Raw genomic sequence first — 57,671 nt, 5'->3', positions numbered from 1 at the left:
TGACCTTGCTCCATTACAGTATATTGCACCTTATTCAGGTTGTGCAATTGGTGAGGAGTGGATGGAAAATGGAGAGGATGTGTTAGTAGTATATGATGACTTGAGCAAACATGCTACAGCATATCGTACACTCTCGTTATTACTTCGTAGACCACCAGGCCGTGAGGCATATCCTGGTGATGTATTCTACTTACATTCAAGACTACTTGAACGTGCAGCCAGACTTTCAGATGAATTAGGAGGAGGCTCGTTAACAGCACTTCCTATTATCGAGACTCAGGCAGGTGACGTATCGGCATATATTCCTACAAATGTTATTTCGATAACAGATGGACAGATTTACCTTGAAACAGAGATGTTTAATGCAGGTTTCAGACCGGCCGTAAATGCAGGTCTTTCGGTATCACGAGTTGGTGGTGCTGCACAGATTAAAGCTATTAAGAAATTAGCTGCGCCTATTCGTGTGGAGTTAGCACAGTATAGAGAGTTAGCAGCATTTTCACAGTTTGGTTCAGAACTTGATGCTGATACTAAAGAGAAGTTAGCACAGGGTGAAAGAATTAAAGAGATGTTAAAGCAGGATCAGTATAATACAATGCCTGTTGAATATCAGGTAATTATTATATATGCTGCAACTAAGAAATATTTATTGGATATTCCTGTAAATGAAATTCTTGATTTCGAAAAGGAATTATTCGAATATATCAGCACAAAATATCCTGAGATACCTGAGAGTATTAAGGAGACAAAAGAATTATCGGCAGAGATTGAAGAGAAACTTGTTAAGGCAATTACAGAGTGTAAGGCAGCAAAATAGATGCCATACCTTAGGAAAGGTGGTGTAAATCATGGCGTCAATGAGAGATATTCAAAGACGTAAAACAAGTATTCAGAGTACTGAACAGATTACTAAAGCCATGAAGCTGGTTGCCACTGTAAAATTGCAGAAAGCAAGAGTTCGCGCAGAAAAAGCAAAACCATACTTTAATCATATGTATGAAAGTGTAACTTCTATGCTTGCACGTTCAGGAAATATTAACCATAAATATTTACGTGCAGGTGTGAGCAAGAAGAAAGCAGTTATAGTTATAACGGCTAACAGAGGCCTTGCCGGAGGATATAACAGTAATGTTACAAAGCTACTTACTAAGAATGAAGATTTTTCAGCAGACAAGGTAGTAACTTATGTAATAGGTAAAAAAGGCAGAGAGAATCTTGTAAGAAGCGGTTATGAAATTAAAGATGACTTCTCAGAAGTGGTAAATGAGCCAATGTACAGAGATGCTATGGAAATTGGCGAAAAGGTATTAGAAGCATTTGAGAATGGTGAATTCGGAGAGGTATACATTGCGTATACTACATTTAAGAATACAGTAAGCCATATACCTACAATGCTTAAGGTTCTGCCTGTTTCAGCAGAGGAAGCAGATGTTCCTAAAGAGGACAAGCTTACTTTGATGAATTATGAGCCAAATGATGAAGAAGCTCTTGATATGATTATACCAAAGTATGTAAGTAGTTTGATTTATGGTGCGCTAATCGAGGCTGTAGCCAGTGAAAATGGTGCAAGAATGGCTGCAATGGATTCTGCAACAAGTAACGCAGATGATATTATTGCAGATTTATCGTTAATGTATAACAGAGCAAGACAGAGTTCGATTACACAGGAATTAACAGAAATTATAGCTGGTGCAGAAGCCATCAGTTAATATAATAAAAATAACAGGTCATTGTAAAATTTACGATAAGCAATATAAAAATATTGTTTATGGTTGTTTACAGGAACCTGAATAAAAATGAAGTAAGGAGTGAGAGAATGGCAGAGAATAATGCAGGTAAAGAATGCATAGGTAAAATCACTCAAATTATCGGTGCTGTACTTGATATCAAATTTAGTGCCGGTAATCTTCCGGAAATATATGATGCTATTAACATAGAGACTAATAATGGAAGACTTGTTGTGGAAGTAGCACAGCATCTTGGTGATGATACAGTAAGATGTATCGCTATGGGTTCAACTGATGGACTTGTCAGAGGAATGGAAGCCGTTGCTACAGGCGCACCAATATCAGTTCCTGTAGGTGAGAATACATTGGGAAGAATGTTCAATGTACTTGGTAATCCTATAGATAATATTGATGCACCTGAGGGTGTGGAATATCTTCCAATCCATAGAAAAGCACCGGCATTTGCAGAGCAGTCAACAGAAACAGAGATACTTGAGACAGGTATCAAGGTTGTCGATTTACTTTGCCCATATCAGAAGGGTGGTAAAATCGGTCTGTTCGGTGGTGCAGGTGTTGGTAAAACTGTATTAATTCAGGAATTAATCAGAAATATTGCAACAGAACATGGTGGATACTCAGTATTTACCGGTGTTGGTGAAAGAACAAGAGAGGGTAATGACCTATATTATGAAATGAAGGAATCAGGCGTTATCAACAAGACGACGATGGTATTCGGTCAGATGAACGAGCCACCTGGAGCAAGAATGAGAGTAGGTCTTACAGGTCTTACTATGGCAGAATACTTTAGAGACCAGGGTGGTAAAGATGTGTTATTATTCATTGATAACATTTTCCGTTTCACTCAGGCGGGTTCAGAGGTTTCGGCTTTACTTGGACGTATGCCTTCAGCCGTTGGTTATCAGCCAACACTTCAGACAGAAATGGGTGCTTTACAAGAGAGAATCACATCTACAAAGAATGGTTCTATCACTTCTGTTCAGGCAGTTTATGTACCGGCAGATGACTTAACTGATCCAGCACCTGCTACAACATTTGCACATTTGGATGCTACAACAGTATTATCTCGTTCCATCGTAGAATTAGGTATTTATCCTGCTGTAGACCCTCTTGAGTCAACATCGAGAATACTTGATCCAAAGGTTGTAGGTGAAGAACATTATAAAGTAGCCAGAGGTGTACAGGAAATTCTTCAGAAATACAAAGAGTTACAGGATATTATTGCAATTCTTGGTATGGATGAATTATCAGAAGAAGATAAGCTTGTAGTTGCCAGAGCAAGAAAGGTTCAAAAATTCCTTTCACAGCCATTTAACGTCGCAGTACAGTTTACAGGTGTAGAGGGTAAATATGTACCACTTAGCGAAACTATCAGAAGTTTCAAAGAAATTCTTGAGGGCAAACATGATGATATTCCGGAAAGTTACTTCTTAAATGCAGGAAGCATCGATGATGTAGTTGCAAGAGCGCAGAAGTAATCCTTCAGTAAGAGAAAGGAATAGAATCTATGGAAGAAAAATTTTTTGAACTAGAGATTATTACGCCAGACAGACAGTTTTACGAGGGTAAAGCCTGGTTTGTGGAAATGAATACAAGTGAAGGTAATATTGGTGTATACAAAAACCATATACCACTTACATGTATACTTGCACCGGGTATTGTCAAAATATATGAAAATGATAATGATGAACCTAAGAAAGCTGTAGTACACGCAGGATTTGTGGAAATATTGCAAGATAAAATAACTGTAATGGCAGAAGTAGCAGAGTGGCCGGATGAAATTGATGCCAACCGAGCTGAAGAAGCTAGAATCAGAGCAGAAAGACGTATAAAAGAAGGCGGCGAAGGCGTTAATATAGATCGTGCTGAAGCAGCTCTCAGACGTTCGCTTGCGAGAATTGAAGCTTTAAAATAAATTAAAGACTTGTAGAGTGAAAATACAGATAATACAAAGTATACCTTGTTTGTGGTATTTCGTTTATACAATTTAATTAATTGATTAAAAACTCCCTTTATTGACGATACTTTTATAAAGTATTTAAGTAAGGGAGTTTTTTGATGAAAAAAATTATATATTTATTAGGAATAGGAATTACTGTATTATTAGTACAGTTTGCTTATGGTAAGTTAGCACCGGAGAAGTTGGTAAGTGCCAATGTTATTGCTGAAAATTCATTAGAAAAAGTTTTTAAGAACAGTAATATCCACAAAGCCGATTGCGAAATAGAGGGTTATTATTATCTGGGAGAAAAATATTATGGAGAGTCGGGAAGTCTTGAATTAATAGATAAGATAGCAGAAAGATTAGGTGTAAATTCAGAATATTATTATGATAAATATAGAACTGATGCAGGAAGTGTAGCGGTAATGAAGAAAGAGGGTAAAAGTTCAGAACTTGAACTTGAGCTTATTACAACAGAATATCAGGAAAGCCAGAATGTTATAGCACAAAGAAATTATTTATCGGTATCATTAAATATAAAAGGTTCGTTAGAAAGTGGATATTATTATAAAAATCTTATAGAAAAGACTATGAAAGAAATATGCAGAGAAGAAAATAACAGTAAAGTCAGCGGAGAAAATTTGGTAGATAATAGTAAGAAAAACAACAACAATTCCAATGTAGAAAATGTATCAGATAATAACGATAAAAATGGCAGTGAAACGAGGAGAGAAAATATAGAATCCAATATTGACGAGAATATAAATAAAGATGAAGAAATGACTGCAAATATTAGTTCGCGAAACCTTTATATGGTTATAAAAGGGAAAATATATGGTAAAATTGACAAAGAGCAGGAGAATAAAATTGCAAAAGGAATACTCAGGAGCTTTCGGGCAAAAGAAATATTTAATGGACAAAATGATGAACATATGAATGTATATGGATATACGAAAATACTACAGGATTATGTTGCGATAGGCAGTGAGAAGATAAATATAAATGTAGCATTTTCGTATAATGAACAGGAGAATATAACATATGTGTATATCGGAAGTCCGATTGTAAATTATGATTATTAATATTTGTATTAAAGGATGATATATCATATTTAATATAGTGAAATTTGTGCCAGAACCATATTCGACTGTGTCATATAATGTTCGTTATAAACGATGTATAAGGAATCATCTGATTTGAGAACATCAAATAGCAATGTACTTGAAAATTCCTTATATACTTTAGGGGAAGATGCATTTTCAAGGTTTTTATCAAAAGATTTTACAAAAATTGAAGCACCTTCATAGGAAGTTCCTTTATTAAGGTAGTCACTGCTGTAATAAAGAATAAATTTGTTCTTATAGAAGATAAGATTGCCTAATTCGTTGTCGGATTCAGCCTTACAAAGAAGTTTTGGAGAACTCCATTTAATACCATTATTATTGGAGAAAATAACCTCTAATGAGGAATTGCCTTTATCGACAACTTCACGCTCAAAGAATATATAATAAGTACCATTGACACTCATAGCTACAAGGTCTTCTATGTTGTGGTTATCTTTAATAATTGTATCCATATATGTCCAGTTGAGTAAATCTTTTGATTTGTATAAGTCGACGGAATAGATGCCATTATCTTTATCTGGGTTTGAATTATTTATCGTGCCAGTGATGGTTGTAATGGTAATAAAGTATGTATCATTAATTTTTAGAATTGTAGGATCTATAGCCATTTTATCATTTCTCATTATAATTTCATGGAAGATGATATTTAGTGAATCATCAAGCTTAAGTATTCCGACTTCCTTATTAGAATTTGCATATATAATAACGTTATCAGTGTTTTCAACACTCAGCCAGTTTAATTTAATGTCATCATATTTACAAATTCTTTGTCCGTTAAAATCAAAGATACCAAGAGTTCCGTTATCATTGCCGACAATATATTTGTTATCATAGAATTTAACATCGCCATTATGGAGACCATTTATTTTAAATAAAGTTTTACATTCCGGAGATGTAGATACCTGTTTAGGGCTATCAGGACTATCAGAGTTATCAGAACCATCTGATATAGTGGAATTAGAAATATCAGTGCCCGCAGCATCTGTTTTGACACTCCGGTCTGATTTTACACATAAATGACTATACAACGTTATCGATAATGCTGAAAAAATTGTTATTGTCAGAAGAATTAATATTAACCTTATAGAAGTTTTTGACCTACGCATATTCATACCCGCCTTAATATTTTGATTGTTAAGTAAAGAAACATATAGTAAATAGAATAATATAAATGCAATATATGTTAATAGATGTTGATATATGTAGAATATATGCTGATATTATTGTTTATTTACTAGCTAAATATATTAAAAAATATTATAATAAAATATGCAAGCAATATAATAGATTAATACAAAAATTTTACATTATTGTAATATATCGAAGGATATTGTAACAAAAAGTAATGGAATGCTAATAATTAATTGGTCAGTTAAAAGCAATTTTGATATTTTTACTTACCAGGAAATTTCGTTGAAATTGTCCTGGTAAGTAAAAAACGCTCCGCGAGGAGCGCACTGTGGTGGAGCAGAAAATATTGCTATAGCAACCCGCCGCAGGCGGAGAATGTCACAGGCGACATTCTTTATTCGGGTAATATAGAAAAGAATAAAAAGATAACAGATAGAGTTAATGAGTAAGTAGCTAACATAAATACATATCCGGAAAATGGATATTTATAATAGATAAAGTTAACGAGTAAGTGAGGATTAATAATGACGACAGAAGAACGATATATGAAGGCGGCAATTAAACAGGCGAAAAAGGCAGAAAATATAGATGAAGTGCCTATAGGCTGTGTGATTGTATATCATGGCAAAATAATTGCAAGGGGATACAACAGGCGTAACATTGATAAAAATACATTGTCACATGCGGAATTGAATGCTATAAAGAAGGCGAGTAAGAGGCTCGGAGACTGGAGGTTAGATGACTGTGAAATGTATGTCACGCTTGAACCTTGCCAGATGTGTGCAGGCGCTATTGTACAATCGAGAATAAAAAAGGTATATATCGGAAGTATGAATCCTAAGGCAGGAAGTGCAGGTTCGGTTATTAATTTGTTACAGGTCAAAGAATTTAATCACCAGGTGGAAATTGAGTCGGGGATTTTACAGGAGGAATGTAGTGAAATGTTATCAGATTTTTTTAAAAATCTGCGAAAACGTAAAAAAGATGAAAAGGACCTGGAAAAAATGCAATAAAGAAATACAATAAAGAAAAAGTATAAATAAAATAGAATATGATATTGAAAAATATGTGAAAGTTCGTTAAAATGATATATACACTTAAATTAACAGATATTGAAGATATAAATAGAATTGGAATTGCGAAATTTGAAAGTGATAAAAAGAAAGTAATTATTAAGCCAGATTGAAAAATCATCTATCTATGATTTTTTAATCTGTTATTTGTGCGTAGTAACATTAATTATGTGAATTAGGTGTATTTGCAAATGATAGGAATATGTGCAGTAAGTTTTTAATCGTTTGGAAATTTATTATATAATATACCGGAATAGAATTAGTGAACCGGTGTTTAATAACAATAATTTATAACAATACAATGTGGAGGAAAAAGATGAGATTTTTTAAAACATACACAAATGCGTGGAAGAGAAAGAATAAGAAACTCATAAAGATTCATATGAGTGATATAGAAGTTGTGGAGGAAATTCACAAGAATCTTGATAAAAGTATTCTGGATTCACTTGATAAACGGATTAAAGACATAGGCGATGATAAGGATAGAGAAATGAAATTTATGAACTATCATAGAAATACGATTGTGGTACGACCTTTGGGATATGGAAAATATGCGGTTGTATCTGGTATTGTTGGATATAATGCTCTTGTAATGCTTGGCGTTGAAAGTGCTTATGTAAGAATGGCTAATGTTAAAAGCAGGGATCAGTGGGTTTACGAAATTATCAGAGATTACACAATTCAGCCTGTAATAGATATAGATGAAATCAAACTAAATATTGCAAAGCCTGATCAGGACAGAATAAGAGAGAAGATAGCGTACTTAGTGAAGAATAAAGATTTTGATGAACCTGTGGTTATAGACAAAAAGACACTTGATGATGAAAAAGTATCTATATACAGTGGAGAATATAATGTATTAGCGGCCATTGCACTTGGAATTAAAAGTATACGTGTTATGGTCAGGGCTGATTAGAATAGTGTTATACAAGTAAGAGTGTATTGATTATTATAGGTATTTTGATATATATTAATAATATATTAATATAATGCCAGGAGCAGAATACTTATTGATTCTGACATCTTAGTACAGGTATATGGTTATCTGAAGGGAAGCGTGACAGATAATTGATAGTATTAAGAATTTAATGATTATATATAATATATAAGATAAAAAGGGTGAATTGATATTTTTAACAATTTAGGAAATTTATAGAAAAAAATATACCCCTGATATTCTGGAAAATCTAAAAATAAAAACTAAAAGCAGCGCTTCAGAATGGAGATTAAAATGAGAATTTTAGTAACAGGTGTAAAAGGTCAGTTAGGATTTGACGTTGTTAACGAATTAAAGAAGAATAATATTGAAGCAGTTGGTGTAGACATTGAAGAAATGGATATCACAGATGCAGCAGCAGTAAAGAAAGTTATTACAGAATCAAAGGTTGATGGTGTAATTCATTGTGCCGCATACACAGCAGTTGATGCCGCAGAAGATAATGAAGAAATCTGCCGTAAAATTAATGCAGGTGGAACTAAGAACATCGCAGATGTATGTAAAGAACTTGATATAAAGATGATGTATATCAGCACCGATTATGTATTTAATGGTCAGGGCGAAACACCATGGCAGCCTGATTGTAAGGATTATAAGCCTCTTAATGTATATGGACAGACAAAATTAGAGGGTGAATTAGCTGTAAGTGAAACACTTGACAAATATTTTATCGTAAGAATTGCATGGGTATTTGGCGTAAATGGCAAGAACTTCATCAAGACTATGTTAAATGTTGGAAAGACTCACGATACAGTAACAGTAGTAAATGACCAGGTAGGTACACCAACATACACATATGACCTTGCAAGACTTTTAGTAGATATGATTCAGACAGACAAATATGGATACTATCATGCAACAAACGAGGGCGGATATATTTCATGGTATGATTTTACTTGCGAAATCTATAAACAGGCAGGTTACACAACTAAGGTCGTTCCTGTAACTACAGCAGAATATGGTGTATCAAAGGCAGCAAGACCATTTAACAGTCGCTTAGATAAGAGTAAACTTGTAGAAAATGGATTCGAGCCCTTACCAACATGGCAGGATGCGTTAGCAAGATATTTGAAAGAGATTGAGTTTTAGGGAAATGGAGGTGTGGAGTTGGAACCTGGTTGTATGATTGGAAAAAATTGTATTATTTCATCTGATGCCCGAATAGGAAAAAATGTCAGAATAGGACATAATTGTATAATAGAAGATAATGTATATATAGGGGATAATTCCTATATAGATTCTAATGTAATAATTCGTGATGGAACAAGAATAGGACAAAATTCAAAAGTTGAGGCAGGTTGTATACTTGGTGAGCATTTGATGGATTTTTATAATGATTTCAGCAATCTAAATCATACACTGAACATAGGTGACAACGCACTAATAAGGAGTTATACAGTTATCTATAATGATAATAATATAGGTAATAATTTTCAGACAGGGCATCATGCTACAATCAGGGAAAAGAGTACCATAGGTGATAATGTAAGTATAGGAACATTGTCAGACATTCAGGATCATTGTGAAATTGGTAGTTATGTAAGAGTGCATAGTAAAGTATTTATGGGTCAATATACGAAAATAAGTAGCTATGTGTGGGTATTTCCTAATGTTACCTTTACTAATGATCCAACTCCGCCATCACAGGATTTTCTTGGAGTTACGGTAGGGACTTTTGCTATAATTGCAGCAGGTGCTTTATTGTTACCGGGAATTAAAGTAGAAAGGGACTCAATGATTGCAGCAGGTGCTATTGTTATAAAAAATGTAGAAGAATATACAGTTGTAGCAGGAAATCCGGCAAAAGTAATTGGAGATATTAGAAATATTAAGAATAAAGTAACTGGTGAAAATGCCTATCCATGGAGATATCATTTTGACAGAGCTATGCCATGGGAAAATGTAGGATTTGATAATTGGTATAATGGGCTGGAGATTTAAAGCGGTAGAAGTTAAGATATTTTATAAAGCATATGTAGAAAGTAGTTATTCTGTATAAAGGAGCTATAATATTATGAATGTACTTATGATGGTTTCGTGGTATACCGGATTAAATAAAGAAATTAGTGCAGGTATATTTCATTATGAGCAGATTATGAATATGAAAGAAAAATGTAATGTAGCGCTTTTCTGGCCATTTGATATAGAGCAGAAAGAGAGATGTTCGTGTGAAATTGATAGCGGAGTAAGAATATACCGTACAAGGTTTAAAGAAGGATTGAAATACAAAATTCAGCGTCTTACAGACATTTTCCTTGCCTTCAAGAGAATAAATAAGGAATTTAAACCTGATATAATACATGCGCATGTAGCGGGCAGTGCCGGAAAATATGCAATTGCATTAGGAAGGTTATTTAATATACCGGTTGTAATTACAGAACATTGTCCACTTGAATTAACCGATATTAATAATAGCAGGAGTAAGAGAATAATACATAATGTTTATAGAAAATCAAAGGCAAATTTCTGTGTGTCAGATTATTTAACAAACAAATTGAGGGAAGTATTTCCTGATTGCAAATTTCAGGTAATGTATAATGGGATAAATATAAGAAAAGATGTTATACCACTAGATGTAAGAAAAGATAGTTCTGTTAATGCGGTCATAGTAGCAGCTTTTTATAATGAATATGTAAAGGGGTATCATATATTATTGCCGGCATTAAAGAAAGTATTAGAGAATGGCAAAAATATATATTTACATATAGTTGGAGATGGAATTTATAAGAAAAAATACGAGCAAATGGCATATGAACTGGGAATACAAGACAATTGTAAATTTTATGGACAGTTATCTAAAGAGGAAACATACAAAATAATAAAAAGTATGGATTTCGCCATTTCAGCCAGCCTGACCGAATCGGCAGGAGTTTTTGTTGAGGAAAGTATGATGTTAGGCAAGCCTTTGGTTGTTACTAAATCTGGAGGGGCTGATTCTCTTGTGGATAAAGATGCCGCTATTATAGTTGAAAAGAATGATGTGACTGCACTTTCAGATGGAATAAAATATATGATAGATAATTTCTATAGATTTGATTCTAAAAAAATAACAGAATATGCAGTAGAAAAATTTGATATGGAAAATATAAATAATAAATATATAAATGTTTATAAGAGGATAATCCAGAATAAAAAAGACAAAAATGAAATGGAGAGAAACTTTGGATAATATTATTTTATCAGTCGTTGTTCCTGTGTATAATGTATCTGAATATATTGAGAAATGTGTTAAGTCTATTATAGAACAGTCATATGATAATAATATAGAAATAATACTTATAGATGATGGCTCAACAGATGGAAGTGGCTTGAAATGTGATTATTATAAAGAGCATTATAAGAATGTAATTGTACTACATAAAGAAAACGAAGGCGTAAGTATTGCAAGAAATTGTGGAGTCGCAATGGCTAGAGGAAAATATATAAGCTTTGTAGACGGGGATGATTATATAGATAGTAATACATATGCTATAGTAATGAAAATTATTATTGAGGAAGATTTAGATATAGTAGCTTATGGATTTTACGGAAATGATATAGGGGATGATGAATATTCAGATAAGTGTGAATATATTAAACAAAAAGAAGCTATTAAAATGTGTATAACAGATGATACCAATAATATGATGTGTGCATCTGTATGTAACAAAGTGTTTAATTTAGAAAGACTGAAGAAGAAATTGCGTTTTAATTGTGAATTGATGGTAGCTGAGGATATGTGTGTTACGATAGACTGTATTATGGCTACGGAAAGACTTGGTCAGATAAGAAAAAAAATGTATCATTATAGAAAGAGGGAAAGTAGTGTTAGCCATACATATAAGATAGGAAAAGCAAGTTCAGTAGATGCACATAATAAAATGATTGAAATGATTTGTGAAAAATATCCGGAATATGAGAAAATAATAAGAAAACGCTCAGCATGGCAAAGCTATCAATTGCTCAAACAGGCTATAAGGACAAATGGTACTGATAAAGATATAAAAATACTTTTGAGTGACATATATAAAAATAAAAAATTATTAGAAATATCCATAATGGAGAAAATAGTAATAGATTTTATAAGAATACCATTATGCAGGCCAGTTATACGTTATGCATTGAATAAGAGAGAGGTAAGACGTAATGAGAAGTTATATAAGAAAATGCATAAATGATATGCATATTAAAAAGAAAAATAAGGAAAATGAAAAATATAGTGGTTTCACTAATATAGAAGAACCTGAATTATATAATGCTAATGGTGAGCAAATGAATGTATGGTATTTAAGAGATAATCAGTCTTGGACATATCCGTATAGTTTCACTTATGGAAGAATGCCTTTACATTTATTCTGGGACCGATATTCATTCAGATTACCAATACATGTTTATAGTCATAATTATATAACTGAGACTAAAGGAAATCCGCAAAAAAAATATGCATATTTAATAGAATCTGAGGCTATTTTTCCGGGAGACTACGAAATTTTTGACAGAAATCCGGGATTAAGTAATGAATTTGATAAAATATTTACTCATTCAGCTAAGATATTAAATAATTATAGCAATGCAATATATGTACCGGCAGCAGGAGTTTATTATGGAACCAAACATGGTGGTGGACAATTAGATGAAAAATTATATTTAAAAAAAGACAGGAATATTTCAATTGTGTCATCGGATAAGAATATGTGTCATTTGCATAAAGTAAGAATGGAAATTGCAAGATATTTGAAAAATACGGGAAAAGGTGATGTTTTTGGAACTTTTGATGGTGGTAAAAATATAAAAATAGCAGAATCGTTAACAAATTACAGATATAGTTTTGCTATTGAAAATAATATAAATGAATTTTATTTTACAGAGAAATTATTAAATTGTTTTGCATCAATGACGATTCCAATATACTTAGGAGCAGAAAAAATAGATAAATTTTTTAATAAAGATGGTATTATTATTATTAAAGAAAAAGATTTAGAGAATATAGATAATATAATTGATAAATGCAATAAAGCAGATTACGAAGACAGAAAGGAAGCAATACTTGATAATTTTGAGAGAGTAAAGAAATATCTTTGTGTGGAAGATTTTTTATATGAAACATATCCTGAATTATTTAGTAGATAGAAAACATAAATGAATTTTAATAATCAACCAAGAATGAAGAATGTAAAGCTGATTTCATTAAGTTTTTTAATCAATCAGATTATTAAAGCTATAATGGCATTTGCATACAGAATAATTTTTGTAATGGTTCTTTCAAAAGAATATTTAGGTATTACAGGACTTTTTTCTAATATAACAGTAGTTTTTTCGTTAGCTGATTTGGGAATAGGAAGTGTAATCATATATTATTTATATGAACCAATAAAAAATAATGATGAAAACAGAGTTGCAGAGTTGATGAATTTCTATAAAAAATTTTATAATGTTGTTGCGATATCATTATTTTTTATTGGAATACTTATTATGCCATTTTTGAATTTTCTGATTAAAGATATGTCAGAAGTTCCTAAAGATGTAAATATATATATTGTTTATGTACTATTTGTATTCCAGAATGTGTTAAGCTATATTTTTGTATATAAACAGTCATTGTTAGAAGCAGACCAAAGAGGGTATGTAAAGGCTATTGCAGATTCAATTGCAAATATAGTACAGTATGGATTGATGATAATAGTCTTATTAATTACAAAAGAATATATAGCTACATTAATTATAAATATAATAATCACTGTTGCGTCTAATTATATATTAAGTCGGTATACATATAAAAAATATAAAGATGTGTTTGATAATAAGGATAAATTAGACAGGGATAGTATAAAAAAAATAGTTAATGATTCAAAAGCATTGATGTGTCACAGAATAGGTTATGTAATATTAACGGCGACAGATAATCTTGTTTTATCAAAATATGTAGGAATAATTGCAGTAGGAATATATTCAAATTACCTGATGATAACAACGATGCTAAATAATATTGTTAATGCACTATTGGGGAACATAACATCGTCTATTGGAAATTATAGCATTAATGCTAATAATAATGAAAAACGTAACTTATATAACAATTTGCAATTTATAAATATGTGGATAAATAGTTTATGTACCGGATGTGTATGTGTGTTAATTAATCCATTTATATATTCAATATGGCAGGATACTAGTTTACTTTTGTCTAAAAAAGTAATAGTATTAATTACAATTAGTTTAAACATAACTCTAAGTAATATAATAAATTCGTCATTTATAAATAGTAATGGTTTGTTTGTAAAAGATAAAGCAAGAACAATAATAGAGTCTGTATTAAATTTAATTATATCAATAATTCTGGCAAAAAAAATAGGGATATCAGGTGTAATACTTGGAACAATTATAAGCAATTTATTAACCTCATGGTGGAGAGTTCCATATCTGGTATATAAGTTTATATTTGCATCCTCCTGCATAGAATATTTTAAAAAATATTTTACATGGGTAGTTATAACATTGGTAGGTTATATTGCACTAGAAAATGTATGTAACCTATTTTCAGATTCAATATTATATTTTATAATAAAAATGATTATATGTATTGTTGGATTTAACGTAATATTTTTGATATGTTTTGGAAGGACAGATGAATTTAAATATATATGGAGAAGGCTTATGAAAAAGAATGCCTAGAAAGGAGGAAAAATGCAAGTTGTAAAATATGTTTTTCAGCCACATGGTGATGACAGGGGACAATTAGTGGCATTAGAGGAGTTTAAGGATATACCGTTCAGAATAAAACGAGTATATTATATGTATGATACATTAGAGGGTGTGCATAGAGGATTTCATGCTCACAAATCACTTGAGCAGATTTTAGTATGTATACATGGAAGTTGTAAGGTACTATTAGATAACGGTTCAGAGAAAAAGATTATCCCTCTGGAGAAGCCATATGAGGGATTGTACATAGCTAATGATATTTGGAGGGAGATGTATGATTTCTCACCAGATGCGGTTTTACTTGTTTTGGCATCTGAATTGTACGATAATAATGACTATATAAGAGATTATGATGAATTTCTTGAATTTATAAATAAGAGGTGACAAACATGAAAGTGCCATTTGTATCTTTTGAACCTATGCACAATGAGATAGAAGATGAGATGAAAGAAGTATTCAATGATATATACAGTAAAAATATATTTATTAATGGAAATTATTGTAAAAAATTTGAGCATGACTTCAGTGAATATTGTGGAACGCAATATTGTGTTGGAACAGGAACAGGATTAGACTCTATATATATTATATTAAAGGCATTAGGAATAGGTAAAGGAGATGAAGTAATAATTCCATCAAATACCTATATTGCTACAGCTTTAGCGGTTACTTATGCAGGAGCCGATGTTGTTATGGTTGAGCCTGATATTACAACATATAATATTGATTGTAATTTAATAGAAGAGAAGATAACAAAAAAGACCAAGGCAATCATTGCTGTTCATTTACAGGGAAGAATGGCTGATATGGACAAGATATGTGCTATTGGACGGAAATATGGATTATATATAATAGAAGATGCAGCACAGGCTCATGGAGCAACATATAAAGGTGTGAAAGCTGGAAATATGTCGATGGCTGCAGCATTTAGCTTTTATCCGGGAAAGAATCTTGGAGCATTAGGAGATGGTGGCTGTATAGTTACCAATAATAAAGAATTAGCTGATAAATGCAGGGCTATTGGTAATTATGGTTCAGATTATAAATATCACCACATTTATCTTGGTAATAATAGCAGGTTAGATGAATTGCAGGCAGGTTTTTTATCAGTTAAGTTAAAGTATTTAGATAAATGGAATCAGTTTAGAAGAAATGTGGCACAAAAATATTTAGATGGAATTAATAACGATAAGATAATAATGCCATTAAAATCAAATGATGAATATAAGCATATTTATCATATTTTTGCAATTCGATGCGAAAAACGAGATGAATTAGAGAAATATCTTAATGAAAATGGAATTGGAACAGTAAAGCATTATCCAATACCTATACATAAACAGGAAGCATATAGAAATTCAGAAATCAGTAAAGAAACATACGAAATATCTGAGCGTATAAGTGATACAATACTTAGTATTCCTATGTATTATGGAATAAGCGAAAAACAGATAGAATATGTGATAGATATGTTAAATAGATTTGATGCATAGAAGTAATAAACTAATTAGTTATATGGAACACGAGGAATTATGAAAATGGATATTACTGTATTAGTAGCTCAATTTAACCCGGATATACAAAAAGTTATTTATACATTAAATTCTATAATTAATCAGAAAGATATAGAATTTGAGATAGTTATATGCGATGATGGTTCGACTAAAGATTGTTTCGAAAATATAGAGAAATATTTTACAGAGAAGAAATTTTATAATTACAGACTTGTAAAATTAGAAGAGAATAGAGGGACTGTAATTAATATATTGAATGGTGTAAGTAATGCATCAGGAAAATATATTAAGGTGATATCTCCGGGCGATTTTCTGTATAATAATCACATATTGAGAGAGATATTTGATTATGTAAATAAGAGAGCTGCCAAAATTGCTTTTGGGAATGTAGTTCCGTTTAGCTATAAAGATAAACAGATATTACAATATAGTAATACAAAGCCATATAATATAAAGGTGTTTGATAAACAACCATATAATCTGTCAAAAGTCCAGACAAGTATATTACTATGTTGGAATGGAATTGTGGGTGCAGGAATTGTATATGAAAAAGAGTATATGTACAGATTGCTACATATGTTAGATGGTAGAGTAATATACGCAGAAGATTTTATGACATATATTGCAGCAGCAGATAATCATAACATATATCATATGAATAAAAATGTTGTGTGGTATGAATACGGAGGTGGAATATCTACATCTAAGAACAGAAAGTGGGAACTGTTAATAGACAAAGACAGGGAAAAACTATATGAAATATTATATAAGAATTATTTGGATAATAAAGTTGTAATGAAATCAAAGAAACTTAAAGAGATTAGTGGAAAAGGCGGACTTATTAAGTTCTTTTGGCTATTACTAAAATGCCCATCTAAATATTATTATTTTATATATGAAATAATTTGGAGTAAGAGAAAACATTATGTTGAAGCGGAATATAATTATTTAACGGAGATTATGGGAATAGATAGAAAAGAAGTTAGTATTAGAAAGGTATGAATATGAGAATAGGAATAAAAAACGCGGAAGTATTACCAAATTTCAAAAAAATAAAATGCATTAATGAAAATGATATAATATATCCTCAAAAGGAAATTTATGAATTTTGTACATTTAGCAGGGTATGCAAAGAAAAGGGGATTACAACTGCAATAAATTGTATTAATAGAATAAATAAAAGATACAAAAAATATTAAAATTATTAAGGAAAAGGTGAAAGAATACAATGGTGGCGGTAATAGTTTTAAATTATAAAACTAAAGAAGAAACTATAAAATGTGTAGAGTCAATTATTGCACATACACAAGATATTGAATATGAGGTTTTTATTGTAGACAATGATTCAAAAGATGGTTCATATGAATTTCTTGCGGATAAATATGAGAAAAATCATAAAGTAATGGTATTTAAAACTAAGAAAAATGAAGGTTACTCTGCAGGAAATAATTACATATGCAAGCAATTAGATACAGAAAAATATGATAGAATATGTATTGTTAACAGTGATGTTATATTTAATAACAATGCATTAAAATTAATGAGCGAAAATATTTCTAAAGATGTTGCAGTGACAGGACCATCAGTTCATGACTATAATGGAAATGAAACTCAATTATTAAGAAAAACATATGATTTTATGCTATATATGTGTTCTAAGAAGCCGTTGTATTATTTAAGAAATAAGAGTAACAGATTTGCTACAGAATATCCATATACGAAAGACAAATTTGAATTTTATGGAATGCTTAGTGGCTGCTGTTTTATGATAGATTCTAAAATATTTAAGAGGATTGGATATTTTGATGAAAACGTATTTCTGTATTGTGAAGAATGGATAATTGCATATAAGCTGCAGAAAATGCATAAAAAAGTCTGTTATATTCCGGAAGCTAGTGTAACTCATTACAACGGAAAGTCAACATCAAAGAGAGGAAAAGGCTTTCAAAGTCTTTATTTGTATATAAGTGCATTTTATTATTTACGATATTATGTTAAAATAAATATATTCGAAAGAATTTATGTGTATTTACAGAATACTTCTGTGTTTATTCTACGTTCAATTGCTGACAAAACGTACAGAGGAGAATTGAGGAAGTATATTAAATATGCAAATAAAATATTTATGAGTAATGATAAGATAAAGATACGTTAAGAATATGTTATTCAAATATTTATTAACTGATATCATAAAGAAAATGTAAGTAGTGAGGTACATATCGAAGTGAAAAGATATAAAAAACATCATATTAAATGGTTGTTAGTTTTATATGACTTGCTTGTATATCTGGTAGCAGCAATTTTACTGCTGGTACTTTATGAGGGGGACGATAAACTTTCAATTATTGGAATGATTCAGCAGGCTGTTTTATCAGTAAGCATAATATTTTTAATAAGGCTATTGGGTAATGTATATGGACAGATATGGAGATATGGAGGTATTCAGTGTTATATCCGTCTGCTTTTTGCAGATGGAATTGCATTTATAATTTATTTAACAATGGCGTTCAATCTGCCTATACAACAGATTACATTTGCAAGAACACTCAGTTTAAGTTGTATTAATCTCCTGGGCGCATTGGCATTGCGAATGATGTACAGATATGCTTATAAATGCGGTAATCAGGAAACAGTAAAGGGAAAGATTCTGTCTGAAATTCTGTATATGTTTTCTGGGATAAAGGCTGTTACTGATAAAGAAGTCCAAAGAATAAAAATAGCTATTATTGGAGCAGGACGTGTGGGAGTAGGCTTTGCAGAAGAGCTTATTAACAGTGAAGAATCAGCATATATTCCAAGATGTTTTATAGATATCAGTGAAGAGAAAATTGGACGTGAGATACATGGTATTCCGGTGTGGTCTGTTGAAGAGGCAACATTTAGAAAATTAGGTGAATATGAGGTTCAGGAAATTGTACTTGCAATTCCATCACTTGAGGCAGATAAGAAGAAAGAATTATATGAATATTATAAACAGGCAGGATATAAAGTTAAGGTCTATGATTATCCGACAGTTTATACAGCAGGAGTTAAGAGACATTTAAGAGAATTTGATGCGGAAGATTTGTTGTTCAGAAAACCATTGGTAGTAGCTGATGAACATACAAATGAGTACTATAGAAATAAGGTTGTCTTAATTACCGGAGGCGGAGGTTCTATTGGCTCAGAGTTGTGCAGACAGTTAGCAAAAATGAATCCAAAACAGATGATAATTCTGGATATTTATGAAAATGGTGCATATGATATCCAACAGGAATTAATGATAGCATATGAAGGTAAATTGAATATTCAGGTTGAAATTGCATCGATTACAAATATAAGGGCAATGGAAAGAGTATTTGAAATGTACCATCCACAGATAGTAATTAATGCAGCAGCACATAAGCATGTACCACTTATGGAACATAACTGCATAGAAGCTATTGAAAATAATGTTTTTGGAACAAAGATAGTTGCAGATCTCTGTGAGAAATATGGTGCTGAACGCTTTATGATGGTATCAACGGACAAGGCTGTTAACCCCACTAATGTTATGGGGGCAACTAAGAGAATGTGTGAAATGATAGTGCAAAGTGCAAGTACATATGGAAAAGTCAAATATAGTGCAACACGATTTGGAAATGTACTAGGCAGTGCCGGTTCAGTTATTCCATTATTCAAAAAGCAGATAGCAAATGGTGGTCCTGTAACGATAACAGATAAGCGAATAATAAGGTATTTTATGACTATTCCGGAAGCATCACAATTGGTACTTCAAAGCGGTGCTATGGCAGATAATGGTGAACTTTTTGTCCTGGATATGGGAAAACCGGTCAAAATCTATGATTTGGCAGAAAATATGATTAGATTATCAGGTGTTAAGGGAATAGAGATAGTAGAGACAGGACTTAGACCGGGAGAAAAGTTATACGAAGAATTGTTAGTAAAAACTGAGACATTAGACAGAACTCCAAACAGTTTGATTTTTATAGAAAGAGATACAGCTTTAAGTGAAGAAGAAATTAGAAGCCGGCTTATGATTCTAAAAGAAGCCTGTGATTCGGGAGATGATTCTAAGGCAAGGGAAGCATTGAGAAAGACAGTATCTACATTTAGAAGCCCGGAAGAAGTAAATAATATAGCCTTGAATGAAATATCAGAAAATAAAATATAAGATAGTAAAGAAATGGAGGCTAGTATGAAAAATAATGCTGATGCAATTATTTTTCACACAGCTATTTGCTTAGGAGCGAAAGTAAATAGTTTTTATGGCAGATGAGAAATCGCTTGTGTGAATTTCTCATCGTCTCTTCGCAATAAGTCGCTCAGAAATGAGGATTAGTATGAAAATTCCGTTTTCACCACCTGATATTACTGAAGAAGAAATTATTCAGGTTACTGAGGCGTTAAAATCAGGCTGGATTACAACAGGTCCAAGGACAAAAGAATTAGAAAGAGAAGTAGCTAGTTTATGTGGTGTTAATCGTGCAGTCTGTCTGAATTCGCAGACGTCATGTGCAGAAATGACATTGAGACTGTTAGGTATAAAAGACGGTGATGAAGTAATTACAAGCGCATATACATATACTGCGAGTGCATCGGTAGTCTGCCATGTAGGAGCAAAACTTGTGTTAATTGATACACAGGAAGACTCACTGGAAATGGATTATGATAAATTAGCTGAGGCAATTACAGAGAGAACAAAGGTAATTATTCCGGTAGATATTGGAGGAATACCTTGCGATTATAACAGAATATATGAAATTGTAGAAAGTAAAAAAGAATTATTTCAACCTGAAAATGAACTTCAAAAAGCATTTGGAAGAGTTATAGTTATGGCAGATGCTGCACATGCTTTAGGTGCGGTATGGCAAGATAAAATGGTTGGAAGTATTGCTGATTTTACGAATTTTAGTTTTCATGCAGTTAAGAATCTTACTACCGCTGAGGGTGGTGCTGTGACCTGGCGGGAAATAAATGGTATAGATAGTGAGAAAATATACCATCAATATCAGCTATTATCATTACATGGGCAATCAAAAGATGCATTTGCTAAAACGCAGCTTGGAGCATGGGAATATGATATTATTGGTCCATGGTATAAATGTAATATGACAGATGTAGCAGCAGGAATTGGCTTAGCACAGATGAAGCGTTACAAAGGTTTACTTGCAAGGAGACAGAAAATTATAAGAAAATATGATAATGCATTTATACCTGTTGGAATTGAAGTGTTGAAGCATTATACTAATGAATATACATCGTCAGGACATTTGTATATAACAAGAATTCCTGATATTACACAAGATATGAGAAATGAAATTATTATTAAAATGGCAGAGGCAGGAGTAGCATGTAATGTTCATTATAAACCATTGCCAATGCTGACTGCTTATAAGCAGCTTGGTTTTGATATTAAAGATTATCCTAATGCATATAGAAGATTTGAGAATGAAATAACATTGCCACTTCATACCAGACTTACAGACGAAGAGATTGATTATGTTATTAATCAATATATAAGAATAGTCAGAGAATATATTGTATAAAAATATAAGTCAGAGAATGGGAGGTCAGGATGTTACGAAAATGGAATGAATTGCCAGAATATATGCAGACAGAAGCTGTAAGACCATATTATGAAATATTAAGAAAGAAAAAATTAAGTCTGATATTAAAAAGGCTTTTTGATATCGTGGTATCTGTTATCATGATTGGAATTTTGTTTCCGATTATGGTGATTATTGCTATACTTATCATAACTGATTCTAAAGGAGGAATATTTTATCGTCAGGAAAGAATCACAAGATATGGCAGGAAATTTAGAATATATAAATTTCGTACAATGGTAGCAAATGCAGATAAAATTGGTACACAGGTTACTGTGTCAGACGATAGCAGAATAACAAAAATTGGGAAAAAACTGCGTAAATACAGGTTAGACGAAATACCCCAACTCTTCAATATTTTAGCAGGAGATATGACATTTGTGGGAGTTCGTCCTGAAAGCGTACATTATGTAAAACATTATACACCGGAAATGATGGCAACATTATTACTTCCAGCAGGTTTAACATCTGAGGCAAGTATACGTTACAGAGATGAGGCAAAAATGCTTGATAATGTAAGTGATGTTGATAAAGTTTATATAGAAAAGATTTTGCCGGAAAAGATGAAATATAATCTGGAAAGCATTAAGAAATTTGATTTATTTAGAGAACTGATAACTATGTTTAAAACCGTATTAACGGTATTGGGGTAAAATATTATGGTAGATGGATTAGTATCAATTATTATGCCGTCGTGGAATACTGGTAAATTTATTAAGGAATCAATACAATCAGTAATAAACCAGACGTATACAAACTGGGAATTAATTATAGTAGATGATTGCTCAAATGATAATACTGATAAAATAGTAGATTTATTTAATGATAAGAGAATCAGATATTTTAAAAATACAAGAAATATTGGTGCGGCTCTTACAAGAAACAGAGCATTAAGAGAGGCCAGAGGAGAATGGATAGCATTTCTTGATTCTGATGACCTATGGAAACATGAAAAATTAGAGCATCAGATTGAATTTATGCAAAAGAATAATCTGGTATTTTCATATCATAATTATATGAAGATTGATGAGTGTTCCGAACCACTAAATATTTATGTATCAGGACCAAGGATTGTGACTAAAAGGAAAATGTATAATTATGGATATCCGGGATGCCTGACATTTATGTATAGTGCGAAGACAATGGGATTAATTCAGATTAAAGACATAAAAAAGAATAATGACTATGCAATTCTTTTACAATTATGTAAAAAAGCTAATTGTTATCTGTTAAATGAAAGTTTAGCGGAATATAGAATCAGAAAAAAATCAATATCTCATGACAAACTGATAAGGAAGATAAAAAGTCATTATGATTTATTTCGTGTATGTGATGGAAAGTCAGTACCAATTGCTTTATGGTATGCCTGTGGAAATATGTTCTATGGCATAATAAAAAAGAAAAAATATGAGAAACGAATTTGAAAAATAATTTATAAAAAGGAGTACTGTATGAAAGTTCAAGTATTGGTTGCAACTACTAATCAATCAGATCATTCATTAATAAAAAAAATGAATATTAAAACAGATGCACTTATAGGAAATCAATGTGGTAAAAATTCAGTTGATGAATTTGAGATTGATAATATGCATATAGTATATTTGAACTTTGCGGAACGCGGAGTGGGACTTAACAGAAATAATTCACTTATGCGTGCAAATGCAGATATATGTCTTTTTGCAGATGATGATATGATATATGAGGATAATTATAAAGATATTGTTGAAAAAGCATTTAATGATAATCCCAGTGCAGATATTATTGTTTTTAATCTTAGAGAAAAAAATACAACTCGTAGTATAATAACTAAGAAAAAGAGAGTAGGGTATTTTAATTATCTTAGATATGGAACAGCAAGAATAGCCGTTAGATTGTCTAGCGTAAAAAAATATGGTATATATTTCAATCAGTGTTTTGGAGGAGGAACGGAAAGATGTCATGGTGAGGACACCTTGTTTCTATCGGCTTGTTTAAAAAATGGATTAAAAATAGTAGCTGTACCTGAATATATTGCTACGTTGACAAATGAACGAGAATCTAGCTGGAATAATGGCTATAATGAGAAATACATAAAAGATCAGGGAGTTTTATACTATACGATATCACGGAAATGGTGGAGGTTATTATGTATACAGGATGCCATAAGAAAACATAGGTTATATAATCGTAGTATGTTAAATACATATTTACTAATGTTAGAAGAGGTTAAGAAATTCAAAAAGCACAAATAATCAACATACATAAAATCAAAAACCAATTATGCAACTAACAAAAGTGTAAAGAGGAAATTAGTTATGAATTTAACAAAATATCTCAAAAGATTAATCTTCATAATATGTATTCTAATCTGGCTTGTGTTCATATTCGGGATGTCTGCTAAAACAGGTGAAGAATCAGCAGGATTAAGTCTTAGAATAACAAGGCAGATTTATAAGGTTAATTTGGTAAGGCAAATTATCAAATTAGATACATTACATACAATCATTAGAAAATGCGCACATTTTACGGAATATGGAATATTGGCAATATTAGTATTAGAGTTAGCGGATACATTTGATAAATGGAAGAAGATATTATTACAGAAAAGATACGTAAAATGTCTGTGGTGGATAGTTATATTCTGTATAATTGTGGCGGCATCTGATGAATTTCACCAGAGGTTTGTACCAGATAGAGGACCAAGCATAAGAGATGTGTGCATAGATACAGGTGGAAGTCTTATGTTTCTGGTAATAGCTGTGATAATAAAAATATGCAGATTGCATAGACTTAATAATGATTAGGCATAAAATAGTTAAGACGTTTAGGAGATTAAATAAAAAGGTAAGTAATATGATAAAAGTATGATGATAATAAAGGCATATGATGAAAAATTAATTTCATAAAATATTTATTTGACAATACAATTAATATCAGATATACTTTAAAAGCACTAAATAGTCATAAAGTTTCCGTGCAGCCGGGGAGTTAGCGGTGCCCTGTACCTGCAATCCGCTCTAGCAGGGGTGATGTTTTGCCGCGGATATATCTTGTAGGGCTGCCCTTTACAAGTGGCGATGACGTTTAGGTCTTACGCAACAGGAATTTATGAATCGTGTCAGGTCAGGAATGAAGCAGCACTAAGTAAAACCTTCTGTGTGCCGTAAGGTAGCCTGGACTGAGTTAACTATAGAGGTAACGCTTATGATCTGTATACAAAGCAAAACGCACGGATTTAATAATATATAATATAAGTAAAGTATATAAGAGCCGACTGTAGCAATATCACAAGTATATGCAGCATCGGCATTATTTTTCATACTATTTTACACCTATTTATTTTTGTTATATTGGTTCGAGCATCATTTTCTCAAATTCTTTAGCTGCCATACTTAGCAGTTGTCCTTTTCTCTTGATGAGACAAATCTCACGCATTGGTATTTTTTCGGTTGTTTTAACAGTGAAGATATCATTTACACCTTTAATGAAATCTTCAGGAACAAAGCCAAGGCCTAGGTCTGAGCGGACCATTGGAAGTATCTGGTCAGCAGTTGCGGCTTCGATATCAGGTACATATGCAAGCCCATATCCCTCATATAATTTTGAATAGAAATCAAATGTTTTAGTCTGTGAACTTAGAGATATAAGAGGATAATCTGTTAAATCAGCAAGGGAAACTATTTTGTTCTTAAGTTCTTTATATGCGTTGCTTGAAATTAATACTTCCTGAAATTTTTTGACAGTAATCTCTTCTAAATTAGTAGATTTAACAGTTGGTGTTGATACGATTGCGAAATCTACAAGCCCCTCTTTTAATGCCTCGATAGCCTGAGGAGTTGAATGATTGCTTACGTGCAGACGGATATTAGGATAGAGCGCACGATATTTTTTGAATATTGGAAGCAGGCAGCAATGCAATGCTACCTCACTTGCGGAAATATATACTGAACCATTTTGCAGACTTTTACTGTCAACAATCTCTGCTTCTCCGGCTTCAATTTGTTCAAATGCTATTTTAATATGCTCGTATAGACGTTTTCCTTCAGGAGTGAGTTTTACACCTCTGTTAGTACGTGAAAAAAGTGGACAACCAAGTTCGCCCTCAAGATTCTTAATTGTTCGTGTAAGATTAGGCTGGTTGTTCATTAGTACGCTGGCGGCTTTGGAAATGCTGCCATATCTTGCTACATAATAAAAAATTCTGTAATAATCGTAACTTATATACATATAATTTATCCTTTCGTCTTTTTATATAGATGTCTTAGATGAAGTCTATATATGTCCATATGAAGTTAATATATAGATGCTTAGATGAAGTTGTAAACTATAAAATATACAACTAAAAAATTATCAATATTATAATATAGGAACTACTATAGTTATATATATCAAAAAATGATTATACATATATCAATAATACCTTTTACATATATCTATATCCATAGTATAATATTTTTTAGTGTAAAGTACAAGGAAAAGGAGAAAAACTATGAGGCATTTGATTGACCCTTTAGATTTTACGTTGGAGGAAACTAAAGAAATATTAGATTTGGCAAAACGAATTAAGGACAATCAGTCTGCATATATGCATATTGCAGACGGAAAGAAATTAGCTACATTGTTTTATGAACCAAGTACAAGAACAAGGCTTTCCTTTGAAGCAGCTATGTTAAGTCTTGGCGGCAAGACATTAGGCTTTGCAGGAGCAGAGCAGTCGAGTGCAACGAAGGGCGAAACGATAGCAGATACTGCAAGAGTTGTAAGCTGTTATGCAGATATTATTGCAATGCGCCATCCAAAAGAGGGAGCACCATTAAGAGCATCAATGTTTGCAAAAGTTCCTGTTGTTAATGCTGGCGATGGCGGTCATAGTCATCCGACACAGACTTTAATAGATTTGCTGACAATTCGTGAACGTAAGGGAAGATTAGATAATCTTACGATAGGCTTCTGTGGTGATTTGAAATTTGGAAGAACTGTTCATTCACTTGTAAATAGTTTAGTACGTTATCCTGATAATAAATTTTACTTTATATCACCGGAAGAGTTAAGTATTCCGACTTATCTTAAAGAAGATACGTTAGAACCTAATCATATATTTTATAAAGAGGTAAGGAGTTTAGAAAAGGTATTACCGGATTTAGATGTACTTTATATGACAAGAGTACAAAAAGAGCGTTTTTTTAACGAAGACGAATATATCCGTTTAAAAGGAATATATATGTTAAATGCAAAAATGCTTGAATTAGCTAAATCTGATATGCCGGTATTACATCCGTTGCCAAGGGTTGATGAAATATCAATCGACGTAGATAATGATAAACGTGCCGCATATTTCGAGCAGGTACAGAATGGTAAATACATTCGAATGGCGGTAATTATGGCTTTGTTAGAACTTATTGACCCGTTGACAAGGGAAAAAGTATTAAAAGTGTAATGCAGAGCATATAAAATGCCTGAAATTGTTTTCAGGATAAGGAAAAAGTATTAAAAACGTAATGCAAGGAGGTAATCTTTATGAAACATAAAATTCATGGTCAAATGTCAGAATCGTTTTTAATAGCAGCTTTTTTGTCAGTGTCAGGCGGTCTGCAGGACGCCTATACTTATATTTCGAGAGGGAAAGTATTCGCAAATGCACAGACCGGAAATATTGTGTTGTTTAGTCAGAATATAATAGCAGGAAACTTAAAATTATCGATACATTATTTTATTCCTGTTATTTTCTTTGCTCTGGGGGTTGCTGTGGCAGAATGTATACGACAGAAATACAGGCTTCTTCAGAAGATTCACTGGAGACAACTGGTACTTATCGCAGAAATTTTTCTTCTGTTTATAGTGGGTTTCCTGCCGGAAAAATGGAATATGCTCGCTAATGCAATGGTATCGTTTGCATGCGCGATGCAAGTGCAGGCGTTCAGGAAAGTAAACGGATATGCATTTGCAAGCACAATGTGTATAGGAAATATGAGAAGCGAAATGGAATCATTTTGTGCATATGAAAGAACTCATGATAAAAGGATACTTAAGAAAGCATTTTGTTATCTTGGAATAATATTTATGTTTGCCTTTGGTGCAGGCTTAGGAGGGTTATTGATTTCTGAATTGGGTATGAGAACTATCTGGATATCGTGTGCAATTCTTCTTATAAGTTTTATGTTTATGTTTATTAAAGAAGAGATAGTTGAGAATCCTGAACTTAAGGAAGAAAAAGCAGCCATACGTTCAGATTTACATAATATTAAAGAAGAAGCGGCTAATATGGAACGTATTCTGAAAGATGACCTGAAAATGCATCATTAAATGGAAATATTGTAGACTTAATGGTTGCTGGTATTGTGAAAGAAAATTATTAAAAATGCATTATTAATTTGAAACATTGTTGTAAAATTAATTTTATAAGTTATACGTGACATATCAAAATCATATATAAGGCATATCAAAAAAAGATTATTTATATAATAAAAATTGAATTATAATATCTTGCGACTTAACTGGCTTTTTGGGTGAATTTAGCGCTTGTGGTAATTTTATCAACAAACCTTATGCAGGCAATATAGCCAGTCTGGATATATAGGTAAAAATGCCTGAAAAAGTATGATTGGAGTGGAAAAGTCATGAATAAAGATTTGACAGTAGGTAAACCCAATAAAGTATTATGGATGTTTTGCCTGCCGCTATTTGGAAGTATCATTTTTCAACAGTTATATAATATTGCAGATAGTTTTGTAGCAGGTAAATTTATTAGTAATGATGCATTGGCAGCAGTAGGTAATAGTTATGAAATAACATTAATATTTATTGCATTTGCATTTGGCTGCAATATTGGTTGTTCGGTAATTGTATCGCAGTTATTTGGTGCTAAGAAATATAAGGAATTAAAGACAGCAGTTTATACTACACTTATTGCCAGCGGCGTTCTGTGTGTGGTATTAATGACAATAGGAATGTTATTTAGCGAAAGCCTTTTGGGACTTATAAATACACCATTACATATTATGGCTGATTCAAAATTATATCTTGATATATATATAATGGGCTTGCCATTTGTGTTCTATTATAATGTGGCAACGGGAATTTTCTCGGCATTAGGTGATTCAAAAACTCCATTTATCTTTTTGGCATGTTCATCAGTTTCGAATATAGCTGTGGATATTTTATTCGTAGCAGCTTTTCATATGGGAGTAGCAGGTGTTGCATGGGCAACATTCTTATGTCAGGGCATAAGCTGTATTCTTGCGATAGTAGTTGTATTTAAAAGATTTGCAAAGATAGAGACACAGGGAAAAGTTGACAAATTCTCATGGACCTTACTTGGACATATAGCAATCGTTGCAGTTCCAAGTATTTTACAGCAGAGCTTTATATCGCTTGGAAATATAATTATACAAAGCGTAATCAACAGTTTCGGAGCATCTGTAATGGCGGGATATTCCGCAGCCATTAAGTTAAATAATATGGTTATTACTTCAATGACAACCCTTGGAAATGGTGTGTCTAACTATACGGCACAGAATTTAGGTGCTAAGAAATTCGACAGAATCAGACAGGGCTTCAAAGCAGGGTTACAGCTCGTATGGATGCTTTGTATTCCTATCGTGATAGTATATATGTTCTTTGGAAAATATTTAATCTATATTTTCTTAGACAGCCCTACAGGAAAAGCAATGGACGTAGGTGTTATGTTCTTACATATTGTTGCACCATTCTACTTCGTGGTAGCTGCTAAATTAGTGGCAGATGGAATACTTCGTGGCGCAGGACTTATGAAGAAATTTATGATAGCGACATTTACAGACCTTACATTACGTGTTGTACTTGCAGAGGTACTTTCTAAGACAGCACTTGGAACAACGGGAATCTGGACTTCATGGCCAATCGGATGGACAATTGCAACGGTTATGTCGATAGTATTCTACTTTACAACGAAGTGGGAGAAAATGATTAATAAGAATATATAATTAGTGGTTTGTCCGCTTGTGGCATACATTTATTCCTTAATGTATCAGTAAAGTAAAGCCAGTGTAATGATTATATAAAATACATATAATAGAGTAATCAAAGGTATTTCTTAGCGAAAAGAAATACCTTTTTTTCTTACTAGGAAATTTCGTTGAAATTGTCCTGGTAAGAAAAAACGCTCCGCGAGGATCGCACTGCGGCGGAGCAGAAAATGTTGCTATCGCAATCCGCCGCAGGCGGAGAATGTCGCAAGCGACATTCTTTATTTTTAATAAAACAGTTGAATTAATCGGCTAATTTAAGTAAAATATTATTATATGAGTTTGAAATACAGACAAAATGCAGACATAAGAAAGGTGGTATCGTAAATGAGAATAGGAATGCTTACAAGTGGAGGAGACTGTCAGAGTCTTAATGCCTCTATGCGAGGTGTTGCAAAGGCACTTTATGAGAATATGAAAGATGTAGAGATAATTGGTTTCTTAGAGGGTTATAAGGGACTGATGTATTGTAATTACAGAAAATTAGAGCCTAAAGATTTCTCAGGAATATTAACAGAGGGTGGAACAATTATCGGAACATCGAGACAGCCATTTAAGTTAATGAGAGAACCTGATGCCAACGGACTTGATAAAGTTAAAGCCATGAAAGATACTTATAAGAAGCTTAAGATAGAATGTCTTGTTATTCTTGGAGGTAATGGAACACATAAGACAGCTAACCTGCTTCGTGAAGAGGGATTAAACGTAGTTACACTTCCTAAGACAATTGATAATGATATTTATGGTACAGATATAACATTTGGTTTTCAGAGTGCGGTTAACATCGCTACTAATGCAATAGATTGTATACACACAACAGCAGCATCACATGGTCGTGTATTTATCGTGGAAGTAATGGGACATAAAGTCGGCTGGCTTACATTACACGCAGGAATTGCAGGCGGTGCGGATATTATCCTTTTACCTGAGATACCATATGATATAGACAAAGTAGTTGAAGCTATTGACAAGAGAACAAAAGAGGGCAAGAGATTTTCAATTCTTGCAGTGGCAGAGGGTGCGATATCTAAAGAAGATGCTAAGCTTTCTAAGAAGAAACTTAAAGAGAAGAAAGCTAATTCGCCATATCCATCTATTTCATATGAATTAGGAGCGCAGATTCAGGCGAAAACAGGTCATGAGATAAGAGTTACAATTCCGGGACACACACAGAGAGGTGGTAGTCCTTGTCCATATGACAGAGTTCTTTCTACAAGATTCGGTGCGGCAGCAGCCAGACTTATCCTTAATAAAGAATATGGATATATGGTTGGAATGCACGATGGTGAAATCATCAAAGTACCTCTTGAAGAAGTGGCAGGCAGATTAAAAGGTGTTAATCCTGATTCGTCTGTTATCAAAGAGGCTAAATTAATAGGAATTAGTTTTGGAGATTAATTAAAAATGTCTTATACAGCTTTATATAGAAAATTCAGACCAGATAACTATAATGATGTTAAAGGTCAGGAGCATATTACAACAACATTAAGTAATCAGATTGTATCGGGAAGAATAGGACATGCATATTTATTCTGTGGAACAAGAGGAACAGGTAAGACTACTGTTGCTAAAATATTTGCCAAGGCAGTGAATTGTGAACACCCTGTAAATGGTAATCCATGTAATGAATGTCCTACATGTAAGGCAATCAGTGCTGGAATCTCTATGAATGTTATCGAAATGGATGCGGCATCGAATAATGGTGTTGAGAATATCAGACAGATTGTGGACGAAGTACAGTATCGTCCGACAGAGGGAAGATATAAGGTATATATAGTAGATGAGGTTCATATGTTATCAACAAGTGCGTTTAATGCGTTGTTAAAAACATTAGAGGAACCACCTGAATATGTTATATTTATATTAGCTACTACAGAAGCGCATAAGATACCGATAACCATACTTTCGAGATGTCAGAGATATGATTTTAAACATATTTCCGTAGATGTAATCAAAGACAGATTAAAAGAGCTTGCAGATATTGAGCATATGGAGGTCGAGGACAAAGCCCTCCGCTTTATTGCGAAAACTGCCGATGGTTCACTTAGAGATGCGCTAAGTCTCTTAGACCAGTGTGAAGCATTTAGTATAGGCGAGGCACTGACATATGATAAGACACTTGATATATTAGGTGCGGTGGATACAGATGTATTCAGTAATATGTTAAGAGCCGTTATCAGTGAAAATACTGTGGAATGCATGAAGTTACTTGAAGAAATGATTAGCTATGGACGAGATTTATCACAATTTGTAGTAGATTTTACATGGTATTTAAGAAATATGCTTTTATTAAAGACTTCTGATGATGCAGACGAGATAATCGATATGTCGAGTGAGAGATTAGAAGCATTAAAGGAAGAAGCAGGTATGCTGGATGTGGATACCATAATGCGTTATATAAGAATACTTTCTGAACTTACTAATCAGATAAAATATTCCTCACAGAAACGTGTGTTAATAGAGATAGGCATAATAAAACTTATGCAGCCGGCGATGGAAGTAGATTACGAGTCGCTTAAAAACAGAGTTTATAATATTGAAAAAAAACTGGAAAATGGTATACTAATAGATAATATGTCTAGCAGACCAGAGGCAAATATAAATGAAAATTCAAATGAATCTGATAAAGTAGTTAAGAAGTTAGAGATGGCTATACCTGAAGAGATAAAAAAGGTGGCAGACAACTGGCAGAGTATTACAAGAAATATAACAGGACATTTAGGAGTAGGTATAAGAAAGAACAGACTGAGTATCGATGAGAATTCAGTTTTGTGCATTGTATATGATTCCTCAATTGACTGGGAACAGGATAACAGGCCTGATAATATTAAACTTATTAAAGATGAGATAGCCAGAGCTATAGGTAAAGAAGTACCTGTGGAACTCAGATGCTTAAATTCTAAAGAGAATTATGAAACGTCATATATGAGTCTTGATATAGACAGTATTAATTTCAATGTTGAAGAAGTAAATGATGAAAATGAAGAAGAGGAGGACTTTTAAGTCATGGCAAAAAGAGGTGGAGGCTTTCCAGGAGGAATGCCGGGAAATATGAACAATCTTATGAAACAGGCACAGAAAATGCAGAGACAGATGGAAGAAACCACTAAGGAATTAGAAGAGAAGGAAGTTACTGCAACTGCCGGAGGCGGTGCTGTAGAAGTCACTGTTTCAGGTAAGAAAGAAGTTGTTAAGGTTAAGTTAGCAGAAGAGGTTGTTGATCCTGATGACATCGAGATGTTAGAAGATTTAATCGTAGCAGCTACAAATGAAGCACTTAGAAAGATGGAAGAATTATCACAACAGTCTATGGCTAAGATTACAGGTGGACTTGGTGGATTAGGCGGAGGCTTTCCATTCTAAGAACTGAATGATATCCTAATCAAAATTAAATAAAACCTAATACACAATTAATGTGTAGGAATGGGGACTAAAGATGGATTATTACAGTAGTCATATATCTAAGTTAATAGAAGAATTTTCGAGACTTCCGGGGATAGGTGCAAAATCCGCCGGACGTCTTGCTTTTCATATAATCAATATGCCACAGGAACAGGTTAAGGCATTAACTGATGCGATAACCTCGGCTAAGAACAATGTAAGATATTGTAAAGAATGTTACACACTTACTGATGATGAACTATGCCCTATATGCAAGAGTCAGAAACGAGATCATAAGACAATTATGGTTGTAGAGAATACCAGGGATTTAGCGGCATATGAGAAAACAGGACAGTATAATGGAGTATATCATGTACTTCATGGTGCCATATCTCCAATGCTTGGAATCGGACCCAATGATATTAAGTTAAAAGAATTGATGGAAAGGTTAAGAGGTGATATAGACGAGGTTATTATAGCTACAAACTCTAGTCTAGAGGGAGAGACAACCGCAGTATATATCAGCAAATTAATCAAGCCAACAGGTATTAAGGTCACCAGAATAGCTAGTGGTGTTCCGGTAGGTGGAGATTTAGAATATGTAGATTCTGTTACACTACTTAAGGCGTTAGAAGGAAGAACAGATATGTAGAATAGCTTTCGACGTTTTGCGTTGATGGAATGGAGAAAATATGGCAGGAAAAAGCTTTTGTTTTTATAAAGGTGAATTAGTTGATTGTAGTCAAGGACGAGTTCAGGATTGCAATGTTAAACAGGTAAGAAAATGTATACTTGAAGAACAAAAGGAAGTAGAGAAAAAGATTAGAGATAATAATGGTTTCTGCTTCTGCAAAGGTGAATTAGTTGCTTGCAGTAAAGGAACTATACAGGATTGTAACACTAAACAGTTACACAAATGTCCTAAAGAATAAGAAAGGTTGAATATACCATGTCCGAGGAATATACATTAGTCAGGGATATAGTTTACGACCATAATGAGCGTATGCTGAATATCAGAAAATATTACCCATTTTTCAAATTAGCAGATATTTCTCTAAGTCAATATAAAGAGGGAAAATTTGCTGTACTTGATATGGGATATATTGTGATGGCAGTATTGCGCTTTTTTATTGAAGAAAATAATTTTCGAGAGAAAATGGTTACATATAACGAATATATGACATTTATGCAAGATGTATTGAAACGTGATTTTGAACTTGTGATAGAAGAAGACGAAGAAAAGGAACTGATTGCATATATATTTGACAAATTAAAAAATGATGGTAAACCATTTTCTTATGAATATTTTGATCCGGTATCTAAGCAGCGTAAGACAGTAAGGACGAAGATACTTGACAACAAAATAGTAGATGATAATGTGGTGTATTATATAACCTCTGATGCAATAGAATTCTATCTTGATACCAAGGAGATAAAAGATGAGAGCAATATAACCATAGCACAAGTCCTGCTTACTAAGATGATTTCGACAAGAAATTTTAAGGGTGGTACAGAGGTGGTATCACGAATAAATAACGAGGTAAGCCGGCTTATTTCTAAGAAAAATGAGATATTAGGAATACTTAGCTATGATATATTCGAGGGAATCAAGGCATACGAAAGCTTTATTAAGACAACCGTAAAGTGGTTTGATGAAGAGCAGAAGCTATTCGATAAGAATAAACAATTAATAGAGCAGGCATTAAGGGCAGGCGAGGAAGATAATAAATTCTACGAGGCAATGGAGGACATATATCACTTAGAGAGTGAATTAAACAGGGCAATGAACAAGCACAGTGAACTTCTGAATGCCTGCACCATATTGCAGGCAAAAGCTGATGAAATGGTTGTTCAGGCGAAGTTCAACAGATTAAAATCATCATTTGATTTTAGAAAAGTGCTAAGTGATATGATCAAAAGTGATAATACAGACAACCTTAATCTGTTTACAAAGCCATTGCTTAAGCTAAATGTTAAGAAAACATTTTCGCTTACATTGCTTGATAATATGTTAAATATGAGAACGGAAGCAATGGAAGATGGCGAAAAGATTAATGAAAATAAGTATGATGAGAATTTCAAATATGATGATGAAATAGAAGATGATAGAATATCTGAAAATCATAGAATATTCTTAATGATTTTATTCGATATGCTGATTGCAAATGAAGAGTTTGATTTAATGCAATATAATGAAGAACTCGTTAAAAAACTTGGTAAAAATGTACTTAAGAATGGAGACTATTATTCGTTTGTAACACATTTGTGCCAGAAATCATTATATGATATGAGTGAAGTAATAGAGAAACCAGACACATTCTTAGAGGGCTTTATGAAGAAAGTCATAACAGAAGAAAGTGGTGGCGCAAAATATAAATATCTGACTTTCAGGATAGATTTCCTGGAGGATAATGAAATACTTGAGAATATGGGAAATGAAATTGTAAATGTACATTTCAGAAATGGAGCACAGTGAGAAAAATAATGCTGATGCGATTATTTTTCTCACAACTAATTGCGTTGCAGGCATCGCAATTAGTATTTATCGCAGAGCTAAATTCGGAATTTAGCTCGCGATTCCTCCGGCATAGATGCCTGCGGAATGGAGCAGAAAGTGGAAAATAGGAATTTATCTAAGGCGTTAGAAATAGTGTCGAAGCTGATAGTAGGTGAAGAAATCAGCAGGGATTCTAAGGAAACGGCTTCTTTATATGATGAATATATGGATAACAGCGAAGTCTATGATATTACAAATACTATTTGCAAGAATATGAATCTGTCTTTATATGAATATGAGAACTCTATATTCGCATCTGCAGGTGAGAATAACAGGGTATTTGGATATTCTAATGATGAGCTTAAGAAAGAGATAGGTGTTAAACTGAACAGGGAATTATTCTTATGTTATTTTATTATTTATAATGTAATAACCTGGTTTTATAATGATACAAGAAATGTAACTTTCAATGAGTATGTTAAAGTTGATGATATTATTAACTCTGTAGACAGTTCGTTATCTGGGGTGATAAATAATCTGTCGGTTTTATCACTCAATGAAGTCGAAGAGAACAGCTTTAAGACGATTGCACTTGTATGGGAAGACTTGCCTATCGTAGCAAATGAAGAAACTAATGCAAGAGCAGCAAGAGGTTCTAAGGTTGGTTTTGTCAAAATGACGTTGAACTTCTTATTAAAGCAGGAATTATTAATTGAAAATAATGAAAGATACTACCCTAAGAAGAGATTCAAAGCACTTGTAAGTAATTATTTCGAAGAATATAAAGGAAGATTATACGAGATAATGAAATAAAAAATAAAAAAGGAGTAATTATGCCACACATTAACAGAATCAGAGTAAATAATGTAAAGTACAATTTCGGAACGCAGTTTTATGACGATTTTATGATGCGTTTTTCATGTAAAAATACCATTTACGACTTGGCAAATGGTGGTGGAAAAAGTGTATTAATGCTATTACTTTTGCAGAATTTAATACCGAATTGTACTCTTGATGATAAACAGCCTATAGAGAAATTATTCAGAACAAATGAGGGAAGTACAACCATCCATTCAATGATTGAATGGAGTCTTAGTGATGTACATATTAAAGATGGTTTTAAATATATGCTTACCGGTTTTTGTGCCAGAAAGGCAAAGGAGCAGGGAGAGTTTGAAGAAAATGCAGATGGAAGCAGAAACGGAACTGCGATTGAATATTTTAATTACTGCATTTTCTATAGAAAATTTAATGACAATGATATAAAGAATTTCCCACTTACCCAGAATGGTGAGAGAATTACATATTCAGGACTCAAGAATTATCTTAAAGATTTACAGCGTAAGGATTACAATCTTGAAGTCAAAATATTTGAAAGGAAAGGTGATTATCAGAGATTCATAGCGGACTATGGCTTATATGAAAGTGAATGGGAGATTATCAGGGGAATTAATAAAACAGAGGGACACGTAAGAACATATTTTGAGACAAATTACAAGAACACCAGAAAAGTAGTGGAAGATTTATTGATTGAGGAGATAATCGAGAAATCGTTCAGGAATAAGTATGCAAATGATTCAGAGGACGGAAATCTTGCCGAAACACTTCTTAATATCAAGGATAAATTATTAGAATTATCTAATAAGAAAGAGGAGATAAATAACTTCGACAGACAGATAGAGATTATCGATGGTTTTGCAGGAAGAATTTCATCAATAAGACAATTATATGTTGGTATTGAGAATGCATTTATAAAGATTAAGAAAGCATATAATTCTCTTGAAGTATCAGAGAATAATAATAAGTCAGAATTAGAAGCGGCACTTAACGAGCGTAAAAATGTGTTAGCAGAGAAGAATAATCTGTCGGCTAAAGTTGAAACAGCGAAAGTGCTTGTGGATATGGGAGAATTAGAGAAGTTAGAGGCCGAGTTAAGCAGAGAAAATGAAAAACTTGTGCAGACAGATGAGGAAGTCAAGGCATTTATAGAGAGATTAAATATCTTAGAGGGTGGCAATTATTACCTTGAATATATACAGTGTAAAAAAGAATATGATAAACTTAAACTTGTAATGAATAATATTCTTAAGGATAATAAGACTCTGCTTGATAATCTTAAAGAGTTAGCTGCTATCCGAAAAATGTCTGATGATGAGAGAATTAACGAACTTACTTCTAAGATAAATGAAGAGAAAAGCATAAATGAAAATGAAACAGAACTTATAGCTGCACTCAAGACAGAGATTAAAGATTTAGATAATAAGCTAGCGGTATTAGATTATAAAGTGGCAGATTATGATAGAAAATCGGCTCTGATTAATAAAGAAATCATTGATAAGAAGAATATGACTTCACTATTATTACCAACAGATGCGGATAAAATGTGTGCTGCTGACAGGGATAAATTAGCCGCTATAAATGACAAGGCAGAGGAATTAGAAAGCAAATGCGAGACTAAATCAGGAGAAGTCATAACACTTAGACTTAAATTACGAGAAAATGATTATAAGTTAAATGATTTAGAGAAGAGAAAGAACATAATCGAAGAGAATAATAATAAGCTATTAAATTCATCTGAGAAGCTTTCTAAATTAAAGCAGGTATATGATGCCGAAGAATTAGAAGAACTTCTTAAGAAAATAGAAAAGACATATAAAAATATGTTAAATGCATCGTCAGAAGCTGAAAAGAAACTTGTAGAAATTGACAGACAACTTAAGGCACTCGAACTTGGAAGAGTGGTTAATGAATCAGCTGCTTTATCAGAGGTGCTTGAATACATCAGAAGATATCATTCTAATACAGCGGTTTCAGGAGCACAATACCTGGCAGAACTTCCTGAAGAAACAAGGTTTGAATTAGTAAAATACAATCCTGTTTTACCATATGCAATCATTGTAAAGGATAATTTCGAGCAGACGATAATGGATACACGCCTTAAGGAAAACTTAGAAAATGGATATACGGTTCCAATTATTAATGGTACGAAATTAGCAGAAGAAAATGTAGAATTAATTAATTCTGAAAATGTATTCTTTATCGGAGAAAATGCAGAAGAATTTTCATCAGATAAGATTAAGCAGAACATTGAACGAATCAAGTTATTACAGGAGAAACTCAATAAAGAGTATTTAAGAAAATTAGAAAATGAACAGGTAGTAAAAGAGGATTATCTGTTTATAAATCATATCGTTAATGATGTAAATGATGAAGAAATACTTAATCCTAAGAAAGCCTTAGAGAAAGTTAATTCAGAAATTCTTGGGAAAATCGAGGTATCTAAAAATCTCAAGGAAGAGATTGCATTTACGGAGAACGATATAAGAAATGTTAAAGAAGAACTGGCAGACTTAAGGAAAGAGAAAGAAGAAACAGAACAAGAGATTAATGTACTGTCAGAGATTAGTAGACTTATAACAGAATCCAATGTAGTCAGTGATGAGAAAACGAAAGCCTCCACAGAATTAGAACGACTTAAGAAAGAAGCAACAGACAGTAGTAAAAGACTTGCTGCAACAGAAAATATGTCTAAGCAGAGACAGATAAGAATTAATTCTATGGAAGAAGAATTAGATACCATAAAGAAAGACTGGTCAGAAAAATATTCTTCATATTATGATGAAACAGTGTATAAAGAAGTAAGAGACAATGAAGCAAAATACAATGGAAGAAGCAGAGATGATATAGAGACAGAATTAATGGCATTAATTGAGAGCCTTAAAAAGGAAAATTATGCCGTAGCAGATAAAGAAAAACTTCTTAATAACTATCAGGTATCGATGGAGAAGAATTTACAACATATAGATTATATGGGTGTAGACATAGAGGTGCTTAAGAACCAATACGATAATAACGAGTTAGTTGTTACATCTCCTAAAGATTTATCAGATATTAAGAGACAGGCTGACAGACATAAGGCAGTTAAGAAGGAGATAAGACAATCTATACAGGAAATGCGTTCTAATGCTGACAAGTTAAAGGGTAAAATAAGTCACGCAATTAATATTATTACTGATAAATATGGTGAATTTGACAAAAATTTGATAAAAGAGAGTGAAATCGATACATTTCTAAATGAAAATGCAAGACTTCTTAGTGATTTGACGGATAAAACAGACAGACTTGCAGGAGCAATATCAGAAATGGAACGTAAGGCAGTTACGATTAATATGCTTAAACGAGATATTAATAAATTAATGACTAAATCTGATATTAAGCCTGATATAAAGGCAGGTACATTTGAAGAAAATGCAGATATTGAAGCAGAATGTAAAAATGTCAGTGAACAGTTAGACAAATTCATAGATGAGAAATACAAGCGCTCTGAAGAATTTGAAAGGGAAATGTCACTTCTTAATGATACTTTGAAGAAACTGAATGCATTTGAATTAGCATCGGAAATAAGAATGAATGTAAGTATGCCTGCGGATTTAGATGAAACAGATGAATTAATAAAAATGCTTAAAGAGACTAATGAGTATATTAATCTTGAAAAGCAGCGTATACTTAAAGGCATTGAGGATATGCAGGTTATTAAGGATAATTTTGAGAATCAGTGTATACAGACCTGTACTAATATTAAGACAGAGTTAGACAGATTATCGAAGTTATCGAGAATTACAATGGAAGATGAAACAATTCCTGTAATTAACTTAAGAATACCGTATGTTAAAGAAGAAGTGTATAAAGACAGGATGTCTGAATATATCGACAGGGTTGCAAAAGGCGCAGATTCATTTGAAAAGACAGAGGATAAACTTAAATATATCAGAAATAATTTAAGCTGGAAGAAGATGTTCTCGGTTATAGTCACTGATATGAATTCGATAAAACTTAATCTTTATAAGAGAGAAAGAATTGCAGACCAGTCAAGATTTCTTCCGTATGAGGAGGCGGTGGGAAGTACGGGACAGTCACAGGGTATATATATACAGTTCCTTATTTCGATAATTAATTATATTTCAAGCATTAATTCTAAAAATGCTGATGCATCAAAACTTAAAAAAGTTATTTTTATCGATAACCCATTTGGTGCTGCTAAAGATATATATATATGGGAGCCGATATTTAAACTTCTTAAGACTAACAATGTGCAGTTAATAGTTCCGGCAAGAGGGGCAACACCTGCAATCAGCGGACGATTTGATGTTAATTATGTGTTAGGACAGAAGATAAGTAACGGACGTCAGCAGACGGTTGTAGTGGATTATTTCAGTAATGTTAATAATGATGAGCTGGATTACACAACTTTATCTTATGAACAGACAGCATTGTTTTGACAATAGAGAATGTGTGTGATACACTTAAAACATATGTAAAATTATAGATTAATATATCTTAAAATAGATAAATAAAGACGGAGGTATAGAGTTGGACAAGTACGAATATAATGTTAAATCAGACCAGATTAAGAAATTGTATTCACGTAAAGAGTTCGAAGCAGCAGCTAAGATTGCCGATGAAATAGACTGGTATCGTGTTAAAGACAACACTATGATTAACCGCGTAGCAGATATTTATGAGAATACTAAGCAGTATGAGAAAGCCAAAGAAGTTCTTCTTATTGCATATGAACGTTCACCATTAGGAAGACAGTTAGCTTATAAGCTGACTATTTTAGCACTCAGAACGAAGAATTTTGTGGAAGCAGATGAGTTCTATCAGGACTTTGTAGAGATGTCGCCATCAGATGTATCACAATATCTGTTGAAATACCGAATAGCCAAGGCAAAAGGTGAAGATATAGAAGTCCTTATTAAGATTTTAGAGGCATACATAGAAGTTGAGATGGATGAGAGATGGCAATATGAATTAGCTAAACTCTATCATGAAGCCGGAGAAGATGATAAGTGTATTGCTATGTGTGATGAACTTGAGTTATGGTTCAATGATGGTAAGTATGTAGACAAGGCAAGAGAACTTAAGAAGCTAATTACAGGCGTTCTCACAGAATATAATAAACGTTATGCTAAAGATAATGTCGCAAAATCTAATATAGCATCATCTAATATAGTATCAACAGAAGATTCAAAGAACATTACGAGTGTAAGTAATGGTGAATCAGATAACTTAGAGGTAAATGCTCCAAATGTTAATGCCGGTTCTATAGATGAATATGATGAAGATTCAGAAGACGATACACAGGCAGATAACTGGAACCAGGTGGATGCATTAGGTCGTGAAAGAGTTAGTAAAGTCAACGAAGAATCCGACGAAGATGAAGAAGCAGAAAGTGAAGACCACACAGGAATGCGTTCACTTGCAGAGGCAATTGTAGCCGGTAAAGAAGAAAGAAAAACCTCAAAATATAATAAGAAGAAAGATGATGAAGAGGTATTAGAAGATAATTTAGAATTATTAGATGACAACATAAGTGATGATGACGACGAGTATCTCGATGATGAGATAAGCGCAGAAGATGAGGCAAGAGCTAATGCAAATGCCGCAGCTAAAGAGGTCGCAAGAAGAGCAGAGGAAGCAGAGAAGAATATACCAAAGCTTACGGCCGAAGAGATAGCCGCAAATGAAGCACTTAAGGCAGCGGAGGCAGCAGCCTTAGAGGCACAGAGAGCAGCTGACCTTGCAAGACAGCTTGTTATGGAAGCAAAATTAAGAGCTGAACAGGTTAAGGGTACATCAGGCACTCCATCAGATAAATACAAGGGAATGACAGCAGATGAGATAAGCAAATCACTTGAATCAGAAGATATGTTAAGTGGTAATTCCGACTTAAGAAAGAAAGATTCAATGATTGAAATATTCGAATTTGATAAGGATAAAGAAGGTAAAGTAAGTAACATTGGTGAAGAACTCACTAAGACTGCTGAAATAGACATAGACGAAATCAATATCAGATTAGCTGATGAGAATAATCTATATAATACAGCAAACATTCAGGCTGCACTTGCTAAGAGCATGGAAAAACTTATGAATGATGAGAAGAAAGTCAGAAATGCTTTCGAGATGCAGATAGATGATGATAATGACGAGATTCGCCCGACAATAGAAGAAGATGATAATAACGAGATTCTTCCGGCAATAGAAGATGATGACAGTTATTTAGATGATGATGACGAAGATGTATATGATGATTCAGCAGACACAACAGAAAATGTAAAGGAATCAGAAAATGTTTCAGAAGTTGAAGAGGTCGAAGAATCTGAAATTATAAACGAGCCGGAAAATGTAATAGAGGCAGAAAATACTCCTGAGACAGCAGAGGAAAATTCAGCTACAGAAAATACAGTTAATGTAGAAGAAATAAAAGAAACAGAAAGTATTCCAGAAGTAAAAACAGTTGAAGAAGCTAAAGACATCCCAGAAGTAGAAACAGTTGGAGAAGCTAAAGACATCCCGGAAGTGGAAACAGTTGAAGAAGCTAAAGACATTCCAGAAGCGGAAACAGTTGGAGAAGCTAAAGACATCCCGGAAGTAGAAACAATTGTAGAGTCAGATGAATATAGCAAAGTCAATGAAGAATCTGCACCTATAGAAGAGATAAGAAATTCAGAAGAGACAGAAGAGGTAAAATCTGTAGAGACTGTATCTGATGAAGATGAAATAGAAGATGATTTAATTGATGAGCCAACTAAGAGAATAGACAGAGCAGAGATTAACAGAATACTTAATGCAAGCAAGAATATTTATCAGTCACTTCCGAAGTCAGTATTTGAGAATACAGAGGAAGAAGTTGAAACAAAAGTTGAAATGACAAAGCCTGAAGAAGATGATCAGATAGAAGGACAGATGACATTAGAAGAGGTTCTGGCAGAATTTAAAGATAATGAAGCTGATAAGACAAATGATAACGAATCTGATGAATTAAAAGAAAATACAAATGAAACATCAGAAGAAGCCACAGAAAATGCTGATGAGACAATAGATGAAGTTTTAGAAAATGCAAATGAAACGTCAGAAGAAGCCACAGAAAATGCTGATGAGACAATAGATGAAGTTTCAGAAAATGCAAATGAAACATCAGAAGAAGCCACAGATAAATCTAGTGTAGCTTCTGCAGACTTTGTAGTTAAGAATCACAGAATTCCTGAAGAATACAGAAGTCTATTCAATGATTTCGTAGGAACAGGCAGTATGGAAGAAAAGATAGCTGATACACTCGATAATCTTATTAATAAATTCGTTATGGATGGAACATCTAAGACAAATAATGTTATTATCACAGGTTCAGCGAAAATCGGAAAGACAACACTAGGCCTTAGTCTTATTAAAGCAGCTAACCGTGGAAGAAACCGAAGTGGTAGAAAAGTAGCAAAAGTAAAGGCATCTGTACTTAACAAACGTGGAGTTGCACTTGCAATGACACAGATACTTGGAACAGACCTCATCATTGAACAGGCAGGAAATCTTATGCCTAACACGATTATAGATTTAATGATTGCCATGAAGAATTATACAGAAGAAATGCTTATCGTGTTAGAAGATGATAAAGCAGCAATTGACAGAATGCTTGACAATTCACCTGATCTCAAAGGTTTCTTCTCTAACAGATTAGACATTCATGAGATGGAAATTGATGATATGGTTAAAATTGCTAAAGATTATGCAGAAGAACAGTTCTATATAATTGATGAAATGGGTGAATTAGCTTTATATGCGAAGTTAGATGATATAAGCGGACGTAATCCTGTATTATCAATAGAGGACATTCAGGAAGTTATAGATGATGCAATTGCCCACGCAAACAGATTTAGTCTTGGTAAAATATTTGGAAGAATTCATAAGAATAAAGATGATATGAGAGTTTTAAGTGAGCAGGACTTCTTATAGAATTATATTTAAAATGACAGAATGGCTTATAAATACTGGGTGTTAATCAGACAAATTATTGAATTAAGAATACTGATTAAGAATTAGTAAGAAAAGCATATTAAAGAGTAAAATAAAAACGGTTGAGTAGTGAAAAACTACTCAATCGTTATTTTTATGTTACCGACACCACTATCACATTTAATTTTATAGATTCCTTTATTATCTGAATAAACTCCCGGTTTCTCACCATTAATTCGGACAGTACCTATGCCACCATCAACATCAAATGAATAATCATTAATATCACCATTAATATTAATATCCATATTACCGACACCGCCATCGATTTCAGCATCGTAAAGTATGCAGTCATTTAATCTGATATTACCAACACCCATATCAAAATCACCATTCTCTATAACGCATGAAGTTAACTTAGTATTACCAACACCGCCATCAATTATTAATTTCTTCATAGATATGTCCTGAATCTTAATATTACCGACACCACAATCCAGGTTTAAAACATTTATTTCAAATTTTTCAGGAATATAAATAGTTATCTTTCCACTTCTTTTCCTGTGAAATGACAGAAAACCATGTTTTGAGCCACTATTATCAATGGTAAGTACACCCTTTGAATTAACAGAGCATTTAAAAGTTTCATATACATTTTTACATTCGACGGTAATTTCTGAATCAGTTGTCGTAACAATATTAACATTGGCAATGCTATTATCCAATGTAAGAGATTTAACATCATTGACTGAATATGAGCCGGAATAATCAGTAAGCTTACCACCACTGCCACCTATACCTCCGAATAAGAATAGGACTACATTTAAGATGCTGACTACAATCGCCACAGCCAGCAGAGCAGCTACAGCGGTTGCAACATATTTAATTGTTTTTTCAAAAAATCTCATTTGATAGTAACACCTCCGAACATTGTGGTTGCATTAATGAAGATAGTTGGTGCATTAATATTCTCGTAATCTCTGGTCTTATTAGTTATTCCACCGAAGATAGGAGTTCCTGATATTCGTATATTTACATTATCTGGAATATAAATATCGATTCCTGCAAATACGCAGTAGCAATTTATAACCGTATCCTCAGTAATAATGGCATCTCGTAAATCAATAATTACACTGCCGAATATACTGTTAGCTTCACATCCCTCAAATGTATCATGCGGATACACAACTTTATTAGATGAAAAAATAGCACTGTAATAATTAGATTTATTAAAATTATTCTTCTCATTTACCCATTTAGGAATGTTTTTTTTAATTAATTTATCCTTGAAAATAATTATGATTCCGATAATAATCAGGCAACATGGAATAAACAATTTATCCATTGTACTTTCGCTTATTATATTGAATTCAGTAAGCAAAAATGATACCCCAATAAGAAGAAATAGTGAATTGGAAATGCGTATACCTTTTGAAAACATACTTGCAATACTTGGCAGAATAAAAAGTAATGGCCAGAAGTCAAATATATCAATTTTGATTGAGGTAAATGCATTTAAGATATAAAGCACTCCGGCAGCTATAAAAATAAGCCCCCATATTAAACTTGATTTTCTGTTTTTCATAATAATCCTCATTTCTGAGCGACTTTGCTGTGAAGAGGCGATGAGAAATTCACACATGCGATTTCACATCTGCCATAAAAGCTATTTGCTTTCGCTCCGAAACAAATAGCTGTGTGAAAAATAATCGCATCAGCAATATTTTCCATACTACTTTCATTAACAGATATAATTTGCGCAATTTTATATATAATTTGCATAATGTTATTGATATAGTATATTGTATATAAGGTTGTAAAAAATGTGTAGTTACAAATGTCATATAAATGATGTGAAGAATGTTAGTTAGTATTATGTGACACATGCCGAAAGTAAAAAAAGCATATGTGTCACATATTGAAAAAAAGGGAGGTTTTGTTATTATAAAAATAAAAAATGGAGATATAGAAGTTTATAAAGACATTAAGATAAGAAATTGTGGTTACGGAGGAGAATAATGAGAACGTTTTCGGAGGTATTGAGAGAGATTGTCAATGAAAGCGATTTATCAATATATGGAATGGCAAAAGCTGTGGAATGTGATAGGTCAATGTTAAATAAAGTTATATCTGGAGACAGAAAAATTAATTTAGAAATGTTTTTGAATATTTATGGATATCTAAGAGGTTATGTTGAAACATATAAATTAGATGAGCTATATGAAGCATTTTGGGAAGAACATTTAGGTAATAAAGAATATAGAATAGTTAAATATATTAAGCAGAAATTTAAGCATATGAAAATGGAAGAAAAAGAGCATAAGAATCTTCAGAAATTAAAGCTTCAAGAAACAGAAGTTTATAAATATATAAAAGCTAATGATATAAAGGAAAGAGCAATTATAGACAGGCTATATGAAATGATGTGTAACGTAATAAATAATAATCGTTTTGTTAAGCTTTATGTGCATGTACCTGTATATTGGAAAGAAGTTATGAATTTCCTGAAATTTGCATTTAATATTAGCGAGGTTAGAGAGCATATCAAGCTTGTATATATACATACGGGATATAACAAAGAATACGATAGTGAATTTACACAAATTGCAAATTATTTAATTGCATATGAATTTTCATTAAACGGAATATCAACATATGATAAGAACAATTGGTGTAAATTAGAATATGAAACAGAACTTGCCCCATACTATATAATAAGTGAAATCGAAATATTTTTTATGCAAAAGAATAAGTGCATAATTGATGTAGACAAAAGTCAGGATACATATGAATCAATTATAAGTACTGTTAACCAGATGTACAATGAAAGTAAAAGATTTAATAATATAATGGCTAATGATAATTATAAAAAATTTCTTATAAATAGTATGAATGATAGCAGCCAATGCATAAATATCAGCAATAAACTCCCGGTTAAGTTATTTTGTACAAAAGAGATTTTTAATAGAGTTATAAAAGATGAATGTGAAGATAAAGAATTTCTTATAAATACATTGGAATTGTATTATAAAAATATCCGGGGGAATAAATGTGATATTATGGTTGCTGATATTGAAATGTTGAATTTTATGAATAATTATTCTGTAGATGAAATGAATTTTAACATGAAAAATAACGACAGAGATACAAAATTAGAAATTTTAAAAAATATATATAAATATTACGTTTTAAATAAAAATTCAATATTATCAATATTTAATAATAAAAAGTGCAGTATACCAACAGATTTAAGTATTGCAATTTTGTCCGGTAAAAAAATCTGTTCTATAGGATATATTGATATTGAAGGACGAAGAGAAAAAGCATTATCTATAATAGAGTCAGTTGAAATATGTAATCATTTTACAAATTTCTATAAATATATAACTTATTCAACCGGATGTCTGAATAAAGCTGAAATGATGATGTTATTGGATGGGATTATAAATACATACAAAAAATAAAGGATATAAAGAGGTTCAATGATAGATAGTATCTGTTGTTGAACCTTTTTAATATAAAGGTATGTTTAATAGAAATATGTGACGTGTAGAGGAAATAAAAAAACAGAATTGTCACATATTGAAAAGAAGTGATGTTTTGCTATTATTAAATATATACGAAAAAGCTCAAATTATAAAACATTTTGCAGATTGAAATTACAAGGACTAAAAATATCTGTGAAATTAATATGAATTCGGGATAGCTGGAGGAACGTGAATGAAAATAAAAGTAGCAATAATTGACACTAACATTGAATACCTGAAAAAGATAACAAAAGTAATCGAAAATAATTATGCAGATAAATTACAGCTTTTCTGTTTTAGTAATGTAAATATTGCTTTAGAGGGCATAAAGGCAAACAAAGCTGACATTGTACTGGTTGACATAGATACGGATATAGATTTTAAGGAACTGCCTAACCGATGCGGATATGCATATTTCACAGATTCAATAGATATAAAAACATATAAAGATATCAGATGTGTATGTAAATTTCAGAAAGTAGAGCACATATATAAAGATTTACTAGGTGTATATGCTGAGAAAGCAGCTTCAAGTGATGAGCAGATTGGAAATAATAATTTCAATTCTAAGATAATTAGCTTCTTCTCTGTAAGCGGTGGTGTAGGTGGTTCTGCAATGGCTGCAGCATATGCAAAGAGCAGAGTTAGAAAAGGGATAAAAACATTATATATTAATTTAGAGAAAACCGGAAATGTCGAAATTGCATTCCAGGGAAATGGTAATGGTGACCTAAGTGATATCTTATATTCCATAAAGAGCAAGAAGAGTAATATACGACTTAAATTAGAAAGTAATGTTAAAACAACCTTTGAAGGCTTGTACTTTTATGACAGTTGTAATACAGCATATGATTTATCAGAATTATCCAAAGATGAGATAAAAGAATTCTTTAATATGTTATCTTCGAGTGATTTATTCGATTTAGTGGTAGTTGATGCAGATTTAGATTTTGATGAAATATGTAAGGAAATAATTAAAAGATCTAAAAAGATAATATTAGTAGGTAATGGTTCGGAGATATCAAATGCGAAACTTGCCAAGACCATTACAGCCTTATCAATTATGGAAGAACAATTAGATATGAATATATTCTCAAGAGTTCTAATGATATATAACAAATTCAGAAGCAGAACAGGAAAAGTAGTTGAAGATGACAGAGTAAAGGTTATAGGCGGTGTCAGCCTCTATGAAAATGCTGAGTATGTACAGATAATAGAAGAAATCTCCAAACTGGGCGTACTAGATGAGATATAGGTAAGGCAGGTGGAGAAATATGACAAAGGAAATTGAAGAAGAAGCAATTGCTTATGTTAAATCTTATATAACAGAGAATCTTCCATTAAGTAATATGAGTGATGAGGAATTAATGGATGCTGTAGAAGAATTAGTAGGCAATTATTTTGCAAATACATATATTTCATTACAACAGAGAGCAGGAATTGTAAGACAGATATTCAGCTCAATAAGAGGTCTGGGATTGTTAGACAGTATTATCAGTGATGATGATATTACAGAGGTAATGATAAATGGTCCGGACAATATATTTATTGAGAAAAACGGAAAGCTTTCTAAGTTAAAAGAGACATTTGAAAGCGAACGAAGATTAGAAGATATAATTCAGCGAATTGTAGGATCGGCAGGAAGAGAAGTAAATCAGGCTAATCCTATTGTTGATACGAGACTTGCAGACGGTTCGCGTGTAAATGTTGTATTACCACCGATTGCATTATGTGGACCAACAGTTACTATTAGAAAATTCTCAAAAGAACCAATGACTATAGCCAAATTAATACAGTATGGCTCAATTACACAGGATATTGCAGACGTATTAGAGCTTATGGTAAAGGCGAAGTTTAATATATTCATATGTGGTGGTACCGGTAGTGGTAAGACAACATTTCTAAATGCATTATCAAACTACATTCCTAAGGATGAACGTGTAATAACAATTGAGGATTCGGCAGAATTACAGATAGAGGGTGTAGATAACTTAGTTAGTCTAGAGACCAGAAATGCTAATACATCAGGCAGCGGTGCCATTACGATTAGAGACTTGATTAAATCTTCACTTCGTATGAGACCTGAGCGAATTGTAGTCGGAGAGGTCAGAGGTGGAGAAGCATTAGATATGTTACAGGCTATGAACACAGGTCATGACGGAAGTCTTAGTACAGGCCATGCGAACTCTACCAGAGATATGTTAAGCCGATTAGAGACAATGGTATTACAGGGTGCAGATGGTTTGCCACTAGAGGCTATAAGACAACAGATAGCATCAGCACTTGACATAATAATTCATTTATCACGTTTAAGAGACCATTCAAGAAAGACTATGGAGATTACGGAAGTAGTCGGATATGAAAATGGAAAGATAATTCTTAATCCGTTATATGTATTTGAAGAAGATGAAGAAAGTACACTTGATAAGGTGTCAGGCTCATTAAAGAGAACAAATAATAAACTTAAGAATGATTTTAAACTTAAATTAATGGGCTATAAAGGTGAGATTTAAGTAAAGAGAATTAGGTAGAGAAAGTTAAACTGAAATTTATATAGCTTCTAATAGTACACAGGTAGAACATAAGGAGAGAAAACATTGTTTAAGAAGAAAAAGGAAAAAGAATTAGAACCTCAGTATTATATGTCAGAGACTAATATGCCTGTCTTAAATTACAGAGTATATTATATGGGCAAATTAGAGAAAATACTTACTTTTCTCTTTGCATTTGCCGTTGGTGCAGCGGTAGGTTATCTGTTCTATGGTGGAATAGGTAAAGATGTTGATGGCAATCCTACACAGACTACGCATATTCTTAATATTACCATATCAGGAATAGTCGGATTAATAGCTGCGAAGATATATATGCCAATGGCTGTTAAGAGAAAGATTGAAAAGAGACATTTAGAGCTGCGACTTCAGTTCAGGGAACTGTTAGATACACTAAATACATCTATTGGTAGTGGTAGAAATGTTACTGATTCATTTAAGTCGGCATATGATGATTTGAGACTTATATATCCTGATGATTCGTATATAGTCAGGGAATTACTCGTTATTAATTCAGGACTTGATAATAATATCCCTATAGAGAGATTACTTAAAGATTTCGGAGAAAGAAGCAATATAGATGATGTATCAAGCTTTGCGAATATATTCGAGACAAGTTATAGAAAAGGTGGAAATATCAAGGACATCATTGATAGCACACAGCAGATAATCAGTGACAAGATGGAAGTGGAATTAGAGATACAGACAATTATTACATCCAGTGCAACCGAGTTAAATATAATGTCGGTAATGCCAATTGCCATAATTGCCATGATTAAATTAATGAGTGCAGAATTTGCAGATAATTTTGTAACACCTGTCGGGATTGCTTCCTCAACAATTGCATTGGTAATGATAGTAATTGCTTATGTTGTAGGCAAGTGGATTATGAATATCAAAGTGTGATATATAGCATAGGAGGAGAATGATATGTTCCTAAGTAAAACAGACATAATTATATTAGCATTTGGAACGGTGCTTGGATTAATATTTGTAATTTCATTATTGGCATCTTCTAAATATGAATATCTTATTGAACCCTTAGATCCTAAGATGTTCAGATTAAAAGAGATATATACGGTAGGTTTTCTGTTAATGGATATCAGCAGATATAAATATAACTCTAAGAGAGATATAGAGAGAAAAAGAGATTTATCAGTTATATATGAAAGTAAATATGCAGACTATTACCTGAAAGTCTGCTGGGCACAGAGGGTGTCGCTTGCATATCTGTTATTAGTTATAGGTTTTCCATTCGCAGTGCTTGCTGAGGAAACAATGATGTTACTTATATTCATTATGTTTGCCTGGGCAGCTTTTGTAAGGTGTGGAGATGGTGCTAAAAGAATTATAGAAAAACGTACAGAAGATTTATTAAGTGATTTTCCTAATGCCATATCTAAGCTTGCATTACTTACGAATGCAGGAATGATATTAAAGGAAGCCTGGGAAATGACAGCTTATACAGGTAATGGTCCATTATATGATGAGATGAAGAAGGTAATTGTAGATATGGCAAATGGTTATACCGAGATAGAAGCGTATACCGAATTCGGTAACAGATGTATGATTTCTGAAATCAGGAAGTTCACCTCGACTATAGTACAGGGTATTACAAAAGGTAACAGAGAGCTTGTGTTAATGTTGAGAAAACAGAGTTCTGAAGTATGGGAAAGTCGTAAACATCAGGTCAGACAGTTAGGTGCTAAAGCCTCAAGTAAGTTATTATTTCCAATATGCATTATGTTCATTGGAATATTAATAATGATAATGGTACCTATATTTGCTAATCTGGGTGTTTAGATAAATTATGAATCAAAGGAGGAAATGTGAAATGTTGAAATTATTAGACAAAATGTACATTGGAATGAAGAACAGAGTTAACAACTTTCTGACTAATGAAGATGGTGCAGTTGATATCGTAGCGATTGTAGTATTGTGTGGTATCGTAATTGCTGTAGCAGTAATCTTTAGAGACGAATTACAAAAAGTTGTAGAAAGTTTATTCCAAACAGTAAAAGATAAAGGAAATCGTACAATTGGTTCTTAATCATTTATTGGTATTAGTGCAATAGGTTATAACATAAAGAAAGAGAGGATAGAAGTTATGCGAAAGTTTTTGAGTAAATTTAAAAATGAAAATGGAGTAGTTATTGTAGAGGCGACGATAATATTTCCATTCGTGTTCTTCGTTCTCTTCTTTCTTATATATTACGGAAGTGCAAGATATGAAAAGGCAAAGGTTGATTCGTATGTAATGCAGTCAGCTATATTAGGAGCACAGTGTTCTAAAGACCCATATCAATATGATATGTATAAGGACCCGAATAAGGGAATACCGACTACATACAGGAACTGTGAACCTTACAGATACTTTATAGGCGGAATGGATGATGTAGAGAATAAGATAAGCGCTGATGTAGTGAATTATATAAATGATACATCATCAACATTTTTTGTGGGTATGAATCCACAACTTAAGACTTCGCAGGATAAGATAGCGAAATTTAACAATTATTTGGTATATTCAACATTTTCAGTTGAGATTAGTTATGAGGTGAAATTCCCGATTAAATTTCTGGGATCAGATACACCTACGATTTTAGAATGGAATTCAAGAGCTGAAGTATCAGTTAATGATGCTCCGGAGTTTATTAGAAATATAGATATGGTGCAGGACTTATTCGAGAGGACTGCAGCAGGGGATAAGATAAAGAGTGCATTTAATAAGATTAATTCGTTTATAGGAAAATTCAGCAAGTAGGGAGATGTGAGCTATGATACAGATTTTTCAGAAAAAGAATGGTGCAGTGTCAGTATTTCTTGCAATAGTATTAGTACCGATGATGATAATTGCATCTATAATGATAGATTATGGAAGAGTGCAGCTTGGCAGGGCTATGGCATCTTCGGCAGGAGATTTGGCGTTAAATACTGCACTTACAGATTATGATAATGTATTAAAAGACGTATACGGATTGATGGCAACATCGCAGAATAATGATGAATTGTTAGAGAAATTAGAAGACTACTATACATCAAGCATAGTAGCACAGGGCGTATCTAAATCAGATGCAGATGATTATGTTGGTCAGATTATGGACTACATTAAGAATTCATCAGATAATTCATCAGTTGATTTTATGAATATGGGCAATATAGAGTTCTCTGTAGAAGAACCTAAAGCAGCCAGTTTAGTTAATCCTGCATTACTCAGAGGACAGATAGTTAACTTTATGAAATACAGAGCACCAATTAATGGTGGTGTAGCATTATTAGAGTCCTTAAAATCATTCTCGCACTTAAGCAAACAGATGGAGATAGTGGAGAATAAGCAGAAATATTATGAAGAACATGCTTCATTACTGGAGGACTGTGAGGCAGCTTGGGGATATATGGCTAAGTATAGAGCTTTGTTCGGTAATAAACAGCAGTTTCAGGATATAAAGACTTGTATGGATGAAGCAATTGATAATTACAATAAAATAAATAGCAAGATGATACATAATTATTATAATAATATGCCGACAAGATATTTCAATAGACCTGTTACATGTCATGAAGAGAATGGTAAATGGATATTGAATTATGATGATGGACAGCAGGTTCAGATAAGTACATACCATACAGACAAGAAGTCTAAGAATAGTAATTATGTTCCGTCTGAAAGTGATTTGGCAGAAGAGGTCGAAGCGCTGGAAATATATATGAGGTCAAATTCTACTTTTGTAGATATAGCTGCAAAATATGGTGGACAGGATAAATATTCAATACAGGTAGCAACACAGGCTAATATTAATAAAAATGCTGATTTTGCCAGCTATAAGAATCTGTATAAAATCTATACAGATTTTGAAGATATATACAATGTGCTATCAGATGAGAATAAAAATTCAACTGTTGAAATAACCGAGAAGAAGAATGGTAAAACAGTAACGTATTCATATAAAGTTAAACTAAAGTCAAATGAAAATCAGGAGGATGATGATACTCAGGAAGATAATACTGAAAATGACAGCAATACAAACCAGAATGAAAAGGTAACTACAAAGAAGTTGTCAGATTATTATAAGGAACTTAATTCAATATTTGTGGCAAAAATGAATAGCTTAAATACTGCAACTTATCCGATATTCTGGCAATATGCAGCATATGAAACCGAATATCAGAAGAATCTAGAGGATGCAAACACAGCTGTATCGACAATTGGCACTAATGTTAAAAGTTATAGAGATAAGTTGATAGAAGCAAAGGGATATCTTGATGACTTTAAGAACCGATTAGAAATTATTGCTAATAAAGTTAATCCAAACGGGAAAAGTGAACTCCAACAAACATTAAACACCTGGAATAATTCAGCAAGTGATTCATCTGTTTCAAATGATGCAATAGCTCAACAGGATAAAGCAGAGATAGAGCAGATGAAACAGTTTATTAAATATGATGATGTTAAGAAATTATTAGACAGAGTTAAAAATGTCATTACAGAGCTGGATAATGATATAAAAGAAATAGAAAAGTATACATATTGCGGCACATTTATAGGCGATATAAACGATCTTAATACGCTTAAAAATAAATTGTCAGGAGCCGAGGGAAGTGCATTAAGCAATCTTTCAATGGTTACTGCGACGTTGGATACATTATCAAGTGACATAGCAGGAAGACAGATAAAGTCGGGTAATTTTAAGGCAGATTGGAGTGGAGAAAGCGACAAGAACCCTGTATTTAGTGAAGACCAATATAGATTCTATACATACCTTTATAACAACTACGATAAGGGTGTGGAGGCTAAGAAAGGTAATGTTAATTCGGATGATACTACAAAGGCTAAAAATGAAGTTGATAATACAAAGGATAGTATTAAGGAAGCTGGAAATAAATCTAAAGATGATGCTAAAAAGGGTAATGATGTAAGTAGTGGAAGTATTAGTGGATATTATAGTGAAAATAGTATTACCGCACCATCGAAGAGCGACTTATATAAGGATATACTTACAGGTGCCTATGGAGATGTCCCAAGTATCGGTGATGATGCAGCAGATAAAGGCAATACATCATCTGGTCTGTCAGGTATGTTTAGTAAACTTGGAGATTTCCTTAAAAATGCAGCTATTGACGTACGAGATTATATATTCATAGAAGAATATATAATGAATATGTTCAGTTACAATACATATGAGGCAGAAATTAAAAATAAACTAGATGAGAAGAATCTGGATGCGTCAGAATATGCCAATAAAGCTAAAACACTTACTAATGTTCCTATAAATAAGGATAATAATTACTCATATCTGCAAGAGGTAGAATACATTATCTATGGAGATAATGGTACTACAAAGACATATGCCACAATATTTGGAATTCGTCTTGCGATGAATTGTATATATGCATTTACGAGTCAGGATATCAGGGATGGAGCATATGCGATAGCGGCTATGATGTTTGGTACTCCGCCGCTGACCGCATTAATTCCTGTGGCAAAGAATGGATTAATATTTGCAGTAGCGATAGCAGAGTCAGGACTGGATTTATCGCAGCTTAAAGAGGGTAAGGCGGTACCACTGGTTAAAGATAATAGTACATGGTGCATAAGCTTTAAGAATCTTGGTAATTTCCTGAAGAATCAGGCGGCAGAGGTGCTGACAGAAGGTGTCGATAAGATATCAAATATGGCAAAAGGTAAGGTTAATGAATGGCTTGATTATAGCGAAGAAGAATTAAAGGATAAGGTTAATGATAAATCAGGTGAATTAACGGATCTTGTAAAACAAATGGAAACAAATGTTAATCAGGAAATTGATCGTTATGTAGGTGTGGTTACGAATGAATTAACCACATTATGTACTAAAGCAAATGATATGCTTATGTATGGCGAGGACGATTTAGGAAATAAAATTGGTGATGATGAAACGCAGGCCAGACTAGACCAAATTAGACTTGATTATATCAAGAGGAATCTTGAAGCCTGGTGGAATGGCGAGAAAGTTAATATGGATACCTCGACTCTGGCATATAAGATTGAACAGGAAGCCGTCAGATATCTGCTTACATCTGCTAATAATGAAATTATAACCATATTGAATACAAAACCAAATGAATCAATTGATAAAGTCAATGAAGCAGCAACAGGTTTACAAAATAAAATAACGTATTTAAGTGATAATATAACTAAATCGGTAAAAGAATCCTGTACAGAAATTAATAACTATATCTCTAATATAAGGAGCAATTTGCAACAGGCTGCCAATAAAGGTGTTGATAAATTCAGAGATGAGTTAAATAACGGTATCAGCAATTTATTTGGTACAGGGAATAGCGATTCTAATAGCCTGGATATAGGAAAATCAAATACATCAAGTATTGCCTCAAAGTTTAAATTCAGATACAGCGATTATCTGAGAGTATTTCTGATGGTAGCACTTGTCACTAACAGTGATAATACAATGGCTAAGATGTCAGACATACTTGAGGCAAATATGTCTAAGATTACAGGTAAGACATTCAAGCTAGAGAACTCATATACCTATATTAAGATTAATGCTGAGGTAGATGTTAAACCATTATTATTAACATTACCTTGGATGAATGATACTACCGAGAAATATCTGGGTGGTAAGAATTATTATCGTGTTGAATATACAGGTATAAGTGGATATTAACAGAATAATCATAGTGGATAAAGGAGAATGAAAGAAATGAAGAAGAAATTAACAATGGCACTATTAACAGCAGGAATTATGGCAATGATATGTACAGGATGTGGGAATAATAAAGATAGTGGCAATAAGGATAGTGGGAAAGATACGAAAGTAACTACTACACAGTCAGATAGGAATGAAGAAACAGAAGTTACGGATGAAACAGAGAAAGATAAAACTGTTGATAAAAGTAATAAAGATGATTCGGATTTGGGAAAATATTATAAGGCAGAGGTTAATTATTATTTACCATATATGCATAATTATAGTAATACATTAAGTGAAATAAACGATTCAGAAAAGATGTTTTTCGCAATGTCAACAAATCTTGATGATAAATATGAATTAGGAGAAATTATAGAAAAGCATAGAGAAGATTTGGGAATGGATATTATATATGGGGATGTAGAGGAAAGAACATATAACATAGAGAAGCAGGAGAATTATACAAC

48 protein-coding genes and 1 other RNA gene (1 of these 49 running past the window's edge) are annotated in these 57,671 nt (G+C 32.7%); 45 read left to right on the top strand and 4 right to left on the bottom strand.

Going from position 1 to position 57,671, the window contains the following annotated elements:
• The 5 genes from atpA to OCV48_RS10880 form a co-directional block, all read left to right on the top strand.
• Positions 1–817 carry the 3' portion of a F0F1 ATP synthase subunit alpha gene (atpA, locus tag OCV48_RS10900; RefSeq protein WP_147591929.1) on the top strand. Its footprint begins 686 nt before the window's first position, so only the last 817 of its 1,503 coding nucleotides appear in the window; its start codon lies beyond the left edge, outside the window; it ends in the stop codon at positions 815–817.
• A gap of 31 nt (positions 818–848) precedes the next feature.
• Positions 849–1,709, top strand: coding sequence for an ATP synthase F1 subunit gamma (atpG, locus tag OCV48_RS10895; protein ID WP_021982239.1), 861 nt, complete (start codon positions 849–851; stop codon positions 1,707–1,709).
• A 107-nt stretch (positions 1,710–1,816) separates the two neighbouring features.
• A complete protein-coding gene (gene atpD / locus OCV48_RS10890; protein WP_021982240.1) occupies positions 1,817–3,223 on the top strand; it encodes a F0F1 ATP synthase subunit beta in 1,407 nt (468 codons plus the stop codon).
• Positions 3,224–3,252: 29 nt separating this feature from the next.
• Positions 3,253–3,660, top strand: coding sequence for an ATP synthase F1 subunit epsilon (gene atpC, locus OCV48_RS10885; protein ID WP_021982241.1), 408 nt, complete (start codon positions 3,253–3,255; stop codon positions 3,658–3,660).
• A gap of 143 nt (positions 3,661–3,803) precedes the next feature.
• A complete protein-coding gene (locus tag OCV48_RS10880; RefSeq protein ID WP_147591928.1) occupies positions 3,804–4,769 on the top strand; it encodes a YwmB family TATA-box binding protein in 966 nt (321 codons plus the stop codon).
• 29 nt (positions 4,770–4,798) lie between these two features.
• On the opposite strand, the gene OCV48_RS10875 is transcribed toward OCV48_RS10880, so the two are convergent.
• Positions 4,799–5,917, bottom strand: coding sequence for a glycoside hydrolase family protein (locus OCV48_RS10875; protein WP_147591927.1), 1,119 nt, complete (start codon positions 5,915–5,917; stop codon positions 4,799–4,801).
• 549 nt (positions 5,918–6,466) lie between these two features.
• Between OCV48_RS10875 and tadA the strand changes: the two genes are divergently transcribed.
• The 19 genes from tadA to ffs all read left to right on the top strand — a co-directional run bounded on the left by tadA (position 6,467) and on the right by ffs (position 25,007).
• Positions 6,467–6,955: a tRNA adenosine(34) deaminase TadA gene (gene tadA, locus OCV48_RS10870; protein WP_021982244.1), complete on the top strand. Its 489-nt coding sequence runs from the start codon at positions 6,467–6,469 to the stop codon at positions 6,953–6,955.
• A 376-nt stretch (positions 6,956–7,331) separates the two neighbouring features.
• Positions 7,332–7,931, top strand: coding sequence for a hypothetical protein (locus OCV48_RS10865; protein ID WP_147591926.1), 600 nt, complete (start codon positions 7,332–7,334; stop codon positions 7,929–7,931).
• Positions 7,932–8,246: 315 nt separating this feature from the next.
• Positions 8,247–9,101 carry a dTDP-4-dehydrorhamnose reductase gene (rfbD, locus tag OCV48_RS10860; protein ID WP_021982246.1) on the top strand — a complete coding sequence of 285 codons (855 nt, stop codon included), beginning with the start codon at positions 8,247–8,249 and terminating at the stop codon, positions 9,099–9,101.
• 18 nt (positions 9,102–9,119) lie between these two features.
• On the top strand, positions 9,120–9,953 hold the full coding sequence (locus OCV48_RS10855) for an N-acetyltransferase (RefSeq protein WP_021982247.1): 834 nt from the start codon (positions 9,120–9,122) through the stop codon (positions 9,951–9,953).
• Between the two features lie 73 nt (positions 9,954–10,026).
• The gene (locus OCV48_RS10850) at positions 10,027–11,181 is read left to right on the top strand and encodes a glycosyltransferase (RefSeq protein WP_021982248.1); all 1,155 of its coding nucleotides are present in this window, start codon (positions 10,027–10,029) and stop codon (positions 11,179–11,181) included.
• Positions 11,174–12,169, top strand: coding sequence for a glycosyltransferase (locus tag OCV48_RS10845; protein WP_262559665.1), 996 nt, complete (start codon positions 11,174–11,176; stop codon positions 12,167–12,169). The genes OCV48_RS10850 and OCV48_RS10845 overlap by 8 nt, the downstream gene beginning before the upstream one ends.
• Positions 12,138–13,121 carry a glycosyltransferase family 10 domain-containing protein gene (locus OCV48_RS10840; RefSeq protein WP_021982250.1) on the top strand — a complete coding sequence of 328 codons (984 nt, stop codon included), beginning with the start codon at positions 12,138–12,140 and terminating at the stop codon, positions 13,119–13,121. The genes OCV48_RS10845 and OCV48_RS10840 overlap by 32 nt, the downstream gene beginning before the upstream one ends.
• A gap of 9 nt (positions 13,122–13,130) precedes the next feature.
• A complete protein-coding gene (locus OCV48_RS10835; protein ID WP_021982251.1) occupies positions 13,131–14,663 on the top strand; it encodes a lipopolysaccharide biosynthesis protein in 1,533 nt (510 codons plus the stop codon).
• A gap of 12 nt (positions 14,664–14,675) precedes the next feature.
• A complete protein-coding gene (locus tag OCV48_RS10830) occupies positions 14,676–15,077 on the top strand; it encodes a sugar 3,4-ketoisomerase (protein WP_021982252.1) in 402 nt (133 codons plus the stop codon).
• Between the two features lie 5 nt (positions 15,078–15,082).
• Positions 15,083–16,186, top strand: a complete 1,104-nt coding sequence (locus OCV48_RS10825) for a DegT/DnrJ/EryC1/StrS family aminotransferase (protein WP_021982253.1) — start codon at positions 15,083–15,085, stop codon at positions 16,184–16,186.
• Between the two features lie 39 nt (positions 16,187–16,225).
• Positions 16,226–17,209, top strand: coding sequence for a glycosyltransferase (locus tag OCV48_RS10820; protein ID WP_147591924.1), 984 nt, complete (start codon positions 16,226–16,228; stop codon positions 17,207–17,209).
• A 226-nt stretch (positions 17,210–17,435) separates the two neighbouring features.
• A complete protein-coding gene (locus tag OCV48_RS10815) occupies positions 17,436–18,362 on the top strand; it encodes a glycosyltransferase family 2 protein (RefSeq protein WP_021982256.1) in 927 nt (308 codons plus the stop codon).
• 69 nt (positions 18,363–18,431) lie between these two features.
• Positions 18,432–20,360, top strand: coding sequence for a polysaccharide biosynthesis protein (locus tag OCV48_RS10810; RefSeq protein ID WP_021982257.1), 1,929 nt, complete (start codon positions 18,432–18,434; stop codon positions 20,358–20,360).
• Positions 20,361–20,529: 169 nt separating this feature from the next.
• Complete coding sequence (locus OCV48_RS10805) at positions 20,530–21,735, top strand: DegT/DnrJ/EryC1/StrS family aminotransferase (RefSeq protein WP_021982258.1); 1,206 nt, start codon at positions 20,530–20,532, stop codon at positions 21,733–21,735.
• Between the two features lie 29 nt (positions 21,736–21,764).
• Positions 21,765–22,448, top strand: coding sequence for a sugar transferase (locus OCV48_RS10800; RefSeq protein WP_021982259.1), 684 nt, complete (start codon positions 21,765–21,767; stop codon positions 22,446–22,448).
• A 6-nt stretch (positions 22,449–22,454) separates the two neighbouring features.
• The gene (locus OCV48_RS10795; protein ID WP_147591922.1) at positions 22,455–23,219 is read left to right on the top strand and encodes a glycosyltransferase family 2 protein; all 765 of its coding nucleotides are present in this window, start codon (positions 22,455–22,457) and stop codon (positions 23,217–23,219) included.
• A gap of 27 nt (positions 23,220–23,246) precedes the next feature.
• A complete protein-coding gene (locus OCV48_RS10790) occupies positions 23,247–24,026 on the top strand; it encodes a glycosyltransferase family A protein (RefSeq protein WP_147591921.1) in 780 nt (259 codons plus the stop codon).
• Between the two features lie 63 nt (positions 24,027–24,089).
• Complete coding sequence (locus tag OCV48_RS10785; protein ID WP_147591920.1) at positions 24,090–24,578, top strand: VanZ family protein; 489 nt, start codon at positions 24,090–24,092, stop codon at positions 24,576–24,578.
• A gap of 168 nt (positions 24,579–24,746) precedes the next feature.
• An RNA gene (gene ffs, locus OCV48_RS10780) (signal recognition particle sRNA large type) lies at positions 24,747–25,007 on the top strand.
• A 112-nt stretch (positions 25,008–25,119) separates the two neighbouring features.
• Here the strand turns inward: ffs and OCV48_RS10775 are convergent.
• Positions 25,120–26,001: a LysR family transcriptional regulator gene (locus OCV48_RS10775; protein WP_021982263.1), complete on the bottom strand. Its 882-nt coding sequence runs from the start codon at positions 25,999–26,001 to the stop codon at positions 25,120–25,122.
• Positions 26,002–26,263: 262 nt separating this feature from the next.
• On the opposite strand from OCV48_RS10775, the gene pyrB reads away from it, so the two are divergent.
• From pyrB to OCV48_RS10715, 12 genes are all read left to right on the top strand, one after another.
• The gene (pyrB, locus tag OCV48_RS10770; RefSeq protein ID WP_021982264.1) at positions 26,264–27,211 is read left to right on the top strand and encodes an aspartate carbamoyltransferase; all 948 of its coding nucleotides are present in this window, start codon (positions 26,264–26,266) and stop codon (positions 27,209–27,211) included.
• An 80-nt stretch (positions 27,212–27,291) separates the two neighbouring features.
• Positions 27,292–28,077, top strand: a complete 786-nt coding sequence (locus OCV48_RS10765; protein ID WP_147591919.1) for a YoaK family protein — start codon at positions 27,292–27,294, stop codon at positions 28,075–28,077.
• 314 nt (positions 28,078–28,391) lie between these two features.
• The gene (locus OCV48_RS10760) at positions 28,392–29,735 is read left to right on the top strand and encodes an MATE family efflux transporter (RefSeq protein WP_147591918.1); all 1,344 of its coding nucleotides are present in this window, start codon (positions 28,392–28,394) and stop codon (positions 29,733–29,735) included.
• Positions 29,736–30,104: 369 nt separating this feature from the next.
• A complete protein-coding gene (locus OCV48_RS10755; protein WP_262559657.1) occupies positions 30,105–31,175 on the top strand; it encodes a 6-phosphofructokinase in 1,071 nt (356 codons plus the stop codon).
• A 6-nt stretch (positions 31,176–31,181) separates the two neighbouring features.
• Positions 31,182–32,780 (top strand): DNA polymerase III subunit gamma/tau, encoded by a 1,599-nt coding sequence (gene dnaX, locus OCV48_RS10750; RefSeq protein WP_147591917.1) that lies wholly within the window; start codon positions 31,182–31,184, stop codon positions 32,778–32,780.
• A gap of 3 nt (positions 32,781–32,783) precedes the next feature.
• A complete protein-coding gene (locus OCV48_RS10745) occupies positions 32,784–33,140 on the top strand; it encodes a YbaB/EbfC family nucleoid-associated protein (RefSeq protein ID WP_021982269.1) in 357 nt (118 codons plus the stop codon).
• Positions 33,141–33,213: 73 nt separating this feature from the next.
• Positions 33,214–33,810 (top strand): recombination mediator RecR, encoded by a 597-nt coding sequence (gene recR / locus OCV48_RS10740; protein WP_021982270.1) that lies wholly within the window; start codon positions 33,214–33,216, stop codon positions 33,808–33,810.
• 40 nt (positions 33,811–33,850) lie between these two features.
• Positions 33,851–34,090: a hypothetical protein gene (locus OCV48_RS10735; protein WP_021982271.1), complete on the top strand. Its 240-nt coding sequence runs from the start codon at positions 33,851–33,853 to the stop codon at positions 34,088–34,090.
• Positions 34,091–34,107: 17 nt separating this feature from the next.
• Positions 34,108–35,634: a hypothetical protein gene (locus OCV48_RS10730; protein ID WP_021982272.1), complete on the top strand. Its 1,527-nt coding sequence runs from the start codon at positions 34,108–34,110 to the stop codon at positions 35,632–35,634.
• A 138-nt stretch (positions 35,635–35,772) separates the two neighbouring features.
• On the top strand, positions 35,773–36,468 hold the full coding sequence (locus OCV48_RS10725; RefSeq protein ID WP_021982273.1) for a DUF6063 family protein: 696 nt from the start codon (positions 35,773–35,775) through the stop codon (positions 36,466–36,468).
• A gap of 20 nt (positions 36,469–36,488) precedes the next feature.
• Entirely contained in the window at positions 36,489–40,934 is a 4,446-nt protein-coding gene (locus OCV48_RS10720; protein WP_147591916.1) for a coiled-coil domain-containing protein, read from the top strand.
• A gap of 91 nt (positions 40,935–41,025) precedes the next feature.
• On the top strand, positions 41,026–44,442 hold the full coding sequence (locus tag OCV48_RS10715; protein WP_147591915.1) for a hypothetical protein: 3,417 nt from the start codon (positions 41,026–41,028) through the stop codon (positions 44,440–44,442).
• 137 nt (positions 44,443–44,579) lie between these two features.
• Here OCV48_RS10715 and OCV48_RS10710 read toward each other — a convergent pair whose 3' ends face one another.
• Both OCV48_RS10710 and OCV48_RS10705 read right to left on the bottom strand, forming a co-directional pair.
• Positions 44,580–45,350: a DUF4097 family beta strand repeat-containing protein gene (locus OCV48_RS10710; protein WP_147591914.1), complete on the bottom strand. Its 771-nt coding sequence runs from the start codon at positions 45,348–45,350 to the stop codon at positions 44,580–44,582.
• Positions 45,347–46,027, bottom strand: a complete 681-nt coding sequence (locus OCV48_RS10705; RefSeq protein ID WP_262559653.1) for a cell wall-active antibiotics response protein — start codon at positions 46,025–46,027, stop codon at positions 45,347–45,349. Before OCV48_RS10705 ends, OCV48_RS10710 begins: the two co-directional genes overlap by 4 nt.
• Before the next feature lie 433 nt (positions 46,028–46,460).
• Between OCV48_RS10705 and OCV48_RS10700 the strand changes: the two genes are divergently transcribed.
• From OCV48_RS10700 to OCV48_RS10660, 9 genes are all read left to right on the top strand, one after another.
• On the top strand, positions 46,461–47,906 hold the full coding sequence (locus tag OCV48_RS10700) for a helix-turn-helix domain-containing protein (RefSeq protein ID WP_021982278.1): 1,446 nt from the start codon (positions 46,461–46,463) through the stop codon (positions 47,904–47,906).
• A 256-nt stretch (positions 47,907–48,162) separates the two neighbouring features.
• Positions 48,163–49,224: a P-loop NTPase family protein gene (locus tag OCV48_RS10695; RefSeq protein WP_021982279.1), complete on the top strand. Its 1,062-nt coding sequence runs from the start codon at positions 48,163–48,165 to the stop codon at positions 49,222–49,224.
• Between the two features lie 19 nt (positions 49,225–49,243).
• Positions 49,244–50,482, top strand: coding sequence for a CpaF family protein (locus OCV48_RS10690; RefSeq protein ID WP_021982280.1), 1,239 nt, complete (start codon positions 49,244–49,246; stop codon positions 50,480–50,482).
• Positions 50,483–50,566: 84 nt separating this feature from the next.
• Positions 50,567–51,424: a type II secretion system F family protein gene (locus OCV48_RS10685; RefSeq protein WP_021982281.1), complete on the top strand. Its 858-nt coding sequence runs from the start codon at positions 50,567–50,569 to the stop codon at positions 51,422–51,424.
• A 24-nt stretch (positions 51,425–51,448) separates the two neighbouring features.
• Positions 51,449–52,321, top strand: coding sequence for a type II secretion system F family protein (locus OCV48_RS10680; RefSeq protein WP_021982282.1), 873 nt, complete (start codon positions 51,449–51,451; stop codon positions 52,319–52,321).
• A 31-nt stretch (positions 52,322–52,352) separates the two neighbouring features.
• A complete protein-coding gene (locus OCV48_RS10675) occupies positions 52,353–52,568 on the top strand; it encodes a Flp1 family type IVb pilin (protein WP_021982283.1) in 216 nt (71 codons plus the stop codon).
• Between the two features lie 57 nt (positions 52,569–52,625).
• Positions 52,626–53,282, top strand: a complete 657-nt coding sequence (locus tag OCV48_RS10670) for a TadE/TadG family type IV pilus assembly protein (protein ID WP_021982284.1) — start codon at positions 52,626–52,628, stop codon at positions 53,280–53,282.
• A 13-nt stretch (positions 53,283–53,295) separates the two neighbouring features.
• Positions 53,296–57,180 (top strand): DUF5702 domain-containing protein, encoded by a 3,885-nt coding sequence (locus OCV48_RS10665; RefSeq protein WP_021982285.1) that lies wholly within the window; start codon positions 53,296–53,298, stop codon positions 57,178–57,180.
• A gap of 36 nt (positions 57,181–57,216) precedes the next feature.
• Positions 57,217–57,671, top strand: a 455-nt coding sequence (locus OCV48_RS10660; protein ID WP_394803278.1) for a hypothetical protein, incomplete at its 3' end; no start/stop codon positions are given.

This window comes from Bovifimicola ammoniilytica (genome assembly GCF_025567085.1).
Classification (GTDB): Bacteria; Bacillota; Clostridia; order Lachnospirales; family Lachnospiraceae; genus Bovifimicola; species Bovifimicola ammoniilytica.
The sequence above is the reverse complement of the archived record's forward strand: the minus strand, read 5'-3'. Positions and strand labels throughout refer to the sequence as shown.

What these genes read in the sequence shown, in the direction of transcription:
- atpG (WP_021982239.1), top strand. Translation starts at nt 849, where the DNA reads ATGGCGTCAATGAGAGATATTCAAAGACGTAAAACAAGTATTCAGAGT.
- atpD (WP_021982240.1), top strand. Translation starts at nt 1,817, where the DNA reads ATGGCAGAGAATAATGCAGGTAAAGAATGCATAGGTAAAATCACTCAA.
- atpC (WP_021982241.1), top strand. Translation starts at nt 3,253, where the DNA reads ATGGAAGAAAAATTTTTTGAACTAGAGATTATTACGCCAGACAGACAG.
- OCV48_RS10880 (WP_147591928.1), top strand. Translation starts at nt 3,804, where the DNA reads ATGAAAAAAATTATATATTTATTAGGAATAGGAATTACTGTATTATTA.
- OCV48_RS10875 (WP_147591927.1), bottom strand. Translation starts at nt 5,917, where the DNA reads ATGCGTAGGTCAAAAACTTCTATAAGGTTAATATTAATTCTTCTGACA.
- tadA (WP_021982244.1), top strand. Translation starts at nt 6,467, where the DNA reads ATGACGACAGAAGAACGATATATGAAGGCGGCAATTAAACAGGCGAAA.
- OCV48_RS10865 (WP_147591926.1), top strand. Translation starts at nt 7,332, where the DNA reads ATGAGATTTTTTAAAACATACACAAATGCGTGGAAGAGAAAGAATAAG.
- rfbD (WP_021982246.1), top strand. Translation starts at nt 8,247, where the DNA reads ATGAGAATTTTAGTAACAGGTGTAAAAGGTCAGTTAGGATTTGACGTT.
- OCV48_RS10850 (WP_021982248.1), top strand. Translation starts at nt 10,027, where the DNA reads ATGAATGTACTTATGATGGTTTCGTGGTATACCGGATTAAATAAAGAA.
- OCV48_RS10840 (WP_021982250.1), top strand. Translation starts at nt 12,138, where the DNA reads ATGAGAAGTTATATAAGAAAATGCATAAATGATATGCATATTAAAAAG.
- OCV48_RS10835 (WP_021982251.1), top strand. Translation starts at nt 13,131, where the DNA reads ATGAATTTTAATAATCAACCAAGAATGAAGAATGTAAAGCTGATTTCA.
- OCV48_RS10830 (WP_021982252.1), top strand. Translation starts at nt 14,676, where the DNA reads ATGCAAGTTGTAAAATATGTTTTTCAGCCACATGGTGATGACAGGGGA.
- OCV48_RS10825 (WP_021982253.1), top strand. Translation starts at nt 15,083, where the DNA reads ATGAAAGTGCCATTTGTATCTTTTGAACCTATGCACAATGAGATAGAA.
- OCV48_RS10820 (WP_147591924.1), top strand. Translation starts at nt 16,226, where the DNA reads ATGAAAATGGATATTACTGTATTAGTAGCTCAATTTAACCCGGATATA.
- OCV48_RS10815 (WP_021982256.1), top strand. Translation starts at nt 17,436, where the DNA reads ATGGTGGCGGTAATAGTTTTAAATTATAAAACTAAAGAAGAAACTATA.
- OCV48_RS10805 (WP_021982258.1), top strand. Translation starts at nt 20,530, where the DNA reads ATGAAAATTCCGTTTTCACCACCTGATATTACTGAAGAAGAAATTATT.
- OCV48_RS10800 (WP_021982259.1), top strand. Translation starts at nt 21,765, where the DNA reads ATGTTACGAAAATGGAATGAATTGCCAGAATATATGCAGACAGAAGCT.
- OCV48_RS10795 (WP_147591922.1), top strand. Translation starts at nt 22,455, where the DNA reads ATGGTAGATGGATTAGTATCAATTATTATGCCGTCGTGGAATACTGGT.
- OCV48_RS10790 (WP_147591921.1), top strand. Translation starts at nt 23,247, where the DNA reads ATGAAAGTTCAAGTATTGGTTGCAACTACTAATCAATCAGATCATTCA.
- OCV48_RS10785 (WP_147591920.1), top strand. Translation starts at nt 24,090, where the DNA reads ATGAATTTAACAAAATATCTCAAAAGATTAATCTTCATAATATGTATT.
- OCV48_RS10775 (WP_021982263.1), bottom strand. Translation starts at nt 26,001, where the DNA reads ATGTATATAAGTTACGATTATTACAGAATTTTTTATTATGTAGCAAGA.
- pyrB (WP_021982264.1), top strand. Translation starts at nt 26,264, where the DNA reads ATGAGGCATTTGATTGACCCTTTAGATTTTACGTTGGAGGAAACTAAA.
- OCV48_RS10765 (WP_147591919.1), top strand. Translation starts at nt 27,292, where the DNA reads ATGAAACATAAAATTCATGGTCAAATGTCAGAATCGTTTTTAATAGCA.
- OCV48_RS10760 (WP_147591918.1), top strand. Translation starts at nt 28,392, where the DNA reads ATGAATAAAGATTTGACAGTAGGTAAACCCAATAAAGTATTATGGATG.
- OCV48_RS10755 (WP_262559657.1), top strand. Translation starts at nt 30,105, where the DNA reads ATGAGAATAGGAATGCTTACAAGTGGAGGAGACTGTCAGAGTCTTAAT.
- dnaX (WP_147591917.1), top strand. Translation starts at nt 31,182, where the DNA reads ATGTCTTATACAGCTTTATATAGAAAATTCAGACCAGATAACTATAAT.
- OCV48_RS10745 (WP_021982269.1), top strand. Translation starts at nt 32,784, where the DNA reads ATGGCAAAAAGAGGTGGAGGCTTTCCAGGAGGAATGCCGGGAAATATG.
- recR (WP_021982270.1), top strand. Translation starts at nt 33,214, where the DNA reads ATGGATTATTACAGTAGTCATATATCTAAGTTAATAGAAGAATTTTCG.
- OCV48_RS10735 (WP_021982271.1), top strand. Translation starts at nt 33,851, where the DNA reads ATGGCAGGAAAAAGCTTTTGTTTTTATAAAGGTGAATTAGTTGATTGT.
- OCV48_RS10730 (WP_021982272.1), top strand. Translation starts at nt 34,108, where the DNA reads ATGTCCGAGGAATATACATTAGTCAGGGATATAGTTTACGACCATAAT.
- OCV48_RS10720 (WP_147591916.1), top strand. Translation starts at nt 36,489, where the DNA reads ATGCCACACATTAACAGAATCAGAGTAAATAATGTAAAGTACAATTTC.
- OCV48_RS10710 (WP_147591914.1), bottom strand. Translation starts at nt 45,350, where the DNA reads ATGAGATTTTTTGAAAAAACAATTAAATATGTTGCAACCGCTGTAGCT.
- OCV48_RS10705 (WP_262559653.1), bottom strand. Translation starts at nt 46,027, where the DNA reads ATGAAAAACAGAAAATCAAGTTTAATATGGGGGCTTATTTTTATAGCT.
- OCV48_RS10700 (WP_021982278.1), top strand. Translation starts at nt 46,461, where the DNA reads ATGAGAACGTTTTCGGAGGTATTGAGAGAGATTGTCAATGAAAGCGAT.
- OCV48_RS10695 (WP_021982279.1), top strand. Translation starts at nt 48,163, where the DNA reads ATGAAAATAAAAGTAGCAATAATTGACACTAACATTGAATACCTGAAA.
- OCV48_RS10690 (WP_021982280.1), top strand. Translation starts at nt 49,244, where the DNA reads ATGACAAAGGAAATTGAAGAAGAAGCAATTGCTTATGTTAAATCTTAT.
- OCV48_RS10680 (WP_021982282.1), top strand. Translation starts at nt 51,449, where the DNA reads ATGTTCCTAAGTAAAACAGACATAATTATATTAGCATTTGGAACGGTG.
- OCV48_RS10675 (WP_021982283.1), top strand. Translation starts at nt 52,353, where the DNA reads ATGTTGAAATTATTAGACAAAATGTACATTGGAATGAAGAACAGAGTT.
- OCV48_RS10670 (WP_021982284.1), top strand. Translation starts at nt 52,626, where the DNA reads ATGCGAAAGTTTTTGAGTAAATTTAAAAATGAAAATGGAGTAGTTATT.
- OCV48_RS10665 (WP_021982285.1), top strand. Translation starts at nt 53,296, where the DNA reads ATGATACAGATTTTTCAGAAAAAGAATGGTGCAGTGTCAGTATTTCTT.